This window comes from Saccharicrinis aurantiacus (genome assembly GCF_001660705.2).
GTDB lineage: Bacteria > Bacteroidota > Bacteroidia > Bacteroidales > Marinilabiliaceae > Saccharicrinis > Saccharicrinis aurantiacus.
The window spans coordinates 1-57671 of record NZ_LYBV02000019.1 but is presented as its reverse complement, the minus strand read 5'-3'; the positions used below and the strand labels follow the sequence as shown (position 1 = coordinate 57671).

The following is a 57671-nucleotide window of genomic DNA, read 5'->3' as shown; positions in this document are numbered from 1 at the left end:
ACGTTAGCTACCTAATAAACTGAAGTTATGATAGTTGAATTTATAGGACAAGGAATACATTCTGAAGATTATGAAACTACAGGGAATCATGTATGTTCTGCTATCAATGATTCTTCATTTACTCAGATTACTGTTTTTGTTGCATTTATAAGGAAACCAGGTCTAATATACCTTAAGCCATTTATTGAAAAAGCACTCAAAGAAGGACGTGAACTAACTTTTTATGTTGGAATAGATGAATGTGTAACCTCTAAAGAGGCTTTGGAGTTATTACTGTCTTTAAATGTTCAGACATATATATATAATTCAGACCGATATATTTATCATCCCAAAATTTATTTATTTGAAGGCGAACGAAATAGAATTATAACAGGTTCATCCAACTTGACTAAATCGGGTTTGTTTTATAACGTTGAATCATCGATTCTTTTGGATTTTACAAATAACGATAAAAGTGGAATAAAGGTATTAAATCAACTGAAAGAGTATTATGCTCCTTTGTTAGATTTCTCAGATTCAAATATTGTAGTTTTATCCCCAGCGTATTTGCAGGAACTTGTTGAGAAGGAACTTGTTTCAATTGAAAATTATGAGGGAAATTCAGAAGGAAAATCAAAAACACATGATAAATCAAAGCCTAAAGGGAAGAATCCTGAAATTCCTGAATTAGGGACAATTGAAATTAAAGACAACAAACCACCTAAGAAATATATATCAATTTTAAAAATAACAGAAGAATATCTGGAAAAGTGGGATTTTATGTTTGTTAAAATGCAAGCTTTTCAGAAAGATAATAATCATTGCACCGTTCCGAAAGACTACAAGGATAGAACATTATATGGTTGGTATCGGAAGCAGAAACAATTATATGAGGCAAACTTAATGCCTGAAGAACATCAACAAAAATTGGAAAGCATTAATTTCTATTTTGGCGATAGTCATCCATTATTTTGGGAAAGGAAATGGCTAGAAAGTTATAATCAGCTATTTGAAATATATAAACAAACGGGAGATAGCAATATTAAAAGATATAAGGACAATACTCATCCTCTGTTTTATATATCAAATTGGGTGGCTATAGAAAGAGGCAAGTACAAGAATGAAAAATTAAAGCAATGGCAAATTGAGAAACTAGAAAATATAGGTTTTCAATGGGACATGAGTGGTGTTCGAACGATCAACAATGAAGATGGCTGGCTGGACAACTTAGCGTTATTGGAGCAATATAAATTAGAGTTTGGTGATTGCAATGTTTCACAAACTTTTAAAGATGAAAGATATCCACAGCTCGGTAAATGGTTAAACGATCAACGAGACCATTATAAAAAAAAGAGAAAGATTCTTTCCCAGGATAGAATAGAGCTATTGGAAGAACTTGGAGTAGTTTGGGATATGGATGTTTTCAAATTTCAAAAATTTATAGACCAGCTTTCCAATTTTAAAATTGATAATGGAAATTTTAATATTTCTTCAAGTTATAAACCTAATCCATCCTTAGGAAATTATGTATATCGTATAAAAACGAAAGGGGTAAAAGAAGAATGGAAGATTAAAATGCTACATGATATTGGGTTCTTTGAAATTGGGACTCAAAAGAAGAAAGATAAGCAAGGTCATATCACAACCTTATGGTTTAAAAAACTAGAAAAATTAAAAAAGATACCTAATCCCAATCTAAACAAAGACGATAAAGAATACCCTGAATTAGCTGCTTGGGTTCATGGTCAACGAAGAGCATTCAGATATGGCAAATTGAAAGATGAGCAAATAGTTGAATTAGAAAAGTTAAGAGTTAAACTTCCAGCTACAAGTAAAAAGTCAAAACGTTGGCATGACTATATTGAATTGATAGAATTGTTTATAGAGGAATATGGAGATGCCGAAATCACTAGAGAATTTGACGAGGAGTTATATAAATGGATTTCCCAGCAAAAGACCAATTATAGTGTTGATAAACTAAGAAAAGAAAAGGCTGATAAGTTGATTGAACTTGGAATCTTAAATAAAAAATGAATACATAATCGAGTAGAGCGCCGCTAGGCCATTAGTCTAGCGTAGAACATCTCACACCACAACTTTTTACTGCATAAAAGTATGTACAGTTCTCCTATACGGCATTTCTTACATCATGGGGAACAGTGTATTTGTTTTAGTAGGTAAAGAAGAAGTCATTCCATTATACAATGAAGCTCTGCTCATAACAAATCAAGTTTGAACCAAAGCAATACAGCTAAATCCCCGCAATATAATTGCTCAAACTATCCTCTCTATTTAAATTCAGCTTTTTACGTATTCTCGATCGGCTCATGTGCACACTATTCTGCGATATACCCAAAATTTGAGCCATCTCTTTACTATCAAAGTTAAGCTTAATAAGCGCACAATGTTTAAGCTCAGTAGGGGTTAGCCCTGGAGCAATCTCTAGCAAACGCTCATAAAACTGATTGTTTATTTGCGTAAACCTATCATGAAAATCGTCCCATAATTTTTTGCTGTTTTGCTCGTATTTATGCGCAAGGCTTTTGTGTTTATCTTTATCATTTTCCTTTACAAAGTCTAGTAACTCTTCTATGGTATGTGCGTTTGCATTAAGTGTGTTTGTGCGTCTTGATGGTTTAGCGGCTTATGCAGTTATTAACCACTTTATATTTGTAAGCAAAATGGTAGGTTACGCATCAAGTGATGCTTTAAAGCCATTAGTCAGTGTCAATTGGGGAGCTTGTGAGTATAAACGCATTTATTTTATACACTCAGGTATAGCCTTTGTGATGGTTTTTGGCACATTGTTAGCTACATTATTATATATCTTCCCCGATTTACTGATTAGTATTTTTATTGATAGTGGTAATACTGAAGTTTTAACATAGTAAAAACGGGTATTCGTTTTATAATTCCACTATTTCTTATTTATGGTATAAATATGATAATGACTGCCTATTTAACTTCTTTCCATAAACCATACTACGTTTTTACAATTCATTTATTATAAAATTATCACGATAGATACAAAAAGAATAAGATAAGTATGATCTATGTTATTTCTTTCTTTAACACCAAGTCTCACTGAAAATCAAACCATCACTCTCGAAATTTCCCTACAACATTAAACAACTTTTATAAAAAATATATGCTATTGAATTAAGGTTCGGAGTTCTTGAATATAGTATATCGCATTGAAAAGGATTTTCTTCTATACTGCCAATTATTATTCATTTATATTGTAAGATGAACATATGAGTATCAATTTTAGATTTACTTTTTCCCAAAATAAGTAGACGCTTTTTGAAAGTCTATCTAGTCCTTCAGGATTAATTCATTTTCTCCTGCTAGAGTGTTTTACTTTTCTGATAATACTTACGGCAGTAATGCCTTTCATTAATAAATTTATATTTCTATAAAATGTACGCTTATTAATATCCATTATGTGTGCTAAGTATACTTTTAGAAGGAGTAATACCAAATGCTTTAATCAATCATTTGATGATGTTTTTGGTATAAGAGAGATATTCTGAATATTAGTAATTAATACACATAAAATGAATCTTAAATTTCTACCGAAAAAAAACTACGCAGTCCTAGTTTTAATATTTCTGATGGCGACTTCAATAGCAACTATCAAGGCCCAATACTATCCGACTTCCGATCCAACAAACTCAGAGGGCTGGATCTTAAATAACGAAATATCCGACGAATTTAACGGCACCGAATTAAACAAGAACAAATGGTGGATATTAGGCGAGAATGGCGATTATCGCAATAAGTGGAAAGGACGTGCACCTGGTCAATTTGCCCCGCATAATGTGAAAGTAGAGAATGGCGAACTGGTTTTAACTTCTCAATGGGAACCTGATTTTGCCTTTGCCAACGAAATGCATGAAGGTACTTGGTATGGTGGTTCAACAACTGCTGCGGATAAATCAAAACCCATCACACAAGCCTGTATTTTAAGTGAGCGCTTCTTTCGTTATGGATATTTAGAAGTACGTTGTAAGGCGGCTGATGCACCTGTTACCAATGCTTTCTGGACTACGGGTTACCACTCAGAAATTGACATGACAGAGAATTACGGAAAGCGACCAATTGGTAATCCTGAAAACAAACCTGAAGAATTAGAACGAAAATACAGAACAAATATGATTAGCTGGGACCCAGATAAATCAGCCGATTATAAACCTTGGAAGAACGAAGAAGTTCTTGATGTTCGGGTAGCAAGCGATTATTATGTATATGGTTTTGAATGGGGCAAAGATGAAGTTAAAATTTACTTTAACGGAGAGTTACTGCGAACTAAACCACGTACAGAGCTTGAATCCACAGAAGCGTGGGCACATAACAATGCACAAGAAATGTGGATTGACTCCGAAGTGTTTTCGTGGTACGGATTACCAAGTATGCAAGATTTAGCCAACAACGCTGGCGAATACAAAATTGATTACGTGCGTTTGTGGCAAAAAGAAGTAGAAGGTCCATATTTTGATGCATTAGGTTTCGAAGGTCCCTTTTACTTTCAGGGGCGCAGTCAAAATTGGTGGGCTGCAAATTCTACTCCATGGCGCATGAAAACTGATCAAGTAGCCGGTGGTGATTTAAGCCTTCGTTGGAAACAAACAGCGGCAATTTCATCCAACCAAACTATCTGGTCGCCATATGGCTCATTAGATTTACCATCAGGGGCCAATACACTCACCTTTAAAATTTGGAAAGATGCCAGCGCTAATGTGAATGAAATATCCTTTATTCTGAATAAGCCATGGGCTAAGATTGATTTTGATATTTCAGGTATTGAAACGGGCAAGTGGGTAAGTTTATCCAAGACTTTTTCACGCAATGGTGCATCCGATCCTAGTATCACTAATGGTGATAGAATTGGTATTCAGGTGGTATCAGCCAATGTAAGTGGAAGTAATAACTTATTTTATATAGATAATCTTGAGTTTGAAAACCAGAATACACCAATTTTAGTTCCAGAAGCTTCTTTTACAGCCGATGCAACAACTGGCAAAGCTCCGCTTAAGGTTCAGTTTACGGATGAAACAGAAGGAATGCCAACAGCATGGGAATGGGATTTTGATAATGATGGTACCATTGATTCCAACGAGCGTAATCCTAGTTTTACATATGATACACCTGGTAATTATAGCGTAAAGTTAACAGTTACCAACGATAATGGATCAGATACCAAGCTAATTGAAAATTACATTGTTGTGGATGAGGAAACTAGTGTTGGTAAAATAGAAGATAGTTTGGTGAGTGTATACCCTAATCCAGCATCTGATTATATTAATATAGATTGCCAGTATGCTGATGTTGTTCAATTATATTCCTTATCGGGTAGTTTACTTAAGGAAGGCAAATTATATAATTCAACCATTAGAATGCCAATAAATAATATTCAAAAAGGTGTTTACATGTTAAACCTTTTGTCAAAGAATAATATAATTTATACAAAGAAGGTTGTGATATTATAAGTCAATTCTATTTTTTATATCATAAAAACGAATTACTTAAAATGGGATATTCTTAATAGACTAGAATATCCCATTTTTAATGGATCAAGAGTTTAGTTAAAGCCAATAAAATATTTACTTAGGTAGAGTAAAGAAAAAAGTAGTATTTAAACCCACTTCACTCTGTAGCCAAATTTTACCACAATACAAATCAATGATCCTCTTAACAATTGCTAAACCAATACCAGTAGCGGTAGCATCATCATCTATCTTTTGGAATATTTCAAATATTTTTTCATGATATTCGGGTTTTATTCCTTTTCCATTATCTGAGATATAGAATTCCCACTCTGTATTTTTGTCTATAACTCCTATCTGTATTAATCCTTCTTTATTAACAATATTCTTAACTGCGTTATCTATAATGTTTCTAAAGAGTTTGAAAAATAGATTTTGATTCCCTTCTACAGTGGGTAATTTACCTACTATTCTTACTTCTGTTTCATCAGGAATTGCTAGTTTGTTTGTAATATCATCAATTAATCCTTCAATATCTATAAGATTCTTTTTAATATTTACTGCATCTATTGTTGAATATTCTAATATCCCCGAAATTAGCGAGTCCATTTTTTCTAAGTTCTGAAGAATTAGTTCAAAGTGGCTTGTGCATGTACTATCAATTTGGTCCTTATTGTCATCCATAATCCAATTTATCACTGAATTAACATTTCTAAGCGGAGATTTAAGGTCGTGAGAAACCATATGTGCATATTCTGATAATACTTGATTGCGTTTCTCTAAATTTTTAAGTAATTCCTCGCGTTCCTTACTCACCATTGCAATTTCTTTAGATTGCTGTTTTATATAGGTGGCAACTTCAGTAAGTTCTAAATTATCATTTGGATTGTGGGTAGATTTTAAATTAAGAGTTTTAACAATTTGTTGGATGTTTTGTATGGTTTCTTTATTTGTATCAGCCTCCTTCCTTAGTTTTTGATTGGCACTAAATAACTCATCAGAACTTATTTTCATAGCTCTTTGAGTCATTGAAATTTGATCTTCGTAATTTTCATACGAGCTATTTATAGCCTCAAGAAGATTCTGGATAGCCTTGTCTTCCAGAAGTTCTTTTGAGAGGTTCTTCTTTATTTGTCTTTGAAGTAAACGATTCACTATTCACTTATTAAGGTTAGGGTCATTGTTTGATTGTGTAATTCGCAAGAAGTTTCTCCTTGGAAAGGAGCCATCTCACCGTATGAATAGAATCCTGCTACAGGAACTTGTAGTCCAATAACATCTCTAACTTCATCAATTTCGTCTTGCACCCGTTGGTCTAATACAATTTTTCTTCCTATGCAGCTTACCAAAAAAGCAAATTCAGGTTCCTTTTTGCGATCTGTCATTGCTAATTTAGCAGCTTCGTAGGCTCCAGATTCAATGCCGTTTAAAGAGGCCATCATGAGTTGTACTCTTGAGCCTACAGGTACATCACCTGCTAATATCATAGAATTGTTTTCACGGTCAATGTTTAATATAGTTCTTACTACTGCCTTACTCTTACCTTGTGCTACTATATTTAAAGGGTATAATAACGAAGCTTGTGGAAGTTCAGAAGCTTTATCGCCTAAGTATTTGCTATATATATCCAAAGCAGGTGTATCATCAATTTTATAGAGAATATTCTCCTTAGAATCAGTGATTATTCTTTCAGGGCCAAAGGTACTCCAACCACCTACACTGGCAAAAGAGAATTCTAAGTTATCTCCATAAAAACCTATTGCAATTACTTCTCCTTCTTTTGGGTTTTCATTATAAGAGGCTAAAGTAGTTTCAAAGCGCGAACCATCGCCACATAAACCGCCTGTTATAACAGTATTGTTATGGAGATCATCTTCTAAACCAGCAATTAGAGAGCTACCATTTACAAAACTGCCTTCAGATATAATAATTAAGTGTTTAAGATTTTCTTTCGGGAATGTTTTGGTTAAGGCATTGCCCAAGGCTTTGGCATCCTTATTATAGTCAAGAATATTATCACGATTAATAATATAATTGCTTTTTTCAAATTCAATCATTGTTACTGAGATTGAATCATCAAATACTTCCCCTTCAATAATTTCACCAGACGTAGAGCCAAATACAATATTATCGTAAGGGAATTTTGCTTTTATCTCATTATATATGTTGGTGTTTTCTAATAGTTTTCTTCCCCCAAAAACCATTACCAATGGATTATTTAATTCTTGATTTTCAGTAATAAAAATCCATTCTGAGGTTGAAGACTTCTTATATGCTTGAACTACTTTCATAATTTATTTTTTAATGCTAAAGAAAAATGTTGTTCCAATACCTAATTCACTTTCGAGCCAAATCTCACCATCGTACATGTCAACTATTTTTTTTACGATATTTAAACCAACTCCTGTAGATCTTTTATGTTTTCCTAAGGAACTAAAAATATCAAATATTCTTTTTTGATCTTTTTTAGCGATACCTATTCCATTATCTTTTATTGAAAAGATATAATGACTAAGATTTTCTGTCCATTTTATTTCTATTAAACCAACCTCTTTATCAGTATAGTTTACTGCATTACTAAGGATATTTTGAAATAATTGTTGTATGCGTGTTTCATTGGCATTTATGGAAGGAAGATTCTCAGCAACTTTTATCTCTATATTGTCAGGACAATAAACCATGCTTACAACATTATTGATGAGAGTGTTCAAATCTAGAACTTCATTTTTAATTACACCTCGTTCAATACTTGAATATTTTAAAATATTATCAATTAAATGATCCATCTTTTCCACCTTATCTTGCATTAGGTTAAGGTTTGTAAGTCCATCATTTCCGAGTTTCTCTTCAAAATCCTCAATCGTCCAGCTTAACAAAGCATAAATACCTCTTAGTGGTGATTTTAAATCATGCGCAACAATGTGAGCGTATTCATTTAGCTGTTCGTTTTGCTCAGAAAGACTTTTTAATAAATCTTCTTTTTGATGTTCTAATTTTTTCTGATTGGTAATATCCAAGCATATTGCAATTGAACCCTCAACTTCATTACTGTCGTTATATTTAGGCGCGGCGCTTATTAACCAAGTACATTCTTTACCGCTTTTATGGGTTACTTTTAATTCGTAGGCACCTGAAACACCCTTTGCTCTTTGAGCGACGTGATCACGAAAAGAAGCAATTGATTCAGCTGGCATAAGGAGAGATGCTTGTTGTGAAAGCAATTCTGCTGAGGTATAGCCTAAATTATTGCTCAAACTATCATTAGTATAAACAATTTTACCAAGGTTATCAATTTCAACTAAACCTAAATTCATATTAGCTATAATATTACCATATTTGTCGGTTTCGGTGAGTAATACTTCTTTAGATTTCTTATTATGGGTTATATTCTCATCTATAATAAAATATTGAGATAGTTTACCATTTTTATCAAATATGGGTTGGCCAGAGGTATTTACCCAATAGGAGGTTTTATTTTTTCTGTAATTTAGTATTTCGCATGCGTACGGTTTATTTACTTTTATTTGTCCTTTTAGATAGTTTAAGGTTTCCGCAGACGTATCTATGCCGCTAAGTAATTTATTAGGCTTTTTCCCTATTATATCTTTAATTGTATAGCCTGTTATTTCACAAAAGCTTTTGTTAACCCATTCTATACAACCGGTACTATCAGTAATAATAATTGAATTAATAGAGTTCTCAATAATATCAGAAAGTTTACCTAATTTGTTTTTCTGTTTATTCAAGTTATAGAGCAATTCTTCCATGTCGTTGCTTGCCTGCTGAAATACTTCCACTGCTGTAAAAATATCTGATGTAGAATCATGAAAAGAAAAATCATTTAACTTAAGTTTCTTGTTCATAAGCTTGCGTATACAATCAGACCTCAATGAAATGCAAAACAACAAAAGATCACCACCTTCTATTTCCTCGATATAACCTTTTAAAATGAGTTCTTTGTTTTTCTTAAGGCATAACTCTATGGTCTGTTCAGAAGGAGTAATATTATTGCCGTTTATATTTTGATCAATGATAGGGTAACTAGCTGTAAAAAGGTCGTATACATTTTGCCCTTCTACGTTAGGTATTAGTTTTTGCAAAGTATGACCATACGATTGTATGATTAATGATTTGTCTGTTAGAATGTAGAAAGGAAATAACCGATCTACTTGCGTTTTGTGAAATAAGAGTTGTTCCAAGGTTATAAGTTTTTGTTAAATATTAACTATTGAAAGATTCTAATATCTTGTTTGTCAGCCTTTAAATTATAAAAAAATAATTACAAACAATTATTTATTATAAAATAATGTAATAATCATTTGAAAAATTTTGGGTGCAGTTATGAGTTTTTTAATAGGATTCTTGCATGCTCATATTAGTGTGAATAATGAACTTTTGGAAGTATTGAAGTCTGCAGTATTAATTAGTTTGACTGAGGTTTTACGAGCCTTGAAATTTAGAAGCTTTATCTATTTCTAAAATATTAATACATTTGCGTTTTATTAAATAAAACGTCAAATTATGAATTTATCAGAATATAAAAACAAACTAAAGAATTCTCCTGAAAGTATTGAATTTGCTGAAACAATGGATATCGTCGATCAGTATTATTCATTTACACCTACAGAATTTAAGAATGGAGAAGTAGTTAACGAAGAGGGGAAAAATAATGGTTCTTGTAAGTTATTCGCATTTGCGCAAATTCAGAAGTTCACTAAGGAAGAAACATTAATGTGTTTTGGGAAATTCTATACTAAAGATGTATTAGAAAATCCGAACGGAGATGATCATCAGAACATCCGCAACTTTATTACACATGGTTGGGATGGCATAAACTTTAAAGGAGTAGCCCTACAAGAGAAGTAATTAAGGATTATTATATAAAAAAGTACGGCACTCAATAGAGTATCGTGCTTTTTTATGTTAAACATTTTGCTAAATTTGCGTTTCACTAAAAATCCAAACTATGAAAAACCTAATTTTTGTTTTTGCAGTTGTAATCTTTTCTTCGTGTATGGCCAATCATTTTGGTGTGATGAGTACTGGCCCCATTACAAAACAAGTTCAGTATGTTGATATGGCAATGGGAGTTTCACAAACACAGAAAGTATTGTTTTTCGGAGGTCTCTCGAAAGATGCGCTAGTATTAAATGCCAAGCAAAAATTAATGAGGAACAGACCTCTGCAAGTAAATGAATCTTATGCGAATTTTATTGTAGACTTTAAAAATTCATATTACTTATTTTATTCAACTACTATAGCTACAGTTAGTGCTGATGTGATTAATTTTTCGGATACCATAAGTACTCCATACTCGGATATTTATAAAAATCACATTAACTCAATTGGGGTAAATGTTCAGAATGAGTTAGAATATATAAACAATTTAGCCATTGGAGATAGTGTGCTAGATGCTAAATATAGAGCATGCAAAATATTATCCTTTCCTTCTGATAAAAAGGCGCGTATCTCTTACATTGATGATAGAAACAATCAGAAAATATCAGTTACTAATGTCAAATATCTTTCAAATATTCATAAAGGGAATGGGGTATATGATATCGGAGATGATTTTAAAGGGTTTGGAACTATAGTTGCCGTTGGATCTGAAGGTGTAATTATACTTAATACAGATAATGAAAGGGAGTTTTATTTCTTTGAGTAATATCAATAAGTCTTTAAAAAGTACAGCATTCATTTGAGGTACTGTGCTTTTTTATGTTTAGATATTGCGCATTACTCATAACTGCCTTATTAATAGTAACCTATAACAATCAGTTCATCATTTCTTCCTTAGATAAGGGATCTGCTTCAATTGCTTCGGGTATATCAATACGCGTTTTTGGTAAAGCATCAGGGTAGTTCTCTTGAATAAAAGTAATTAAGCCTTCTCGTATAAATACTCTCAGGTCCCATGCAGTTGGCGAGTTTTTTGCACTCATCAAGGCTCTAACCTCCATAGTTTGTTCTGTTGCATTTGTTACCTGCAGAACGTTTACTTCTTTGTCCCACAAATCAGTTGATTCTAAAAGCCTTGTTAGCTCTTCTCGCAATGCTTTTACATCCATAGTGTAATCAGTATATATAAATACAGTTCCAAGTATATCGGCAGTGTTTCTTGTCCAGTTCTGAAAGGGAGTTTCAATAAAATACGTAGTTGGTACAATCAATCGTCTTTTATCCCAAATACGCACTACAACGTAGGTAAGGTTTATTTCTTCAATCCAGCCCCATTCATTTTCAACAATTACTACATCATCAATTGCAATGGGTTGGGTAATGGCAATTTGAATACCCGCTAAAACTGTTCCTATGAATTTTTGAGCAGCAAAACCAATTATAATTGTCGATATTCCTGCCGAGGCAAATAAGCTAATACCTAACTTTTTTACATCATCAAATAGCATTAATGAAAAACCAATAGCCACAATAATTACCACAAATATTAAAATGTTTTCAAGTATATTATATTGTGTATAAACACGCCTGCTTTTTAAATTATCTTCTTTCTTAATATCAAAATTGCCTAATACACCTAGCTTTATTAAACGTAGCATTTTTATTACCATCCAGGTAAAACTGATTATTAAAACTATAGAGAGTAGCTTACTAGTTATCTCAGTATTGATAATGGCAAGTTGCGGATAAAAATGGTTGACTTGTTTAAGTGCAATTGTGAGGCACAAAAGAAGAACAGGTAGAATGAAGGATTTTATATTTTTCATCATTATAGTTTTTTAACGGTTATACAATAATGCATGAAGTAAAATGTAGTAATATGTTGATATCTAGCTATAAGTGGTATTGTTAATTTAGATGAGACTTAAATTCTCTGAATATTCTATATTTTTCTTCATTATTTCATATTAAAGCAATTAATGTACAAAAAAGTTGATTAAGAATGTATTATGTGATTATCTAAAAGGCTAGTCTGTAATTTTACTTCAATTATAATATTAATACATGTTGTATAACTTAGCGCGAAGCAAAAATTATTGCTATTTTCGCATTTTGGCGCCATCGCAACATTTTAAAGGGCAAAAATTAGATCATAATTATGCCTTTTATTTAGATGTTTGGTGTGTATTTAATTTATATGCAATAGCATTCCAATATGGACAAAATAGAACAAGCTTTAACTCTTATAGAGGAATTTATCAATGCTTCAACCACTGATGCCAATATTCAGCAAGGAGAATCATTATACAACAATAATGTAGTTACTTTAAAAGGAAGTGATAAAGAGAATGATACATTTAGATTCATGGTTCGTGATTCTAAATACTATAAAACTGAAGTATACGGAATTTACAAAGGTTCAGTACGCACCAGTTGTTCTTGTCCTTTTTCATTTGGTGTATTGTGTAAGCACAGTGTGGCGGCATTAAAATATTTGATTGATAATATTTATAAGCTTGATGGTTTTGCACAAGAGGGTGCAAGACCTATTGAAGTGGCTGAAAAAAGACATGCCGCAGGAGTAGAGTTAGTTAATGTTAATCCTTTGCGTGCTGGAGAGTTAAAACAAATGGCTACAGGTAATACCATTAATAGGGTAGTGAATTATGCCTTTTTAATGACGTGTACTGATATTATTATTACTCCGGAATGTATCACCTTTAAAACTAAAGATGAATACCGTAAAGATAGTGTTGAAATCAGAAAAGTAGAAGATTCATTTTATGTTTCATCTACTCAAAGTACAGCATCTGGCAATTTAAATTCGATAGAATTATATTGTTTATTGTTGATAGCTAACTCTGATATTCCGCAAATGATTGCGGGCGTTTTTGCCGAGGAGAATATGCCTTTTCAGCAAGATTTACTAAGTCAATATGGCTTAGATAAAGGTGCTCCGTTTACCGATTATTTTAATTACGTATATGATGAGGATAAAGGCTTACACATTGTAGCAGATTCAAAGGCAAAAGGCTTAATGTCGGCCGACGAATTAGCCGATGCAAGATTAGCCCGCATTCTTAAGCCCGAAGATGATTTGAAAGTGTTGAATCATTTACCAAAGGTAGATACTTTGCAAGAATTGGGTTTTGTTTTACAAGCCATTCAGTCTCGCACTGGTTCATACTCATATCGTATAGTGCCCATTTTAGGTAAAACCAATAAAACAAAAGATGCTATTATAAATAGTATTGATGTTTACCATCGCGATTCAAACAAAATAAAACCGTCAGATAATCAAAGAGAATTATTAGATCTTATCCATCAGTTTAACTTGGATGAGTTAAGTGATTCTAAATCTTTTTCCGCAATGCAAAAGGCTTTTCGTTTAATGACGAATGAGCGTTTTATTTATCATGCTGATACGGGTTTCTATGAGTTTAAGAAACGTGATTTAAGCATGATAACACTTTCTTCCACACCTATTGATATGACATTTGATGTGTCGGTTAATAGTCAGTTTGTGAATTCAGATATGAAGATCAAAGTGGGTAAGTTGTTTTATAAACATGAAGATTTAAGTCAGAAATACGTTAATCCATATATCAACAGTATCAATAATATCTTTTACTTTTCAAAGAATGAAAGAGTAGGAGAGTGCCTGACCAGTTTACCAAGTGAGCTAAAAATGGTATTGGCGCAAAAAGAAGAGTTTTACAGAAGGGTAGTGGCTCCTTTATCAAAAGATTTTGTAATCAATTTTAATGAGGGAAGCTACGACACAGAAGTGATTGAGTTAGACTTTAACGAGAAGGAATTATACCTAACCGAGAAAGATGGATATGTGGTATTTACACCACAAGTTGTTTATCAAGACGACATGTCTGTGCTCCTACATAAAAACGGAAACTTACTTGATAAAACTGATCAATTAGTTAAAGTTTACAAACGAAACTTTGAGCTTGAGGATGATTATATTGACATGATTTCGAAAATGCATCCTCAATTCGAAACACAAAAATCCAATCGTATATTCTTCCTCCACATGAGTGAGTTTACCGATAACATGTGGTTTTATAAGTTCTTTGATCATTTGCAGGTTAATAATATTGAGGTGTTTGGATTAAAAGACCTCAAAGGTTTTAAGTATTCGCCATACCAAGGTAATATAAGTACTTCGGTTACTTCTCGTCAAGATTGGTTTGAAGTGAATATACAAGTTAGTTTTGGTGATAATCAGATTGGTTTAGCTGAGATTAAAAAAGCGGTTCTTAAAAAGGAAAGATACATTCAGTTAAACGATGGCTCTGTAGGGATTATGCCTAAGGAGTGGTTTACTAAATTAGAGAAATACTTCAGAAATTCAGAGATTAAGGATAATAGTTTAGCCATCTCAAAACTTCGCTTTTCTATTGTTGATGATTTATTTGATGAAATAGACGACTTTAAAGTTATACAAGAAATAACAGAGAAGCGTGAGAGATTAAAAGCGTTTACTGAGATTACAGATACCGAAGTTCCAGATAATATTACAGCTGAACTCCGCCATTATCAGAAAGAAGGTTTAAACTGGCTTAATTTCTTAGATGAGATGCAGTGGGGTGGTATTTTGGCCGATGATATGGGACTTGGTAAAACCTTGCAGATATTAACTTTTATTCAGCATGTAGTTCGTAAAGAAAATAGTACCAATTTAATTGTGGTACCAACAACATTGTTGTTTAACTGGGAAAATGAGATTGCTAAGTTTGCTCCTGATTTAAAGGCATTTTATTATTATGGAAGCAATCGCCAAAAAGATACCTCGGTATTTAAAGATTACGATTTGGTGTTTACTACCTATGGTATATTATTACGTGATATTGAAGTGCTAAAGGATTTCAGGTTTAATTATGTAATTCTTGATGAGTCGCAGGCCATTAAAAACCCTGCTTCGCGTCGATTTAAAGCTGCCAAACTAATTCAAGCCAACAATAGAATTGCCATGTCGGGTACACCAATTGAGAATGGTACGTTCGATTTATATGCGCAAATGAGTTTTGTAAATCCAGGCTTCTTTGCTGCTGCTTCTTCTTTTAAAGAGAATTATGCTTTTCCAATAGATCGCGACGGCGATGAAAACATAGCAAGTGAACTACAAAAAGTAGTGAATCCGTTTATTCTTCGTCGTACAAAAGAGCGTGTTGCAACCGAGTTACCTTCAAAAACAGAAGATGTAATTTACTGCGAAATGGAGCCTAAACAACGTAGTGTTTATGATGCTTACCGAAATAACTTTAAAGAGAAGTTATTAAATAAGATTGATGAACAAGGATTGGCAAAATCAAAAATAATGGTACTTGAGGCCTTAACGCGTCTGCGCCAAATTTGTGATTCCCCATTACTAATCAATGATGAAAATGTAACAGAAGCGCAATCAATTAAGATAAAAGAGATATTGCGCCACATTACTCATAAAACTACCGACCATAAAATATTGGTATTTTCTCAGTTTGTGAAGATGTTAGATTTAGTGAAAATTGAACTCAATAAACTAAATATAAAGTACGAATATCTTGATGGAAAGAGTAGTCCGAAACAGCGTGAGCAATCGGTTGATAATTTCCAAACAAACGGTGAGTTACGTGTGTTCCTTATCAGCTTAAAAGCGGGTGGAACAGGATTAAACCTTACGGCTGCAGATTATGTGTATCTATTAGATCCATGGTGGAATCCAGCTGTAGAGAATCAAGCTATTGACCGTTGTTATCGTATTGGACAAGATAAAAAGGTATTTGCTTATCGCATGATTTGTAAAAATACTATAGAGGAGAAAATAGTAAAACTACAGAATCAGAAAAAGAAAATTGCAGGAGATATTATTCAAACAGATGAGAATATTATGAAAACTCTTGATATGAATGATATTGAAGAGTTGTTCTCGTAATAGAGGATTTTCTTTGTAGAAGGAATTAAACAATATTGGATATGCTAGGTTTTCTAATTATGATTAGAAGATTTAGCATATTTTTGTTTCTAGTAGTTCCATATCTCGCGAAAGCGCAGGGGTGTAGTGATGCGGGTATTTGCAGTATGCCGCAATCATCAGTAACTTCGCACGAAAAATCAATCCCCCTATCCTTGAGTGTTGAACAAACCTGGGAGTTGGGAGAACAGGATATGCAATATTTGCATTCTGTTTTTGGTTTAGCTTTGAAAGCATCCGATAAATTAGATATTTCTTTTTCAATACCACTTCGTAATGCATACTATAGTCAAGAATGGTACGCCTATATTAGTGATGCTACTTTAGCAAGCAGGTATTTAGTAAGCGATAAAATTGGTATTACACTTGGTGCTAAATTCCCCATTGGAACTGTCACCGCGCAAGATGCCGCCGGTAATCATCTGCCAATGGCCCTGCAAGGAGGATTGGGTACTTATGATTTATTATTTCAAGGTGAATATAAGATGCCTTCCTGGTCAGTTGCATTAGGTTATCAGTTGCCATTTGGGGCTATTGATAATACCTTTGAACCAAACGGAAAGTTTATTGATTTTCAGAATAGTTATCATTTAGATAGGGGAGATGATATTATGCTGCGATATAACCGCATGTGGGCCAGTACCAATTTAAATTGGATGGCATCAGTTGTATCTGTTTATCGTATCAAAGGAGATTATATTTATGATGGAGAAAGAGTGCCAGAATCAGAAGGAATTTCTTTTAATCTCGGCTTACAAGCCATAAAAGCAATCCAAAAAGGGAATTTAAAAGCTAGGTTAGCGGTGCCTGTTTATGTTAGAAAAGCTCGCCCAGACGGGCTAACCCGAACTGTAATTATCGCTCTTGCCTGGGAGGGTTTTTTATGATTAATCTATTATTCTCCCCATTCTTCCCAATGTATATTATTGGGGTCGAATTTATCCTTTGGTTTGTCCTTACCTGTGGGATAACCAAGTGTGATTACGCACAAAGGAACCACGTGTTCAGGCAACTTTAACTCAGATTTAATGTGTTCAGTATAATCTTTCCAAGGATATACTGATTTCCAAACAGCACCAAGTCCCATGCCTTCAATGGCCAATAGCATATTTTGGGTAGCTACAGAGGTGTCGGTAATCCAGAATTCAGGTGCACGTTCATCGGTCTTATGCATGTTGGCACATACAACAATAGCAGCTTTTGCATCTTTTTGCTTGATGGCAATTAATTTATTACTGCTTGTTATAGGAATAAACTCCCAAGGTCTTTTATCAATTCCAGAAGGGGCTGCCATTCCGGCCTTCATAATGGTAAGCAAATCTTCTTTAGAGACTGATTTATCCAGATAATGTCGTACACTTTTTCTGTTATGAATCACCTCTAGAATAGCATCTCTTTTGGTGGTTGAAGAATTGGCCACATCTTCTAGTTTAATTCTTGTTTCAGCTAGCTTATAGGTAGTTATAAATAATACTATAGCTAGCAATAATGATAATGTGTGACTTTTACTCATCTGTTTTCACCGATTTTTTGGTCCATTTTTCCCAATGAATATTATTGATATCAAACTTATCTTTAGCCTTTTCAACTCCTGTTGGATATCCCAAAGGAATAATGCATAAAGGCATTATGTGGTCGGGAAGATTAAGTACATTTCTAGCATGTTGCATGCGCTCTTCGCCAGGGTATAATGTGCTCCAAACACCACCTAAACCCATCGCTTCAATGGCAAGAAGCATATTTTGTGTAGCAGCAGAGTTATCTGTAATCCAAAACTCAGGGTTTCTTTCATCAACCTTGCTCATATCACCACAAACAACAATAGCAGCAGGTGAACCATCTAAACCACTGGCCCATTCAAGTTCTTTACGTAATTCAAGCATTGTGCTTCTATCTGTTATAGCAATAAATTGCCAAGGGCGAGTATCGTGTCCTGATGGTGCAGCCATTCCGGCTTCCATAATAGTAATTAAATCTTCTTGTGATACTTTTTTATCTGTATAATGTCTAACGCTTTTTCTATTTTGTATGACGGATAAAACCGCTTCTCGTTGTGTTGTTGCTGATTGTTCTGTTTCTTCCGATTTGCGCCTAACATCTACTAACTTGTATGTTGTTATAAAGAGAGCTATTGCTAGTAAAAGTGATAATAATTGACTCTTATTCATAATATATAAATATAAGTGTTGTTGTTAATTTATTGGGTATAAATACTATTTCTCAATGGGTTTTCTGATGGTGTTTAGTATGTATCCTGTGGGGCATGCAAATCTGCACCATGGCCGAGGTATAAATACCGAAAGTGCCAAGAATGTTAATGCCAATATTAATACGGGTATAGAAGCTGACTTAAAGATAAATGCTGAAAAAGGTTCAATATTCGTTAAATCAAAACCCACTCCTGTGAATAATAGAAGCATAATAGTGGCAAATACTTTCTCTTGCAATGTTGAAAGAAATTCCTTTACCCGTGGTGATAATTTGACCTTATCTTTTTTTATTTTCCCCAATAAATCCTGACTTGCTCCAAATGGGCAAAGATGACTACAGTAAAATGATTTGCTAGTGAACAATGGTAATCCAATACTTAGTATCAAAATGACGAATACAAATAGTTTAGCGGGTAAGTCGATACCATATATTATCCAATTGCTTATCGAAAAAATAGATAAGAAGGTACCTAACCAAAATCCTAATATTAGTATTGTCAATACCTGATGTAAGGTTCTCACTTTTCTCATCTTTTTAGTAAAGAAAAATTGTAGCAGTGCTAATATAATTAGTAAATAGCCCGAAGCTGTTTTTGCAATTGTTAATAAATCTATCTTCTCAACTTCAGAAGCCGATTGTTCCGAAATTTGCCCAACTCTGTGTCTGAGGGTTTTAATAATGGCTGTTGAGCTTAATGTAGCACCACTAAAAGCATCTACTTTTTTATTGCTAAGCTTGTTTATATGAATATTATCCCAACTTTTAAGAAAGCCAGAGGCTACAATATCACCAATAAAATCAGGTGATTCATAATTCTTTAATAGAGAAATGCCCTGAAGTTTATTACTGTTGTCGAAACCAATTAATAAAGGAACTGAAGAGGTATATCCAGTTATCGAATCGGAAAAGGGACTACTATTTATCGCCCATCCTACACGTTGTGTTCCTGAGTAAACTAGTATACTATCTGCATTAACTTCATATTTATCAGCTGAGCTAAATATGCTTTTGATATCTGTCAACTCAAATTCCGTTTTCTGACTCTCACCTTCCTCGCTAGTGAATAATTTGATGCCGAATAATTGCTCATTTTGTATTGCCCAAACTCCTACAAGTAATATAATAATGCAATACGCTGATGCTTTTTTAATAACGTTATTATTTATTTTCATAGAGCTAGTAATAACATTACAACTACTGCTGCCAGTATTATATTAATAACATCACTAATGCTTATTTTTTTCATTTGTATAATGTTTGTTGATGTATTTGTTTTGGATACAAAAATAGTTATCCTGTGCTTTGTAGTAGTGTACTTATATTGGAAACTATTGTTAAATTATTGGCTTTTACAGAAGACTGAATTGTTTATTGTCAGCTTGAGTAGTGGGCTGTGTGTATAGAAAAGGAGGGAAGTCTAAATTCAATATCAATTAATAGAAAATCATATTGAATTTAGATAATTATAATTTATGAGGTCTAATTGACCCTTATAAATTCTGAGCCAATATATCAGCTAAATGAATGGTTTTAATATTCAGCTTCTGTTCATTAATATACGACTGAATATTCAATAAGCATGATGCTTCTGTTGATACAATATATTCAGCACCAGTAGCCATTGCATGTTGTACTTTTTGCTCAACCATTGCAGTTGATATTGGAACCATTTTTACCATGAAAGTACCACCAAAGCCACAGCAAGTGTGGGTGTCCTCCATTTCGGTTAACTCAATGCCTTCAACATTATTTATTAAAGTGCGCGGCTCATCAGTTAAGCCATATTCGCGTAGCGCAGAACAAGCATCGTGATATGTTACCTTGTGCGGGAAACTAGCTTTAAAGTCAGTTACCTTTAAATGGTTTACTAAATAATCACTAAGCTCAATAACATTACGTTTTAACCTTTCGCAATCAGCAAGGTAATCAGGTTCATCCTTTAAAACTTCTGTGTAGTGATTTTTAATATAACCAGCACATGAGGCGGAAGGTACAATAATTGGTCTGTCCTCAGGAAAGTCTTTGATGAATTTAATGGCTGTTTTCTTAGAGTTTTTCCAAAATCCACTGTTGAACATTGGCTGTCCACAACAAGTTTGTTTTGGGTTGTAGTTTACTTCAATATTTTGAGATTCCAATATCTTTACAACACTCCATCCTGTGTTAGGAAACATTTGATCAATAAAGCAAGGTATAAATAAGTCGACAGTCATTATCTTAAAATTTTGCCAAAGTTAATTTTTTAGATCTTATCAGCAGCTTCTAATTTTATTTAATTCGGGTAGTGCAATAAAAAAAGCTCTATGATAAATTATCATAGAGCCTTAGTATATTTTTACTCTGTATTTTATTTTGTTGTGAAATAGTTCATTGTTTCATTCAAAGCTTTTGCCTGCTGAGATAACTTTTCAATAAACTGATTCATTAATTCGGCTTGTTGTGCATTTTGTTGGGTTATGCTATTTAGCTCCGAAATTGTACTGTTTACCTGATCAACTGCCGATGTTTGGTTTTGTGAGTCAAGCGAAATAACATTAACCAAATCAGCTGTTTTTATAATTTCAGGAGTTATCGCATCTAATTTCTCAGTAGCACTGTTTGAAACTTCTTGTCCCATTAAGGCAGCATTCTCAATTTCGTCAGTCAAGTTTTTAGTGCGCTCCGCTAGTTTTCTTACTTCGGTAGCAACTACTGCAAATCCTCTTCCACTTTCACCGGCTCTGGCTGCTTCCACTGCTGCATTTAGTGCTAATATATTGGTTTGTGCAGCTATCTCTTTCACTTCTAAAACCTTCTGAGTAATCTCTAACATGGCCTCATTACTTTGGTGCACTGTTTTTAGTCCCTCTTGAATGTTTTCAGCAGCAAGCGTAGAAATACGATTGGTTTCAATTGAGTTGGTGGTATTTTGGTGTGTGGTACTCATAATTTCAGCCATTGTTGACGAAATTTCTTCCATAGAAGCAGCTTGTTCTGCAGCACTCTCTGCTAACTTTTGAGTCTCAGATTCAATTTCAGACGAGGCACCGGTTATCGATTTTGTAATGCTAATTACGGTAGAAACTACTTCGTTAATTTTATTAGTCATTTCGCCTAAGGTAGAAACCATCATACCAATTTCATCATTTCTTGATGTATCCATCGATGCACTTAAATTACCTTCCGCAATTTGAGAAGCAAATTCTGATGTGTCAGATATCGGCTTAATAACATTTTTAACCATTCCGAAAAGAAGTACTATTATAATGATAAGTCCTATAACCCCTGAGGCAAATATAATCAGCGACTGTTGTCTGGTTTCTGCTAATACAGTGGATACAGGAATGCTATAAGCAAGTCCCCATTTTTCAGGAGAATTACCAATTTCGATGCTCGAGAATGAATAAAAATTGTTTTCTTTTTTCTCATCCTCAATTTCACTTAAAAAATGAGTACTCTCTTCAAAATTATTAAACAATTCGCTAGTCTCAGGAAAATCAATTCCAGTATCCTTTAAAAATTTACCTACCCACTCTTCTCTTTTCGAGGCAATTATATGACCATTATTAGAGAATAATATGATATTGGCTCCTTCAATACTCTCTATCTTATTTAGTATCTGTTGGTAACTATCAAGCTCCATATCAAAACCCACTAAGCCGATAAATTTGCCATTTCTTTTAATAGGAACACAAATGCTAGTTTCCATAATTGGAGACGCTAGTTTTCCTTCATAATCCTCGTAGTACGGGTTGGTAACGTATTCATCATTTAACTTATGGATAGTTTCATACAAGCCGCTCTCACCATTTTTATCAAGGGTGTCTGATTGGTAAGTAATGCTATTGCCGTAATTAAAAAATGTACTTCTTCTTCGTCCGTATTCAGCTGTCCAAGAATCTGACAATGTATTTAATTGCCAATTATACCAAGTTCCTTTTAAGTGACTGTTATGTTCTATAAAAGAGCGTATAACGCTATTTGAAAGTTCAATTTTAGTATCTGAATCTTCATCTCTAAAGGCTTCAATACTTTGAGATAAAGCTCTAGCTAAGGATAAGTCCTCATTGAGAAGTTGTGAGATTCGAGAAGAATATAGTTGTGCAGAAAAGGAAGTTTCATTAAATGCTTTTTCCTTGGCATTTTTATTAAACTGAATATTGATAAAGGTAAAGATGATGCCGTATACTATAAATACAGGTATAATAATATTACTAACTACTTTACGCTTTAAATTTGATCTCTTCTTCATAGAATATGTGTTGTTAAAGTGCTTGAGTACTATTTTTGGAAGGTTTATTTTAAGTCTAATACAATGCAAATATAAAACATAGACACCTTTCGTAGTATGATTAATGTTGGATTAACATAAAATAACGTATTTTCTTCCAGTACCCCCATATTTAAGTGTTAGTGTACTCAAATATGATGAAAATGTTTCACAAGTGATGCTATAGTTGCTAGTACGCGATCAAAAATGGAATTATTATTCACTTTAAGGCTGAATGGATAATTCTTTTAAATCAGACTGATCATTGTTAAAAAAAACCGAGGACTTAGATAATTATTACTACATTTGCCAAGCTAAATTTAACAAGGTTTTATTATATAGATTTTGTTATAAATTACCTTTGAGAATAAAAATTTTATAAAATGAAATTATTAGAAGGAAAAACTGCAATTATTACTGGTGCTGCTAGAGGTATTGGTAAAGCTATTGCAATGACTTATGCACAGCACGGATGTAATGTAGCATTTACTGATTTACAAATTAACGAGGCTGCGCAAGAAACAGAAAAAGAATTAACAGCTCTAGGGGTTAAAGCCAAAGGCTATGCTTCTGATGCAAGTGATTTTGAAGATACACAACGTGTAGTTGATGAGATTGTTGCTGATTTCGGTCGTGTTGATGTATTAATCAATAATGCTGGTATCACAAAAGATACATTATTAATGCGTATGACTGAAGAGCAGTGGGATATGGTTATTAAGGTAAACTTAAAATCTGTATTTAACTTTACTAAAGCTGTTCAGAGAACTATGCTTAAGCAACGTTCTGGATCTATCGTAAATATGAGTTCTGTAGTAGGTGTTAGCGGAAACGCTGGTCAGGCTAATTATGCAGCTTCTAAAGCTGGTATGATTGGTTTTACAAAATCTATAGCTAAAGAATTAGGTTCTCGTGGAATTAGAAGTAACGCAATTGCTCCAGGATTTATCATTACAGAAATGACAGGTGTATTAGCTGATGATGTTAAAGCACAATGGGAAGCTCAAATTCCATTAAAGCGTGGAGGTACTCCTCAGGATGTTGCCAACACATGTGTATATTTAGGTTCTGATTTATCACAATATGTAACCGGACAAACAATTCACGTTTGTGGTGGTATGAATATGTAGTATATAATTACATCTTTTTATATATTTGGCTGTTCTATTTTAATAGAGCAGCCTTTTTCATTTTTAGGCATAAGTAATTAATATTATATGAAGCAACTCATAAATTATATACTACTGGGTTTTTTATTAGTGTTTGCCTCGTGTTCAACGTACGAATCTTTTACTATAGATGTACTTGCACCAGCTAAGTATACCATAGCGCCAGAAATTACATCAGTAGTTTTGGTAAATAATTCTATTCCTTATCGGGATACCACAAAAAATACGGTTCAGGTAAATGGTAAGAAAAGAACAATGCAATCTGTATGGCAAGATGATTTTGCAGAAATTGCCCTTCAATCTCTGAATCAGGAATTATTATTGCGCGAGTTTTATGATACTGTTTATTATCACAGTCAAACTTTAAAAACAGATGCTTCCTATCCTTATCGAGCTTTAAATTGGTTACAAGTAGATAGTATTTGCAATATTTATGGTGCGGAAGGAATCATTTCATTTGAAGCTAATCGTTATGCAACAACAGTAAAAGCAGAACCTCAATACGATGGTGGATTTTATGCCACTATGGATGTTGAAGGAGCTATTTTGTGGCGAGGATACAATAATATTGATAGAACAGCTTTATATAAAGAAGTGCAAAAAGATACGATATCGTGGCAAGCCTATGGAAGTACTCTAGAAAGAACGGTACGCGATTTACCTGATCTTAAAGAGGCTTACGTTAGTTTAGCCGAATATCAAGGTATGCAAGCAGTTAATCATACAACGCCACTATGGGAGAGTGAACAAAGGGGTTTGTATAAAAGTGGTAATTATCAGTTTCTTCAGGCTGCCGAATTTGTTCGTAAAAAACAATATGGCGAAGCTATTAAACTCTGGAAGTATATCTATGATAATGCTAATAGTAAGTATAAAGCACGTTCTTCATATAATCTAGCAGTTGCATCTGAAATATTGGGTGATTTTGAATCGGCTAAATATTGGTTGAAGATATCGAATGACATTTATATTTCTAAAGAAGGAAATGTAAATAAGGAAGAGTTTTTACGTTCGCAAGAGTATGCAAAAATTCTTCGTGCACGTTTAGAAACTATAAATAAGTTAAAAGAACAAGTAGGAGGGTTTGAATGAAATATATAATAACGCTTTGTTTTACCTTAATATTCACGCAAATAATTGCTCAAGATTCCTTTAATCCCGACGAGGCTCTTTTGTGTAAGTTATCAAGGACTGAGAGTAAAGTATTTTTTTCTGAGCATTCAAAAGTACCAGCTGTTCCTGCATCATTATTAAAATTGGTAACAACAAGTACCGCTCTTGAAGTGTTAGGTCCTAATTTTCGGTATAGAACACGAGTAGGATACACGGGTGATATTATAAATGGAGTTTTACACGGTAATATTATTATAGTATCAGGTAATGATCCAACTTTGGGCTCCGACTTATTTGATTCAACTTCTGTTGATATTCTATTTTCTCAGATTAAACATTCGCTTGAGCTAAAGCAAATACAGCATATAAAAGGAGATATTCAAATTCAATTCAATAGTGCAACGGTAGATTATCCGGCAGCCCGTTTATGGGAGGATATGGGGAATTATTATGGTGGGATTCCTAATAATCTAAACTTCCGAGATAATACCATAAGAATCACACTGCAAAGTACTGAAGTAGGGTCAAAAGTTAAAGTTGTTGATATAGCTCCTGATATTGATTATTATACCATACAAAGTAATGCTATTGCTGCAGCTCATCAAAAGGATAGTGCCTATGTGTATGGCATTAGTCAGCTTCAGAAATGGTGGATTGAAGGTTCTATTCCGGCAAACCTAGAAGCTTTCACTATAAAGTCAGCAATGCCAGATCCATCAATGGTATTTGTTCAAGATTTACGATTATTTCTTAAAGAGAATCAAATAGAATTTAGTAACAATACTGAGGAAAGTACTTCCACGGATGGAGCTTTTCAATTGTTGTGTGAAGTCTATTCTCCAACGTTATCTGAAATTATTAAAGTAACCAATCATAAAAGCAACAATCTATTTGCTGACCAACTCTTCTTAACTCTAGCAGAAAGATATTCGGGAGTTCAATCATGGGATAATGGTGTTCTAGCAATTGAATCTTTTTGGAAAGATAAAATAGATTACGTCTCTAATTTTAACATTAAAGATGGAAGTGGTTTGTCGCCAAAAAACCACTTAACCTCCGAAGGGATTGTACAATTATTAGAATGGATGCAAAATAATAGTTCTCATTTTGATGTATTTAAGGAATCTTTAGCAATTGGAGGGCAATCAGGTACTTTAGAGTATGTATTTAGAGATTCTAAAATTAAGGGTAAAATATTGGGCAAGAGTGGTTCTATGGAATCAGTAGTGGCTTATGCCGGCTATTATATCAAAAATGACAATAATTATATTCCATTTTGTATAATCGCCAATAATTTTCTTTCAAGTAGTAAAAGTGCACGCAAGTATATCGATAAATACTTAACTGCTCAATTTTCAAAATAGTCCCCAGTATGCAAGTTGCTTTTTTATTGTTGTTTTACATATTATCACCATTTGTAATTCTATACCTGTGCCATAAATATGCTTTTATAAATAAGCTGGGAGCTGTTTTAATGGCATATGTGGTAGGAATAATTATTGGTAATACGGGCTATTTTAATGGCGATGCTATAAATCAGATGCAAGAAATAGTGATGTCTGTAACCATTCCATTGGCAATACCATTAATACTATATTCGAGCAATTTAAAAAAGTCTTTTGAATTAGCTAAAAGCACTTTTATGTCACTATTAAGTGCTTTAATTGCGTTAGTCGTAATTGTAGTGCTTGGGTATTTTATATTTAAGCCTGTTGGCTATGGTAATTTTTCAAAAATATCAGGATTGCTTGTGGGCGTTTACACAGGAGGAACACCTAATTTGGCTGCCTTAAAAATGGTTCTGGATGTTGATGCTAGTACCTACTTGGCTATTCATACTTACGATATGGTTTTATCAACTTTGCATTTGTTTTTTCTAATGTTGATTGGTAAAAAAATGTTTGAGTTGGTTTTACCAAAGTTTGTGAGTCAAGATAATAATATTGATGATAAATGGATTAGTGAAGTGGCCAAAGATCCCTATTGGGGTTTATTGAGTAAAGAAAATAGACTGCCGCTTCTGAAAGCTGTTGGAATCACTTTTTTGATAGTTGCCATTGGTGGAGGTTTAATGATGCTTATGCCTGAAAAATATCAAATGGCGGTATTTATTTTATCAATTACAGCTTTAGCACTTGTTGCATCTACAAAAGATACCATTAAAGATATACCAAAAACTTACGAGTTGGGTATGTACCTTATTTTAATATTTAGTATCGTAGTAGCCTCAAAGGCTGATTACCGTAATTTCACTAATATTAATCCTACTATATTCTATTATGTAACCTTTGTGGTCTTTGGTTCAATGATACTTCATGTATTGTTAGCTAAAATCTTTAAAATAGATGCTGACACTGTAATCATAACCTCAGCAGCTTTAATTTGCAGCCCACCATTTGTTCCAGTAGTGGCAGGAGCCTTAAAAAACAAGGCTTTAATTTTACCTGGTATTACGGTTGGAATAGTTGGTTATGCTATTGGTAACTTTTTAGGATTTCTAATTTCTGAATTACTCACATTGTTTTAGGTTTTTTTGTAGTTTATTAAACTTCTTAAATTCTTTTGATTCAAAGCTTACTAGCTTATTATAGAAAATGAGTTTAAATAACTATTAAATCATAAATATTAGGATTGATTCTTTTTTAAATTGAAAAAATAGTGTCATTTTTGCAGGCAATTAGAAAACAGGTCAAAGGGCCATATTCTAAGGTAAAGTTTGTTGGGTATTTATGTATTAGAATACTGTTTATATAGCTGATAAACTTATAAAGTTGAAATAGATTATTTCTAAAAACTATATTTAAAATATTTGGATAAGATGATTAAAAGTCCACTTCAAATTGCTCGCGAAAGCTATGCTCCAAAAGTGCCTGCTGCATTAAAAGGAGCTGTAAAAAGTGTTCAAGGAAAAAACACTGAGTCTGTTGCTGATCAGGCAGATATTAAAAAACTTTTCCCAAATACTTATGGTATGCCAATTTTAACTTTTGAGCCAGGAGATTCTTCTGCTACAAGTGAGGCTATTGCTGTAGGTGTTATTCTTTCAGGTGGTCAAGCTCCAGGAGGTCATAATGTAATTTCTGGTATCTATGATGGTCTAAAATCTTTAAACCCTGCTAACAAAGTTTACGGATTTTTAGGTGGTCCTGGTGGATTAGTTGATAACGATTATTTAGAGTTAACTGATGATATCGTTGATCATTACAGAAATACTGGTGGATTTGATATCATCGGTTCTGGTAGAACTAAATTAGAGGAAACTGCACAATTCGATAAAGGTTTAGAGAATTGTAAGGCTTTAGGAATCAATGCACTTGTTATTATTGGTGGTGATGATTCAAATACAAATGCATGTGTATTAGCTGAGTATTATTTAGCTAAAGATGCTGGTGTACAGGTTATTGGTTGTCCTAAAACAATTGATGGTGATCTTAAAAACGAAATGATTGAAACTTCATTTGGTTTTGATACAGCTTGTAAAGTATACAGTGAGCTTATTGGTAACATCCAACGTGATGCTAACTCAGCTAAAAAATACTGGCACTTTATTAAATTAATGGGTCGTTCTGCTTCTCATATTGGTTTAGAGTGTGCTTTACAAACACAACCAAACGTAACTATTATTTCTGAAGAGGTTGAAGAAAAAGGTTTAACTCTTGATGAAGTTGTTACTGATATCGCTAATGTTGTTGCTGCTAGAGCTGAAACAGAAGGAAACTTTGGTACTGTTTTAATTCCCGAAGGATTAGTAGAATTTATTCCTGCTATGAAAGTTCTTATTTCTGAATTAAACGACTTATTAGCACATAACGAGGCTGAAGTTAATGCAATTGAAACTGACGTTGAGAAAAGAGCATTTGTTGCTGCTAAGTTAACTGCTGATTCAGCTGCTGTATTTACTTCTTTACCTGATGGATTTGCTAACCAATTAATGTTAGATCGTGATCCGCATGGTAATGTACAAGTATCAATGATTGAAACTGAGAAGTTATTAATTGATATGGTTGCAGCTAAACTTAAAGCTATGAAAGCTGAAGGTAAATATGTAGGTAAATTTGCTGCTCAAGGACACTTCTTCGGATATGAAGGACGTTGTGCTGCTCCTTCTAACTTTGATGCTGATTATTGTTATTCATTAGGAACAACAGCTTCATTATTAATTGGTGAAGGTAAGTCGGGTTATATGGCTTCTGTACGTAACTTAACAGCTCCTGCTGATCAGTGGATCGCTGGTGGTGTACCTGTTACAATGATGATGAACATGGAGCGTCGTCATGGTGAAATGAAACCAGTAATTCAAAAAGCATTAGTTCGTTTAGATGGTGCTCCTTATAAAGCATTAGTTGCTAAGCGCGATGAGTGGGCTAAGACTACATCTTTTGTTTATCCAGGTCCTATTCAGTATTTTGGTCCTTCAGAAGTATGTGATCAACCTACTAAAACTCTTATGGAAGAGAGTAAATAAGTTTCAAGAAACTTTATTATATAGAGCCTCGCGTTAGCGGGGCTTTTTTGTTTTATAACATATCGAAAATTTTTTATCATAATAATAAAATCAGTTTATTTGCAGTCCCAATATATTTCTTTACCAGACTTTTTAAAAGTCTCATATTATAAAATATGTCAAAAATATTCACACTTTCAGAAGCTTCTTCCATAGCAATTCATGGTATGGTTTTAATTGCTAAATCTGACGTTAAATTAAATGTTAACCAAATTGCTGAAAAAATAGATAGCTCTAAGCATCATGTAGCAAAAGTCTTTCAGCGATTAGCAAAAGAGAATTTGGTTAGTTCCAACAGAGGACCTAGTGGTGGTTTTATCCTTAAAAAGGATCCTGAAGAAATCTCGCTTTTGGATATTTACGAAGTTATTGAAGGAAAAATTGAGATTGAAGGATGTATGCAAGATAAGGAAGAGTGCGCTTTTGACTCTTGTATTTTGGGAAATATATCAAATGATTTGGCTTGCAGATTTAGAGCTTATTTGAAAGATAAATTTCTGATAAATTATTTAGATAAAGCATATAATTAAGAACAAATGATATAAAAAAAAGCTGCATTAAGCAGCTTTTTTTGTTTTTACATATCGTCTTCATCAAAATAGTAATCATCATTCATTCCGTGAAAACCATCTCCTAAAACATCTTCAAAATCCTCTGCTAAATCATTATAAATTTCAGAGTCTTTGTTTTTTGTAACTCTTGTAGGTTTGTCTTTTCTTTTCTCATCAAGATCTTGATACGAAGTTGAATTTGTCTTTTTTTTCTCGCTCATCATAACTCTGCCCTCCTTGCATATACAGTTAATTATCTATTTCACTTAGGCAAATTACATATTACCAAAGATAGATTTAATGACAAAATGCAGACAAAAAGTATTAATTTTTCACTATCTAATAAGTCGGAATAATTAATATCCACACATCATTTTACATTTGCTAAAAGTGTAATTAGCCATATTAAGCCTTTGTAACGTATAGCTGGCCGGCTTCAAATTTAACAACATCTACAGTTTCACCCTTTTCAATAATACCTATTAGTGCAATTGCATCGTAAAGTTCATCATCAATGCTTATTTTTCCTGAAGGACGTAACTGTGTTTCAGCAATGCCTTTTTCTCCAATTAAATTAGCTAAAGAAGGATCAAAACTTAAATAACCTTCAGAAATTTTCTGTGATCCTTGCAAAGCGACTTTTGAAAGGGCACCTGTTGTAAATAATTTTTCAGTCATTGGAATTGCAGCTGCAAAGGCCAGAAAGGTTCCTGAGGATACAATAATCAAGGCTTTTACCATTTCGTCTCCTGGTACGTTTGTAAAATCAAACACAACATTTTCAAGAAGACTAAGCATAAGGCCTGCAAATACCAAAGTAATTCCTGCAATCCCCGTTATACCAAATCCTGGCACCACAAATATTTCAAGAGCAATTAGAGCCAAGCCTGCTATAAAAAGTAATATTTCCCAATTTTCAGCTAATCCATCAATATATAAAGGTGCGAAGTATAATATAGCTGCAATGCATGAGGCTAATAATGGAAAACCAATTCCTGGTGACTGCAACTCGAAATAGAGACCGCCAATGATTACAAGAATTAAAATACCATGAAAAACAGGGTTTGTTAAAAAGCCTTTTATATTACTATACACAGTTGGCTTGTGGGTAACTATTTCATAATCGGTGTAGCCAAGTTTATTTAAAACTTCATCCACATTGTCAGCTTCTCCTTCGCAAAATCCAAATTCAATTGCTTCAAGAGTCGTAAAGGTTAATATTTTTCCTGTATCAATAATTCCTTCTAGGTATATACTTTCATCTACCATTGCCTCTGCAATTTTAGGATCTCGTCTCCAAATATAAGTTGTATCAGAGCCATTGACTATCGTATCTTTTCCATGGGCTTCTGCAGTTGCTCTAATTGTTGAGCGCATATAGCTTTGGTATTTATCGGGCATTTTTTCACCACTCTGATTAACAACCGTGGCAGCACCAATATTGGCACCAGGACGCATAAAAATGCTGTCGCAAGCAATGCTTATTAATGCGCCTGCAGAGGCGGCATTATTATCAATAAATACATGAACTGGTATGTTACTATTTAGAATTTTAGTACGTATGGAATCGGCAAAAACTACCTGACCACCATAAGTGTTTAAGTGAAGTAATATCACATCAGCTTTTAATTTATTGGCTTCCTCAAATGCATTTTGAGTATGTATCCATGATGTACTTCCAATTTCTTGTTTAATATCAAACTTATAAACAAGCGATTGCAAGGTGCTATCAACTTGAGCTTTACAAATAAAGAAAGTTACTAATAATAGAGAGGTGAAAATGGTTCTTTTTATCATAGTGTGTATTTCTATTGCAGTTTTTGTTTATTATCGATCATTAATTCTATTGTTGATATTGTAGCAGCTGTTATCGCTATAATAGAAACAAATCCTGAGATTAGTACTCCAATATACGGAATTAAAAGAATTGCGGAGAATATTGTTCCATTTCCAACGGTTAAACCTTTGTTTGTTTTAGCAAAGTTAATGCTTTGGTTAAGGTTTAGATTTTGTCGTTCCATGGTGTAATCCATAAACGAAAACCCGTAAAAATAGGCAGTGACTAAAAACAATAGAGGTCCACTAACTAAGCCTACTACAGGTACAAAACTTAAGGCAAACAATCCTATGGTAATTATTATTTCTAATCCAAGGTTTCTTAACGCAAGTAGTATGCCTCTCCAAACATCTTTTGCAAATTGTTTAATGCTGAAAGGATATTCATTTCCTGTTAGTTTTTGTTCTACTTTTTCAGATAAAATGGCATAAATAGGGGATAGTAGTATGAGTACAAAATAGCCACCTATAAAAGCAAATATTGAGATGAACAGTAAGCGTATTAATATATTTATCAGAAAGAATATTACATCATAAAGGACTCCTGAACCCCAGAACTCCCAGGTTTCTATTGATATCCAACTATTAAGTTCTGCTATTGCTTTCGAACTTAAAGATACTGTAGAAGCATATCCTAAAATAAAGAGAAGGATATTTAAAAGGATAGGAAATATAAAGAACCAGGTTAGTTTATGGTGTATAAGGAATTTTGAGGCTTTCGAATAGGCCTTAATTCCCTTAGAAAAGTCTTTGAAAAATGTCATATCAAGATTGAGTTAATTGCAACTAAAGTAAATTTTTAAACGCTTTTGTGCAAACTCTGCTGTTTTAACGAGTTTAGAAATAAGAATATGGATGAGCCAATTAGAATTGTAAATACAGCACCTATAATTATCAGGGCCTGTGAGCGAGTGTAATTGTCTGATAAATATCCGAAGAGTGGTGCTATTATGGCAAACATAGCTCTAATTAATAAGCTTCGGATTGAAAGAACTGTTGCCCTTATGTCGCTTGAAGTAATTCGATTGATATAATCTTTTAATACTGGTGTTGCGATACCTCTTGAGAAGTAAAAAATAGCCAGTATTAAGAATATCCATGAGGATGAAACAAAACCGAGTATTACAAAAGTTCCGGTTATTATTATTGAGGTAAGCCAAATGGTACTTTGAGGTTTCAATCGTTTCTCAATTTTGTAGGCAAAAAGTGTGGTGGTACCTACTATTAAATTGAGTACCGAATGGGTTGTTCCAATGGTTATTTCCGAGAATTTTAAATCGTATAAGTATAATTGATAAACCCATGCCATTGTTAAGGTTGCAGTTCCTAAAATGGAAGAGTAGATTAAATTCCACCTGAGGTTTCTATTTTTAACCATAGCATACCAAACAACATCAAGTATGTCTTTTAATCCAGGCTTTTTTCTATTGGAATTAAGAGGTGGTTCAATAAGCATTATGGCTGCAGGTACGGCCATGAAAGCTATTCCTGTTTGTAGTATAAATGGAAGACGCATATTTATTGCTGCTAGAGTTCCTCCTAAAATACCAGCCAATGCTTCAGAGTAATTACCAACTGTAAAGTTTCGTCCTTCGTATTTTATATATTCATTTTCTTTATTAGTCGATTTTAAGGTATCATAAAGCAATGCACTATCAGCACCAGAAATGAAGCTTTGTCCAACGCCTAATATTAGTTCTGCTAACATAAAATAGTAGAACCCAGAGGTAGTTGCGTAAACTAAAAAACCCAAACAGCCTAGGATAGATCCTATGATGAGTGTTTTTCTTCTGCCCAATACATCAGCTACATATCCTGATGGTATTTCAAAAATTACAATCGCTATTGAATAAAAGGCTTTTAACTGAAACGATTGTTTATCAGTAAAGCCCATATCTTTATAAAAGAGCATTAAAATAGGCATGGTTAGCATAAACCATTTTGCTATTTTTATAATGTAGAGTTTGTTTACGTTTGAGCTTATGTTTTGTGTCATATAAATAAAAATGCCTGCAATCATTAATGGTTGCAGGCAAAAGTATATTTTATGATGTTTAAAAGGAAAGAACTATCCTTTTAAGTTTACATTAATCGTTAAAATGATAAAGGAAAACTATCTCACCAATAAAAGCGGGTTTTTTATTTCCTTCAATTTCCATTTTCACACCAATTGTTGCTTTAGTAACACCACGTAGGTTAACCACATCATTAACTTTTGCAACAAGTCTAATTTTAGACTCAACAATAACTGGCTGATTAAATTTTAGATTCTCAACGCCGTAATTTACTTGTAGTTTAATGTTTTTTACATCAGCAATTTGCGACCATAAGTGTGGCAATAATGAAACCGTTAAATATCCATGCGCAATGGTATTGCCAAATGGAGATTCTTCTTTGGCTTTTTCTGGTTGCGTATGTATCCATTGGTGGTCAATGGTTGCATCAGCAAATAAGTTTATTTGTTCTTGTGTTATAGTGTGGTAATCCGACTTTCCAATTTCACTTCCTTTAAGCGCTTCAAGTTCTTCAAAGCTGCTAATAACCGTCTTGCTCATATGTGATCTTTTTAATAACAAAATTAAAATTCAGGCCAAATATACGCATTTTGTTTACTTCTGTTTAATAATTCTAAAATATATACTCGCTAGTTTGAACCATATTTAATGATTTTTATCAGTTAAATATAATGCAGAAGTTGATTGTGGATAGTGGCTCAAATAAGTTACTTTTACAAGCTAAATCTCAAAAATAGCATAATGCGCATCAGATTGTTTTTATTCATCAGTTCACTAGTATGTATTCAATTGCTTAATGCCCAAAGTTTAACTACTAAAAACAAGAAGGCGGCTTCGTTATTTCAAAAAGCCACATCATTTTATAGTTCCGATAAGTACAACCTAACTATTCAAGCATTAGATCAGGCTTTAAATAAAGATGAGAATTTTATTGAAGCCTATTTATTACTTGCAGATGTTTATCACCAGCAGGAAGATTTTGATAGCGAGAAGTCTTCATTGTTAAAAGCAATAGAAATAGATAGTACTTTTTTTATAACAAGTTATTTTAATATAGGTGTGGCTTCATTTCATATTAATGAGTTTGATGAAGCTAAAGTTTGGTTTGAGAAGTATCAAAGTAAAACTCGAAGCAAGCTTTCTAAACAAAAGGCAGATAGGTGGATTGAGAAAACTGCTTTTGTAAAAGAGATTATGAATAAGCCAAAAGTGATTGAGCCGCAAAATTTAGGATTGGAAGTAAATAGCCATTACGATGAATATTGGCCAAGCATCACTGCTGATGAAAATGTTTTAATATTTACGGTATTAGCGCCAAAGGATACCGCAAGATTAAATGCCGGAAGTTTACCCAAAACAGCTCAATATTTTCAAGAAGATTTTTATAGAGTGATAAAAGATGAAGAGGGTAATTGGGCTTCGCGCGAAGTATTACCATCTCCATTAAATACAGAGAGTAACGAAGGCGCACAAAGCTTATCAGCGGATGGTAATTGGATGTTTTTTACTGCATGCGGACGAAAAGATTCTAAAGGTAGCTGTGATATATATTTTAGTAAAAAAACAAAATATGGATGGAGCGAGCCAGTAAATGTTGGTTCACCTGTTAACTCACCGTACTGGGAGTCGCAGCCTTCATTCTCTGCTGATGGTAGAACCTTATATTTTACGAGTAATAGAAGTGGTGGCTTTGGCGGAAAAGATATTTGGCGTGCTAAAGTTATCGGTTATCGCGAAGATGGAAGTCCTTTTTTTGGTAAGCCAGAGAATTTAGGGCCTAATATTAATACACAACAGGATGAGAATTCACCTTTTATCCATCATGATAATAAAACCTTATATTTTTCAAGTGAAGGATGGCCTGGATTGGGTAATATGGATCTTTTTGTATCTCGTAAGGATGAGAATGGCAAATTTGGAGAGTCTGTAAATTTAGGATACCCAATTAACACTACTGATGACGAAATAGGTTTAATTGTTACCGCTAGTGCGAGAACAGCCTATTATTCTTCGAGTAGATTTGATACTTCATTGGGCGGTAAAGATTTGTATAGTTTCACCCTTCCTGTTGAACTAATGCCAAATCCGGTATCTTACGTTAGAGGTAAGGTGTTTGATAATAAAACCAAAGAGCGTTTACAGGCTAATTTTGAATTGAAAAATATTGAGACAGGAGATTTAATAGTTGAAGCTCTATCTACCGATTTTTCAGGTGAGTTTTTAGTTTGCTTGCCTACTGGGGCAGGTTACGCATTAAACGTATCTAAACCTGGTTACTTATTCTATTCTGATCATTTTGATATGAATGAGCTATCATCAGCTGAAAACCCATTTGAACTGAATGTTTATTTGAATAAGATTGAAGTAGGTCAACAGATAATTTTGAAGAATGTATTCTATCAAAGCAATAGCTTTCTACTCAAAGCCTCTTCTCATGTTGAACTGGATAAGTTAAACGCCTTTCTTGCTGAAAATCCTGATTTGCAACTTCAAATTACAGGACATACAGATAATGTTGGTGGTGAAGATTATAACAGAACTTTAAGTAAAAATCGTGCTGAACAGGTTTATAATTATTTGGTTAAAAAGGGAATTGATAAAGCACGATTAAAGTATAAAGGGGCCGGAATGAGTCAGCCAATTGAAAGTAACGATACACCTGAAGGAAGAGCTAAAAATAGACGAACAGAAGTGCAAATTATAGAATAATCCCGAAGAGATTGTGTATCAAAAATAAGGAATAGTAGTGCAAAAAAAAAGCCATTCTGTTAAGAATGGCTATATTTTATTTACTTGTTTAAATATTTTGAGAGTGTTTCCATCAATATTTGTAGCCTTATTGGTTTTGCTAGATAATCATCACAGCCTACTTCTAAACACTTTTCCCTTTCGCCCGACATTACGTGAGCTGTTTGTGCAATAATAGGAATACTAGAATTAATTTTTTTTATTTCCTTGGTTGCAGTGTAACCGTCCATTATGGGTAATTGAAGGTCCATTAAAACCAGATCTATTTCGTTATTCTGAAACATATCAACAGCTTCTTTACCGTCTTTTGCCCATAAAATTTTGGCACTGGTTTTTCTTAACGCAGCATCAAAAAAAATCTTGTTTGTGTCAACATCTTCCACAACAAGAATAACTTTTTTACCCCAATCTTGATTAAGGGAACTGCTAATATTTTCACTCATAGCGTGTTAATTTCAGTAATCTTTCATTAATTATGAATAACTAAAGTAATCTTTGTTTATTTATTTACCAAATTATTTGGAACAATTGATTTTAGTAGCTTTTTACTTAATTGCTAAGCTTATAGAATCAGATATAAATATTAGTTTCAATAAAGAATACAATTAATTACGTAATACAATGCTATTAAAACTAGTAGGTTAAATGTTTTGTTCATATTAATTGCTTTTTTTCTGCGAAAGCTATTGATGTTCTCGAGCTAAAAAATTAATTTTGGTTTCCTTTCGGTGTTATTATAACAGCAGGATGATAGGGAAGAACATTGAGAGATAAATAAAATGAGAATAGCCAAATTGAGAAAACTATATATTTGCTTAATTATACTAGTATTAAGTGTATCCTACTCTAAAGCAAATAGTCTTCCTGAGTTCTATAACGCTACTGTAGATTCAATTTACGATATATTAAGTTTAGAGGATAAGATCAGCTGTATTGTTATAGCAAAAGAAGACTCCTTTAATTTAAGTCTACAATCGTTGGTTTGTAACCATAGTTCTTTTGTTGATTCATGCAGAAGCGAGAGGGTATGGGCAAATGTTGATCATCTGCTAAACGATACGGTAAGTGGAACTTCTATAAACAAGAACCTTGTAAAATCAGCATTAATAAGAGGCGATAACTCCGAATTATTGTCATTATTTAATCAGTGGTTGGCTATCTCAGATAACAATGGTTTTTATTATGATATAGACTCACCTTACGCACTCTTATTTGCTAATACAGATGTTTCATTACTGAGCTATTTTTATGTTCCTTATGGAAGATTATTAAGTCCTATTATAAGCGAAAATAAGTTTGACGATTATTTTTCTGTGGATGTATATCAATATCCATCAAAGGTATTGAGTTCCCATAAAATGAATCGCCTCGAAAATGAGTTTAATCAACAGTATTCAGATAGTCAATCTTTTTCTATTCTTGAGGGTACATCATGGTTAAATTACGAGCGATTAATGGAAGAAAGAAATTCACCATCAGTGGAAACCGTTCTTTCTCAAGGTGCTATTTTTGTTTCAAAAAATAAAAAGGAAGTACAAGAAGACTTACTACGTTTAATAAATAGTAAGGTGCTTGATGAATCGCAAATTGAATTTAGCTGTAAAAATAGTTTGTTGCAGCAGTATTTATATAGTAAGGATAAACTTAGCAAAACAACAAGTTGCAATCAAACTCAATTATCTGAAAATATAAATATTAGAATAAAAAGACAAGGGAGTATACTCCTTGAAAGTGATGGAATTATACCAGTAAATAAATTATCGGAACGAAAAATAGCAGCGATACATTTAGGCAGCGAAAAAGAAACGCCTTTTTTGAAGATGCTTAAACATTATGCAAATATAGAGTCGTTTAGTGTGGATGAATTATCTGATAATAAAACAAAAAAGCTCTCGAAAAGTATCGCTTCGAGCAATACTATAATATTAGCAATAACTGAGGATTGGTTACAAGCTTACAAAGTAAAGAAAGCGAATGGGAAGTTAAAACAACTATTAACGAATCATGATGTGGTAATTTCTTATTTTGGTGATGGTACTTCTTTAAGTAAACTAACTAATGCCGTAAAATATAATGCACTTAGCATGTCATTTGAGGCAGATACCTTAAGTCAGGAGTGTATGGCTCAAATGATAATGGGAGGAATTGGAGGCAATGGAATTTTACCCTTTGATATTGATAAGAAATTCGTATTTGGCACTGGTGTTAAAACAAATAAGTGTCGCTTATCTTACGCGCCAAGTTATTATGCTGCAAACACGGATTCGTTAGCAAATATTGATAAAATCGTTTATAAAGCAATTCGTGAGAGAGCTACGCCTGGTTGTCAGGTTTTAGTAGCAAAAGGAGGAGATATTATTTACAATAAATCTTTCGGATATCATACCTACGATAAAAAAACACACGTCAATAATGCCAACTTATACGATATTGCATCTATTACAAAGGTAACGGCGAGCATACCTTCTTTAATGAAAATGTACGATGAGGGAATCCTTCATCTTGAGGATAGTTTAGCCATGCATCTTCCACGAATGGAAGGAACCAATAAATCAGGTATGCAAATTGGCGATATGTTAGTTCATCAAGCAGGTTTACAAGCTTGGATTCCATTTTATATGCGTGCTCTTGATTTAGAAAAGGTACGCGGAAAACTATATAGCAATCGATATTCTGCCAATTATAATATTAGGGTTGATAAGCATTTGTATATGAATAAAACGGCGCGTTTTAGAACCGATGTTTTTAGAACTACTAAAACAGCTCAGGCAAATGTAAAGGTGTGTGATAAAATGTATATGAATAGTGACTGGATTGATAGCGTTAAAATAGCTATTGATACCTCTTCAGTTCGTTTACCTGCAAAGTATAGATATAGCGATTTGGCATACTATTACTATCGTGAAATTATCGAGCGTACTTATAATAAACCTTTGCAAGATTTTGTTCAAGATAACTTTTATAAAAATTTAGGAGCAGAAAGACTGACTTATTTACCTCTTGAGAAATATTCGAAGAAAGAGATTATGCCTTCAGAGAATGATTTACAATGGCGTAAAGAAGTAGTTCAAGGGTATGTTCACGATCCTGGTGCGGCAATGTTAGGTGGTGTTGGAGGACATGCTGGTTTGTTTGCTAATGCAGAATCTTTAGCAAAAGTATACCAAATGTATTTACAACAAGGAAGTTATGGGGGGGAGCAATACTTTAAGCCAGAAACAATCGAATTATTCACTTCTACTTATAAAGATGGCAATCGTCGTGGTTTAGGTTTTGATAAACCAGAAACAGACCCAGAAAAAGCAAGTCCATCGTGCCCTGAGACTTCAGCAAGTTCCTATGGGCATTCAGGCTTTACAGGTACTTTAGTTTGGGTTGATCCTGAATACGATCTCATTTATATCTTTTTGTCAAACAGAGTGTATCCGCGTCAGTATAACAAAAAGCTAATTACAAGTAACGTGCGAACTTCAATACATTCAGCTATCTACCATTCTCTTCCTGAGTTTTGGGAGCGAAATAAAATTATAGATAAGTAATTCTATTTTCCAGGTTTATTATTTTGTAGTATTCTGATAATCTACGTAGTATGTGATTGTTGGTAACTATTCTCATATTATTCTTATCTTTGATCTATTATTGATATTAAAAGAGCTTGAATATGAATCAGGATGAGTTAATTATTAATGACGAAAGATGTTTTAGGATAGATGGTTTTGAGAGATACCATGTAAGTGAATCGGGACGCGTTTACAGAACAGAAACAGGTAAACCCAGAACTTGGCGAACGAAAGGGCGAATATATATAAGTGAAAATCAAGTTCATTTTGATACCAGAAATAATTCAGTGCGCCGTGGTTACGTTAGTTTAACAGATACTGAAGGGAAGCTCCATAATGTTGAAGTAGCCCCTGTTGTTGCATTAGCCTTTGGGGTAATTAAGGAAAAACTAAACAAAAAAAAGCAAGCCATTGTATTCAAAGATGGAGATATACGAAATTTGCATTTTACTAATTTAGAGGTAGGGGAAAGAAAACCCAGTAACAGTAAACTAAGCAAAGAAGATGTAAAGCATATTAAGAAACAGATTAAAATGGGTATTCCATTAAGAAAGATTGCTTGGTTTTTTAGTGTGTCTGAAATGCAAATTAACCGAATCAAAACCGGTGAAAATTGGGGAACAGGTAAGCGTAAGATTAAAGCTCCTCAAGCTCCGTTTGAGATTGAAGATGGTAGAATGCGTAAGTATATAGCCACCTTTAATAAAAAGAAAACTGCGACAAAGGTGAAGAAACCTTTTGCAGTTAAAAGAAACGCCCAGAAGCCTACTGATAATACAATTGTGGGTATTGTAGATGGATACAAACTATGGATAAAACACTCTAACATAACCAGAGCAAGGCAATTGGTTGATAAGTTAAACGACTATTTTTTTAACGATACAAAGAAGCCGATTAAAGAGAGCGGAGGTATTTTTAAGGATTGGACAGAAAAATAATTACATACCCACCAAGTATAACCTTCTTCTCAGCTACTATTTACCCAGAATCTATAGTTTTTGTAAAGGGTCTAATCTCTAATGTAATATTGGCTCAATGTTGGTAGTTACTAATACGCGCTTATATGGTTTAAAACTTAGGAAAAAATGTCTACCGAGCTTGCAAAAATGTCTACCAAGGAGGAAATAATGTCTACCGAACACGAAGAAGTGTCTACCAGACAGGAACGAGACTCTACTAGACAGGAAGGAGTGTCTACCGAACTCGACATTGTACCTACCGATTAGGAAGGTGACCGATTACAAGTGAGTAATTTGACCTTCCCTAAAATAGCTTGACAGATTTTTACTTTATTTTGAAGATATTACAGCTAGCAATTCCCTAAAATAAAAAAATCTCAAAACCATTGGTTTTGAGATTTTGTATATTATATATTACAATTTATTCACACACAGCTACATCAAGGTGTATCGCATAATACATATAATCACCCACCATCACAGATAAATCTGTTCCTTTGTATGAGAAATGTCCTCCTGAAGGTCTACTTGTAGGAAGCGTATCATATCCTTGAATTTTAACGGATTCACTATCATCTATTAAAGACATATAATTACCAAGTACAATATTAATTTTACCATCTACATATTCTACATAAGCTCCGTCTACTGCATATTGGCCTGCATATATTGCTTGCTGTCCTCCAACTGAGGCGTCATAATAAAACCACCAAGCAGAACCATTTCCCTCGGATGTACCTCCCCATGCTGTTTCTAAACGACAATCTCCACACCATTCAGATGGTAATTCAAAATCAAGATCATAAATACCATCAGGAAGCACGTCATTAGGTAGATCAGGTAGGCTATTGATATATACTAAGTCATCTTCAGTTATTCCCTCTCCATTAGTTACATGCCATACAATCTCTTGTAATTCCTCTTTAACAGTCTCGTAAAACATTGCTGCACCCTCTCCATAATAAAGCATATAGTCTTCATAATTGATCATTTTGCCTTGAAGCGCATTAACTAGTTCTAACATAACCTCCGATTGAGTTACACCCAATAATTCATATGAGGCACTATAGTCTGAATCACTTTTACCATAGTTTAAGCAGTATAAATATATAGTTACAATTCTTTCTTCACCAGGCGATAGGCAAATAGCTACAGGTGCTAGTAATATACCGTTCTGATAGCCTGTTAGATTTACATCAAAAACCGATCCTGCTCTAAAAAAGGCGGTTCTCCATTTAAATAGATTATTATTTGTAATTGTTAGTGTAATGGTAACTAAATCTCCAGAACCTTGTGCTACCCCTTCAATAACCACATCATCGGAAATAGATTTCATTACATCTCCAACGCCAGTTATTTTCCCGATTGTAAGGTCTTGGTGGAAACTATATTCTTGAACCTCGAGTGTACCTGCTGAGTCCCCCATTCCGGGAATTTCACCTGCTACTTCTAATTTTTCTTTATTACAAGAATTAAAAACCAATCCGATAGTAGCTATAATTAATAACAGTCGTCCTACATTCTTCATCTCTCTATTTTTTTGTTATTGCTTAAACTTTATTGCTTAAATAAATGTATGGAGATATTTATAAAGGTTAAAGGCTTGAGCTATTTAGATAAATAGATAAGTGACCGACGGAGTTACACTTATTCGTGGTGTGTCTCTGTAAAGTATTGTTGAATTGTGATTTAGCTGTGGTTTTATTCCGTAGTTAGGCTATGTCCTAGAACTTTGTTATTTGATAAATGATATTATCGAGTAGGTAAGTATGCAAAATTGCCTAATGAAATTGTTTCCATGTTTATGGAAGTAGTTTTAATATAGTACGTTAAGGATAATATTATTCCTTTACCAGAGTAAGGGTAATAAGAGGCCTAGTTTAGCTTGCGAGTTGAAATATTAGTTGAAGAGTTTATTATAAGAAAAAACGCCAAGTACAAATTACAATACTTGGCGCTTTCTTTAATACTATGCTTAGTAAGCTATTTTAAATTATAAAATGTTACAAACGATTTTTTAGTATAGGTATGGTCGCTAACTCCGCCAAGTTCACGTACCGAGTGCATGGCAAGCATTGGGTTACCCATATCAATAGTTCTGATATCTATTTGCCCGGTTGATACATTACCAAGAGTTGAACCTCCAACTAAATCCGATCGGTTTACAAACTTTTGATAAGGTACATCAGCTTCTTTACAAATCATCTCGTACACTGCACCTGAATCTCCATCTGTGGTGTATTTTTGGTTGGCATGTATCTTTATTACCGGACCGCCATTAATAATAGGGTGTAATATAGGATCATGTTTTCCCGCATTGTTAGGATGTACAGCATGAGCCATATCTGCCGAAATCATAAATGAGTTATAAATCATTTGAAAGTATTGCTCTGTGTTATTTCCTAAAGCAAAGTTAATTCGTTCTAATATGTTTTTTAGTACGGGCGAACCTGCACCTTGTTTTGTTCCACTTCCAACTTCTTCGTTATCAAATACACATAACATTTGCGTTGTTTCAGTATTGTTGCTTTCTAATAAGGCTTTGGTGCCCGCATGAACCATTGCTAAATCGTCAAGTTTTCCTGAGCTAATAAACTCATTATTGAGCCCCATAACACAGCCTTTTTCATACTCAAATAATGTTAGGTCAAAATCAATTATTTCAGCAGCATCTACCTTTAGCTCTTCAGCAATAAGGTTTAATAAATAATTATCCTTTTCAAGCTTATCGTTTAGCATCCCTAATAAAGGAAGCATATCTATCTGTTTGTTTAAGGCAATACCATCGTTAACCTGTCTGTTAAGATGAATGGCTAGGTTTGGAATTGTCATTAAAGGTCTGTTGATACTAACAAACTTTGTATTGGGGTTTAGTATATCATCGCTCTTTAAGCTTACTCTACCGGCAATTGATAGTGGGCGATCCATCCAGGTCATTAAAATAGGGCCACCATACACTTCGGTATTTAGCTTTAGGTATTTTCCTTCAGCTAACATTTCGGGCTGAGGTTTAATTTTAAAACCCGGAGAATCACTGTGAGCACAGATCATTTTTATACCAGTTTCTGCAATATTCTTTTGTCCAATTGTAAAAGCAAATAATGCGGAATCGTTTTTTGTTGTATAGTATTTTTTTCCTGCCTCAAGTTTCCAAGTGCTGGTTAATGGTAGCTCGGTAAATCCTTCAGAATTAAGCGTGGTCTTTAAATTACTTACCACATGGTAAGGCGATGGACTTTCATATATAAAATCGATAAGCTCGTTGGCTAATTGTATTTCTGAACTCATATTGTTGGTTTTAATTTTGTGCAATTTATAAAATGTATGTGTAGTTAATTACGACTATCATCATATTAATGCCTGAATCGATGTTTTTGTTCATGGTATCATTAATAGTCAATTCTAACTTAAGACTGAGTTAATTGATTTAAATCGAACTAATACCATGAAATTACTAAAAAAGGAATCCTAATGTTACTAATGCGGTCTGTATAATTCCATTACAAAATGAATCATTAAAATTTAAATTTGTTGGGGAATAAAGCCTGCAGCTTATTTGCTCAAACTGCTAAAAAACTTATCTTCGTGCTACTCACAAAATGAAAGGAACTTTAAGAATATGCGTGTTTGTATTGCCGAGAAACCAAGTGTTGCAGGAGAGATTGCCAAAGTTGTTGGAGCATCTAGTAGAAAAGATGGTTATTACGAGGGTAATGGCTATCAGGTAACATGGACTTTCGGACATTTATGCACCCTTAAAGAGCCTCATGATTACATGGCCGAATGGAAACGGTGGAATTTAGTCACTATTCCTATCATTCCCTCTAGTTTCGGAATTAAGCTCATACAGAATCAGGGAGTTGAAAAACAGTTTAAAACCATAGAGCGATTGGTTGGACAAGCTACAGAAGTGATAAACTGCGGTGATGCCGGCCAAGAGGGAGAAGTTATTCAACGATGGGTGCTACAGAAGGCAGGATGCAAAGTGCCATTAAAACGTCTTTGGATTTCATCATTAACAGAGGAGGCTATACGCGAGGGTTTTAATAAGCTATATGATAATGCCAAATTCGATAATTTATATGCAGCAGGTAGTTCGCGTGCCATTGGCGATTGGCTTTTAGGTATTAATGCAACCCGTTTGTTTACCATTAAATACAGTCAGCCAGGTACAGTTTTGTCGGTGGGCAGAGTGCAAACGCCAACCTTGGCTTTAATTGTAAATAGGTTTTTAGAAATTGAGAATTTTGTGCCCAAACCTTATTGGGAGCTAAAAACCATATATAAAGAAGTAACTTTTTCATCAACTCAAGGTAAGTTTGAGAGTAAAGAAGAAGGAAATACAGCACTTGAAAAGGTAAAAGATAAACCTTTTGTTGTAACCGATTTTACGCGTAAGCCAGGCAAAGAAGCTCCACCGCGTTTATTTGATTTAACATCGTTACAAGTAGAGTGTAACAAAAAGTTTGGCCTTTCGGCCGATGAAACCTTAAAGGGGATTCAATCGCTATATGAGAAAAAATTAACCACTTATCCAAGGGTTGATACCACTTACTTGAGTAATGATATTTACCCAAAAATACCTGGCATATTAAAAGGATTGGTCGATTATAAAGAGTTGGTTGAGCCATTGTTAAGTAGTAAGCCACGCAAATCTAAAAAGGTATTTGATGATAAAAAGGTGACTGATCACCATGCAATTATTCCCACAGGTGTTGCACCAGGAAATTTATCGCGCGATGAGAAAATTATTTACGATACCGTTACTCGTAGATTTATTGCTAATTTTTATCCCGATTGTGAAATATCTACCACAACAATTCTGGGCGAGGTTGAGGGTGTTAAATTTAAAACATCAGGTAAGCAAGTAATTAAAGAAAATTGGCGTGTTGTATATAAAGGTTTACAAACCAAAAAGACCAGCGAAGAAAGCATATTGCCTGAGTTTATAAAAGGGGAGAGCGGACCTCATGAGCCTGATTTTCAGCAAAAGGAAACGCAACCGCCAAAGCAATATACTGAAGCAACTTTGCTGCGAGCCATGGAAACTGCCGGTAAGCAAGTAGATGATGAGGAACTACGCGAAGCCATGAAGGAAAATGGCATTGGCCGACCGTCAACTCGTGCCAATATTATTGAAACCCTATTCAGAAGAAAGTATCTTTACAAACAACGTAAAAATGTACTGCCTACGCAGATGGGTATTAAGCTAATTGACACTATTGATAATGATTTGTTAAAGTCGGCTGAATTAACCGGTATTTGGGAGCAAAAACTTCGTCAGATTGAGAAGGGAGAATATCAGATAGTAGATTTTATGGCTGAGCTAAAACAAATGGTTTCAGATTTAGCTTTCCAAGTAAAAAGTGATTACTCTCGCGGTAAAATTATCATAGAAGAGAATGATAATAAACCACCGGAGAAAAAGGCCAAACCAAAGGTAGTTAAAGAAGTAGTACTTACCTGTCCTAGATGTGGAAAAGGCAATATGCTAAAAGGTAAATCTGCGTGGGGATGTTCAGAATATGCCAATGGTTGTAAAACCATTATACCTTTTGAATTTTTAGGCAAAAAGTTTACCGACAAACAAGTTGAGGCCTTAATTCTTAAAAAGAAAACACCTCTTATTAAAGGGTTCACGCAAGGTGATAATAAAGTAAATGGCACTGTAATTCTTAATGCCGATATTCAGTTAGAACTTCAGGCTGAAGCCGCTAAAGAGTTGATATGCCCTAAATGTAAAACGGGTAAAATATTGGAGGGTAGATCGGCTTGGGGTTGCTCAAACTATACCAATGGTTGCCGTGTAGTTATTCCATTTGAATTCTTAAAAAAGAAGCTCAGTAAGAGTAATATGGAAGCCCTTATTTTTAAAGGTAAAACACCTAAATTAAAAGGTTTCTCTCTTTCTGATGAAGAGAAAGGAGTGACTGGATTTATTGATTGGGACGAGAACTTTTCGTTGCGTTTTACTAAAATGTAATTATCCGATAGCTTACATGTTAATTAAGTAAAGAGACTAGATATTTAGCCAGATCAAGATTTATTTATATCGATATACACACGTCCGTTTTCTAACATAAATTGTATTGCTATATTTGCGGTGTTGTATGCTTAGTGTACACTATTTTCATAAAATGATGTCCACCAAATAGATTGTTTCCACAGATGCATATAGCAGGCTAATATTGTTTTATTGAAAATCAAATACCAAAGTACAATTAATCCTATTCTTTTATACCAGTATCCTTGAGCTAGCCTAATACTGGTAATAATATCCAATTATAAATAAGATTATTAATGAACAAAACTTTTACTTTTAATAAAGATCTACTTTTAGTAGGCTTATTGTTTTTATGTGCTATATCATCAAGCGCTCAATATATTATAGAGAAAGATCCCTCGGGCAAATATGGATACAAAAACCAAGACGGTTCTTGGATGATTGAACCTCAGTTTAAGTCAGCAGAACCATTTTATGATGACTTAGCTTTAGTAAAATTACAAACGGGTTATTATTCAAGCAAAAATGCATTAATAAATAAGAAGGGTAATATTGTTTTCCAGAAGGAGGGAGGTGATATTTCAAAATTAAACGCAATTGATGATGAGTCAGAAGTAATTTGGGTAATTACCTCATATAATAATGAAGTAAACGATTACACAATAAACAGTATGCTAAATAATAAAGGAACTGTAATTTTCAGTAACGATTCAGTTCCTCAATACAGAACAGCTGATAGAACAAAAATTATTGCATTTCCTAATTGGTCAACAAATATTGATATTAGTACTGGTAAAGAGTATCAGGAAGTAATTCAACTTCGAGATGGAAAAAAAATAATTGTTCCTCACAAAAAAGATCTTGCTCATGAGCCTGCTTTGTTAATTAATAAAGAGGGGTTGATAGAGGGTAAGTATTTAATGCAGAACACAGAAAAAATAGTTAGTAATAACAAAGCTATAATACTTTCTAAAAGTTCGAATGGATGGTACGATCCAGTATATTCTAATTTATACCTTACCGATTACAAAAATGGTAAGTATGGAATTAAAAGCACAGATGGTGAAGTTTTAGTGTCAACTGTTAACGATAGCATTACATATACTGCACCTGATAGTTATAATAAATGTGGTATCGCTACTTATAAAAATGGAAAAGGTAAAAGATATAATTATTTGCTCCAAGCAGAAATACAATCTGTAAAATGTAACAGCGTTGCTACAAGTAATTACCAAGAGTTTATGGTGTTTGAGGAGAATGGGAGAAATTCGCAGTTAATCGATTTAGCACCCAACTATCAAACCAGGCTATTTTATAATGCAGAACAAAATGAACCCGAGATTACTTCTGATCGACTATCAAAACCATACATCATTAAAAAAGATAAGTTTAACGAACATTACAATAAAATAGACCATCTTATAATGGTTGGCGATTACCTTTTAAAATATGATGCCAATGATTCTACAATCGCATATTTATATAATTTGGTTAACCATACGAGGTTAAACCTCCCGTCTAATCAAAATTTAGATTGGCAAAAAAGCATGTCTGAAACTTATTCAGAGTGCTTTATTGTACCTGAAAAAGACAATCCTAAGAAATATAGTATTGTCAATAAAACGGGTAAGATTATTTCCTTACAAGATTACGAGTATAATAAGATTTATTTCAGAGGCAAGCATGTGTTTTTATCAGGAACAGAGAAAAGTTACATACTCGATGTTGATGGTAACCTCATACTAGAGGTAGACAATTATAGTTGGGATAAGCTTAAATTTCCAAGAGTATCAAGTAAAATTTACGTGCCTTTTAAAGTTAAAGTTGAGGGTGAAGAAAAAATCAAATATGGCGTGTTTGATTTAAGTAAAGAAGCATGGGTTTTTGATATAGATTATGCTAAGGATAATAGAGGAGCATCGATATTATATTACAATTATAGCATTGAATCTAGTGAGTTTAACTATGCACTTATCGAAAAACCAAAATCAAATACAAAGCAGAGTACATTAAATATCTATAATACTGATTCTTGTTTTTTTAGTATCCCTATTGATTACAATCCGGCGCATGAAATTAAAATGAAAAAGAGTTCTAATTACTATATTATCACCTACGGAAACTTTATGGGGGTTGTATATCAAGGCAAAGTACTTCAAGAAAAAATGTATCATATTAAAGATATTGGTAATGAATATTTCATTGGAACTCAAAAAGAGGAGTACACTAAATACTACGCCTTATTTTCAATGAGCGGGCGCTTAAGCGATTTTAAATACAAATCTATTTACTCGTCGTATTATGGTTGTTTTGAGGCTGCCAGATGGGATGAATTACTACAAAAGGATGTAAGGGTTTTATTGGACAAGCATGGCAGAGAGTTGGCTATTTGGTAAGTAAGTTGTTAAAGGTATTAAACCACATCATAACACTTTATCTAGATTGCTTTTTTTTAATAGTCTTATACTTATAGAGATACCATTTCAAATGAATAGAATTAGTTTACAATTGAATCTAATTACCCTTGTTGTTTTCCTACTAAATATATTTTTTACAACAAATATTTCTGCACAAGAGTACCCATTGCCCTATAAAACGTCAAATGGATATTTATATATAAATGAGAAAGGGAAAACTGAGATTAATGAGAAGTTTAAATGCGCATACCATTTTATAAACAATATAGCTATTGTACAAGGAGGAAAAAAAAGAGATTTTTTAACTGGAGCAATAGATAATAAAGGAAAAGTTATTATTCCGTTTTATTATAATGAAATTTCAGAATGTGGCGAGCTGTTAGCTGCTCGTAAGGGGGATAATTACGCGTTTTACAATAAAAACAATGAGTTATTGCTTGGCTTGCAGGATAGTATCTCACCTTCTGATATAAAGGATGGGTTTGTACGAAATTATCGCAATGGTGATTATTCTTATTACCACATTGCTTCAAAACGTTATTTTACTTCTAAAACGGAAATAAATAGAAATTATCCATCTATTTACAGATTAGGAACCAACCAGCAAGATTATATCTTCAACATAAACCATCAAGATAATTTTTGTGCTATTGATACTAAGGTTTATCAAATAAATGTGATGCCTTTTTGTAATGAAGAAATAGTGTTTGTGAAGAAAAGTGATCGTTGGGCTATTCTTAATATCACTAATAACGAATGCAGCGAATTTATTTATACAGCCTATAAAGCGCCGAGCAAAAACAAAATATTTATAGAGGGAATTAATAATGAAACAAGGCATCTCTATAGTAAAAAAGGCGTTTTTTTAGATTCTTTGCCTTTTACACATGAAAATTATCAAACATGTTATTTATATGAACAGTTTCAGGTGCAAAGCTATGGAGAATATAAGACCCAATACTCAGAGTTAATAGCACCGTCTGGCGAAGTGCTGCTAACAAAAGTAAATGGTATAATTAGTCCGATTATGAACTTTGATGGCGAACCTACATTTACAATTAAGAACAAGAGTAATTCGAATCTGATTTATGGAATTTTCAGACCTTCAGATAATAAAGTAGTCCAATGTAAATACCATGAAGTGTTTTTTGACAATAAGGATACAATGTATTTTAATAATACAGAAGGTGCAAGTGGATGTGTAAAATGGGGATCAACAGATACCATTTATTTCGAGAATAAGAAAGTAGTTGATATGGTTAAAGGAAACCCTATATTTTTAGATAAGGACCTAGGGGACCAGTTGGGCAGATATATTCTTGATGAGAATGGAAATAAACAAAAGTGCAATTTAGATTCTAAGTCGGAGAAAGAATTTGAAACAATGATTGCCCGCAATATTGATAAAAGCTACTATCTATTAAACTCAGACCTTAAAGTAATATCAGATAACTATAAAAGCATTACGCGTAAACAGAATGAGAACTTCCCGGGTAAAGATTATTTCATAGCAACATTAGATTCATCGTCATACTTGCTTGATTCAGATGGTAACAAAGTAAAACTACCATCCTCAAACAAAAGGAGTAAGTACATGGTCTATCCTTACAATAAATTGCCAATTATACAGATAGAAAGTGGCTATGAGAAGTACCTTGTTCATATGAAAACTATGGAGACTTTATTTACGGCCGATAATATTTCTGTTATGCATACAAGCATTGAAACACCATTTATCTGGTTAAGGAATAAAGGCGAGAATCCACAACTTTATTTGGGTGCCAAATTGTTGAGTGAAAACAGTCCAGTTCGAAAAGTGGGCGAAAATCCAGTGTGTTATTTATATGGAGATGAGGGAGAAACAAAGTTAATTGATAACAATGCAAATATCTATACAATCGGATGCGAATCGGTGGAGTTTAATAATGAACACCTTTTTATTTTAAGCCACCACAAAAGGTACGATAAAGAAAAGCTATACAGCGTATTTATTAAGCAAACGAGCGAGCAAATATTTTTTAAAACTAAGCCAATTGTCCTCGAGTCGGATAAGCTAATAATAGTCAAACGAGAGGGTAACCCTTACTATTTTACCTTTAATGGCGAAGTGCTTTTTGATCTTAATAATTAAAAATTACCGACCGAAATAGAACAATCATAAGTTGATTAAAATTAAGACCAGAAAATGAAATATATATTTGCACTTACTTTTTTTGCCATACTAACAATATCAAGTGTGGCTCAAAACAACAATAATTATCCCTTTTATAAAAACGGATTGTATGGCTTTAAAAACAAAGCGGGCAAAGTAGTACTAAAAGAAGCTTATAGCAATGTACAACCTAGTAAAGGAGCCGCTTTTATTATTCAAAAAGACTTAGATAAAGGTCTTAACTGGGGAGCCGTAAACAAAAAAAATAAAACTATTATCCCGTTTATTTATGAAGACCTTTCATATATTTCCGAAACAGTTATAGCTGGTTTTGTTCCTAATCAAATTCATCTATTTAATACCAAAGGAGAGCTTCTAGCAAAATACGCCGACGATAAATGGGAATTGATAAAATTGGATACAAATGCTTCGGCACTAGTAGCCAATAAATACAAAACATATTATAATAGGAGGGATAGGTACTACCTTTATCCATTTAATGAAACCTATGATGATTATGAGTTAAAAGAAATCTACAGTGATGAGTTTCCGAGAGAGCTGATAAGAAAAGTGGTTATTCTTACAAACTATCACGAAAAAGGATTTCGCATTTTGGATGAAAAATACAACTCTTTATTCGACCTTAAAATACCGCTCCACTTAAGGTGCATGGATTGGAAATTACCACTCGACCAATTGGTATTTTATTCAAGAGGTGAGATACTTAACCCTAGCTTCCCAAATAAGTTAACGGATAAAGAAATACTTTCTGTTAGAAAGTCGAATAATAGTAATCGCCTTATTGAAATACAAACCAAAGAAGGAATTGAATATTACGATAACTATCTCAATAAAGTTTATAATAGCATTAATGAAGATATTGAGCTTTATAAAAACGATTTTGGCTTATTTAAAGCAACTGAAGATTCAGTCCTTTATATATCATTAAAAACGGGTAAGGTAAGCTCACTTGACTCATTGCAGATTGATAATGTTGAAATGCTAAAAAATGCCATTCTTGTTTCTCATTATAAATCTGAATTTGAAGCAAGTATGCATATATTAAGAGAACAAAACGAAGAATTGTTAGTAGAGCCTATAGAAGCGTTTGAGGCATATATGCCTCCTGCAGGTCTTTATGTAAAGAAAGATTCCTTATTCTGGATAGATTCTCAATATAACTTTGAATATTTTCATCCTAAAAACTGGTTAAAAAGTTCATCTTTAAGCAAACGAGAGCTTTTAATGCTAGATGAATGGAACCATAAAGACTCCGCATCAATTAGAATTATAGGAGAGCAAGGGAAATACATTTTATTTAGTGTTCCTAAGGAAGGAATAGGCTATGTATTTACTACAGATCAAACCTTTGTTTCCACAGTTGATTTAAGTTCAATGCAGAATAATGCATTTGTTGACTATAGCAATGAAAATATGTATTTGCTATGGTATGATTTGCGAAAATTCCCGATCCCCAAGGATTTTAATCTTGTGCCATTTTTAGCAGAATTACAACAAAGTGATCGTGATTTTATTGAATACCAAAACAATATTTATTATCAATATACTAGTAATGGTAAGAATGGTTTAAAAGATGTTTTTACTGATAAGGTAATTATTAAGGCTGCGTATGATAAAATAACAGTGTGTGAAGATTTTGATGAGTTTATAGGATTTGGACAAAAAGGTGAGCAATGGGAATTAATTGGCCTACCACCTTATGATAATATGCTTCTTTCAGAGAAAGCATATAGCCATTTAAGAGCTTATTCAAAGGAGTGCTTTAGGTTCCCTACTCACAAAGTTTATAGGGCCTATAATTTTTACTTGATAGTTGAAAAAGGTAAGGTAACAATGCTAAACCTTGAGCCTACTAACAGAGTAAGTGTTAAGGATGGTTTTCCGTTTCAGGTTTATAATATTGTAAATGAGGATGGTACTTCTGAAACTGTAGTATTAAGTGCTGACTTCAGAATTTTGCACAAGCAAGTTGATGCTTGTATAATTCATGAGTTTCCATACCAGGGTATTATGGTGGAGCGCAATAATCAGATGTTTTATATTTCAGAATGATATTAAACAAACAAAGTCTATGGCCAGAACTAGTTAATACTACTTCTGGCTATAGGCTATGTATACTATTTTAAAGTTTTCGAGCGATAATATAAATAGAATCATTATCCTCAAACTCTTTATATTCTTCTGTACTTAAAATCTCAAATTGTTCTTTGAGTAACTCAGATAAAGCCTCCTCAGTATGTAGGTTTACAAACATGCCGTTATAGTTTTCAGTTCCTTTACCTTTCCAAAAGCTATGGCAAATCACACCATTATCATTAAGTATTTCAGTTTGTCTTTTTATTGATGAAGCCAACTCATCATCCTTAAGGTGGTGCAATACTTTGTTTGAGTAAATGGCATCAAAGTGTGTATCTACTTCTATTGTAGCTGCATCAAGTTGAAGAAAATTACTTTTGGGGAATTGAAGCGAAAGGTGCTTCATAAACTCTTCTGAAAAATCAGAGCCTGTAACCGTGTAATATTTACTCAGAATATTCCAATCGTTTCCCGGACCTGTTCCAAGTTCTAATAACTTTGCATCATCGGATAGGTATGGCCTTAGAGAATCAATTATCTCTATTCCACTCATACCTTTGGTCATATCGATGTATTTCTCTACCTGCTCTTTGTTGCTATAATAATCAGTGCTCATGTAAATACTTTTATAATGATACAATTATAACATCTTATTGTTTTTGAGTGAAGCTATCTATAAAAAAAGAAAACGAGAATACTTTTTTACAAGCACCCCCGTTCTGTTTTTGTTGATGTGATATATTTTATTCCTATAAGGATAATAAAACCATTGTGTATGGAGAATCAATTTCTACTTGTCCATCTGTTACTTTTACTTCTTGATTAGAATAGTAATCAAATAAAATAGTATTCTCGCTGAATACATCGCCAACGCTAATTGTTTTAGGTCCTTTTTCTGCATCTAAGGCAACAATTACTTTGTTGCTATAATTTCCTTTTACATAGTCGCGACTAAATACATAAGGCGCTTCTGATATTTTATTGTGAATACCAGCCCCTACAGCAGGATTCATGGATTTAAACTGACCTAACTTTTGATAATGTAACATTAAGTCTTGGGTTTTAATGCCATTAACCTCTGTGTTGTTTTCAATATCTTCCCAATTCATAAAAGTACGAAGCGTGGCATCACCAACAGCATCTTCTACAATAAGGTTTCTATTGCTTTCGTCACCATAGTAAATTTGACTGGCTCCAGGGGTTAAAAATAGTAGGTTAGCAGTGCGGAAAGATTTCTCACGACTTTCGTCGTATGGTGATCCATCATCATGCGAAGTAAGGTAATTCAGGATAGATTTTCCTTTCAATTCATTTTGTAGAAGAGTTGAATATTTATCAAAAATGAATTCATAATCTTTATCTCCATCACTTTTTAATTCAAAGTTGATTAATGCATCCATTCCGTTGGCATAATAATCAACCATAACTCCACCATTGTCGAACTCACGACCCGATGATATTCCGTAATTATAAACTTCCCCAACCGTGTAAAATGCATTATCATCTAGTACTTTATCTGGGTTGGCGGCTTTCCATTCAGCAAATGCCTCATCAGCAAGAGCTCTTAGTTCTGCCCAAATTCCTTCTTCGGTATGTTTAGCAGTATCAATACGGTAACCGTCAATTCCATACTTTCTAACAAAATCAGTAAGCCATTTCATAATGTAGAAACGTGGCGCACGTGGGTGACCTGTATGTGCAAAAAATGCATTGAGTTCATCCATTTCCTCTTGTAATCTACCTTCTTTTTCCCATTTTTCAAGTAGTGTTTCTGGTAAATCAACATCCGCATTACTTCCTGTTAAAACATCTGGTAGGTTTTCAACTAAAGTACAGTTCACGGTTGTGTTGTAATCTTCATAAGTACAAGCAGGGCCAGTACGAACCCAGTCAGTGCCATACGAAGGGTCTTTATCAGTAATAGGACCTGTGTGATTAATAACCACATCCATAACTACTCTAATGCCTTTTTTGTGAGCTGCTTCAACTAATGCAGCAAAATCTTCTTCAGTACCCCAATTAGGATCTATTCGAGTCCAATCTTTAGCCCAGTAACCATGAAAACCATAGGTACTGCCAGTTCCTTCATCAACAGAGCCATGTATTTGCTCGGCAATAGGAGAAAACCAAAGTGCATTAACGCCTAAATCGTTAAAATAATGTTCTTCTATTTTTTGTGTGATCCCTTTAAAGTCACCACCCATAAAGCCTCTTAATACTCCAGTTTCTTTGGTTCTTTCAAAATTAACATCATTACTTGAGTCGCCATTATTAAAGCGATCTGTTAGCATGAAATAAACATTTGCATTTTCCCAAATAAATGGAGCTTCAGGTATTTCTTTGTTTTCCTTTGTCTGTGAACAGGAGATTGTAAAAAGGGCGATAAGTGCTATAAAAGTATACTTTAGCATAGTAGATATATTAGTTTATTTGTTTTGATTTAACTGATTTCCTATGGTTGATCTGAGTCAAATATAGACATAAAAAGTATGTGTAAAAATGCTAAAACACTTGTATTATAAGCGATTTGATAGGCTTTGTCAGGTTTCAAACGTTTGCGGTAAAGTTGATTTTTTTTACATTTTTTTAATAAATGAGAGCGATATAGAATAGAAGTTGTTTAAAGTTGTATCGAAAATCTGCGAGTAACACCTTGATTTCATTGGCTTCAGCTAATTTTTATTCCGTAGCTACGGCTATGCAATATAAAATTGAGCTTTGCCACTGATAATCAAATTGTCACTCTCGCAATTCCCCTACAACCTTAAACAACTTCATATAAATGGAGATACACTGCAATTAAATGCGAAGTTTTTTGAAATAGTATTGTTTATCCTCATCTGTAATTTCTCGTAATACTTTGCAAGGATTTCCGGCAGCAATTACGTTGCTAGGTATATTTTTAGTAACAATGCTACCTGATGCAATAACAGTATTATCACCAATTGTAATATCAGCATTAACTACAACGTTTCCTCCAATCCATACATTGTTACCTATGGTGATAGGAAAAGCATATTCTAACTCTGTGTTTCTAACTTCGTGGTGAATGGGATGGCCTGCGGCAAATAAACTTACATTGGGGCCAACAAGTACATTGTTACCTATTGTAACTTTTGCGCAATCTAAGATGATAAGATTGTAATTGGAGTAAAAGTTATCGCCTATCTCAATATTATATCCATAATCACATCTAAATGGGGGTTCTATGTAAAAGCTATTGCTTGTTTTACCTAGTAAGGACTGTATAATAGTATTTCGCTTATCAAGCTCCGAAGGTTTTGAGAAGTTAAAATCATATACCTTCTCTTTTGCCAACTGGCGTTCTTTAAATAGTACTTTATCAAAAGCAAAGTAAGGCTTGCCGGCTAGCATTTTCTCTTTCTCAGTCATTGTTCTTCATCTATAGTTTTAACGAATACAATTTAATGAAAAGAAAATGTGTTTATAGTGGGTTTTGCAAAATGCTTAATAAATAGTTTTATAAGCCTATTGCAGATTTGGGCTTAGTAAATATTTTCTGATAAAGAGACGATTTATGCCGCCATACCTCAATTTTGTGAAGGGCTTTAGCAAAAGAAAAAATGCTGGTGACACAGTTTATTGAATAGACCCTGAACAGACTCCTGCAACTCTGCAGGAAGCTTGCATCAGTGACGCAAATCCGCCGTAAAGTTGCAGGAAGCTTGCGTCAGTGACGCAAATCTGCTGCAAAGTTGCAGGAAGCTTGCGTCAGTGACGCAAATCCGCTGCAAAG

At 33.6% G+C, this 57671-nt stretch carries 42 protein-coding genes; 21 read left to right on the top strand and 21 right to left on the bottom strand.

What is annotated here, in order from left to right; genetic code table 11:
* Positions 1-27: 27 nt before the first annotated feature.
* Positions 28-2013, top strand: a complete 1986-nt coding sequence (locus A8B35_RS07315; RefSeq protein WP_075602639.1) for a Helicase associated domain protein — start codon at positions 28-30, stop codon at positions 2011-2013.
* Positions 2014-2230: 217 nt separating this feature from the next.
* Here A8B35_RS07315 and A8B35_RS23860 read toward each other — a convergent pair whose 3' ends face one another.
* Positions 2231-2428, bottom strand: a complete 198-nt coding sequence (locus A8B35_RS23860) for a helix-turn-helix transcriptional regulator (RefSeq protein ID WP_075602638.1) — start codon at positions 2426-2428, stop codon at positions 2231-2233.
* Positions 2429-2570: 142 nt separating this feature from the next.
* Between A8B35_RS23860 and A8B35_RS07305 the strand changes: the two genes are divergently transcribed.
* Together A8B35_RS07305 and A8B35_RS07300 are read left to right on the top strand one after the other, a co-directional pair.
* Positions 2571-2867: an MATE family efflux transporter gene (locus A8B35_RS07305; protein WP_075602637.1), complete on the top strand. Its 297-nt coding sequence runs from the start codon at positions 2571-2573 to the stop codon at positions 2865-2867.
* 669 nt (positions 2868-3536) lie between these two features.
* Entirely contained in the window at positions 3537-5468 is a 1932-nt protein-coding gene (locus tag A8B35_RS07300; RefSeq protein WP_083634359.1) for a PKD domain-containing protein, read from the top strand.
* Positions 5469-5582: 114 nt separating this feature from the next.
* Here the strand turns inward: A8B35_RS07300 and A8B35_RS07295 are convergent, their stop codons facing one another.
* The 3 genes from A8B35_RS07295 to A8B35_RS07285 are packed head-to-tail and all read right to left on the bottom strand — an operon-like array spanning position 5583 to position 9664.
* Complete coding sequence (locus A8B35_RS07295; RefSeq protein ID WP_075602635.1) at positions 5583-6620, bottom strand: sensor histidine kinase; 1038 nt, start codon at positions 6618-6620, stop codon at positions 5583-5585.
* On the bottom strand, positions 6620-7756 hold the full coding sequence (locus A8B35_RS07290) for an FIST signal transduction protein (RefSeq protein ID WP_075602634.1): 1137 nt from the start codon (positions 7754-7756) through the stop codon (positions 6620-6622). Before A8B35_RS07290 ends, A8B35_RS07295 begins: the two co-directional genes overlap by 1 nt.
* Before the next feature lie 3 nt (positions 7757-7759).
* Positions 7760-9664, bottom strand: coding sequence for a PAS domain S-box protein (locus tag A8B35_RS07285; RefSeq protein ID WP_075602633.1), 1905 nt, complete (start codon positions 9662-9664; stop codon positions 7760-7762).
* A 322-nt stretch (positions 9665-9986) separates the two neighbouring features.
* Here A8B35_RS07285 and A8B35_RS07280 point away from each other — a divergent pair, with 322 nt between their 5' ends.
* Positions 9987-10331, top strand: a complete 345-nt coding sequence (locus A8B35_RS07280) for a HopJ type III effector protein (protein WP_139314840.1) — start codon at positions 9987-9989, stop codon at positions 10329-10331.
* A gap of 100 nt (positions 10332-10431) precedes the next feature.
* Complete coding sequence (locus tag A8B35_RS07275; RefSeq protein WP_075602631.1) at positions 10432-11130, top strand: DUF6567 family protein; 699 nt, start codon at positions 10432-10434, stop codon at positions 11128-11130.
* Positions 11131-11239: 109 nt separating this feature from the next.
* Here the strand turns inward: A8B35_RS07275 and A8B35_RS07270 are convergent, their stop codons facing one another.
* Positions 11240-12190, bottom strand: a complete 951-nt coding sequence (locus A8B35_RS07270; protein WP_075602630.1) for a mechanosensitive ion channel family protein — start codon at positions 12188-12190, stop codon at positions 11240-11242.
* 389 nt (positions 12191-12579) lie between these two features.
* Here A8B35_RS07270 and A8B35_RS07265 point away from each other — a divergent pair, with 389 nt between their 5' ends.
* Positions 12580-16290, top strand: coding sequence for a DEAD/DEAH box helicase (locus tag A8B35_RS07265; RefSeq protein WP_075602629.1), 3711 nt, complete (start codon positions 12580-12582; stop codon positions 16288-16290).
* A gap of 59 nt (positions 16291-16349) precedes the next feature.
* Positions 16350-17216, top strand: coding sequence for a hypothetical protein (locus A8B35_RS07260; protein WP_139314839.1), 867 nt, complete (start codon positions 16350-16352; stop codon positions 17214-17216).
* Between the two features lie 8 nt (positions 17217-17224).
* Here the strand turns inward: A8B35_RS07260 and A8B35_RS07255 are convergent, their stop codons facing one another.
* The 5 genes from A8B35_RS07255 to A8B35_RS07235 all read right to left on the bottom strand — a co-directional run bounded on the left by A8B35_RS07255 (position 17225) and on the right by A8B35_RS07235 (position 22771).
* A complete protein-coding gene (locus A8B35_RS07255; RefSeq protein ID WP_075602627.1) occupies positions 17225-17842 on the bottom strand; it encodes a nitroreductase family protein in 618 nt (205 codons plus the stop codon).
* Positions 17835-18497 carry a nitroreductase family protein gene (locus A8B35_RS07250; protein ID WP_075602626.1) on the bottom strand — a complete coding sequence of 221 codons (663 nt, stop codon included), beginning with the start codon at positions 18495-18497 and terminating at the stop codon, positions 17835-17837. Before A8B35_RS07250 ends, A8B35_RS07255 begins: the two co-directional genes overlap by 8 nt.
* A gap of 45 nt (positions 18498-18542) precedes the next feature.
* Positions 18543-19712 (bottom strand): 4Fe-4S binding protein, encoded by a 1170-nt coding sequence (locus A8B35_RS07245; RefSeq protein WP_075602625.1) that lies wholly within the window; start codon positions 19710-19712, stop codon positions 18543-18545.
* Between the two features lie 318 nt (positions 19713-20030).
* On the bottom strand, positions 20031-20753 hold the full coding sequence (locus tag A8B35_RS07240) for a (Fe-S)-binding protein (protein WP_075602624.1): 723 nt from the start codon (positions 20751-20753) through the stop codon (positions 20031-20033).
* Positions 20754-20887: 134 nt separating this feature from the next.
* Positions 20888-22771: a methyl-accepting chemotaxis protein gene (locus tag A8B35_RS07235; protein WP_075602623.1), complete on the bottom strand. Its 1884-nt coding sequence runs from the start codon at positions 22769-22771 to the stop codon at positions 20888-20890.
* Positions 22772-23172: 401 nt separating this feature from the next.
* On the opposite strand from A8B35_RS07235, the gene fabG reads away from it, so the two are divergent.
* The 6 genes from fabG to A8B35_RS07205 all read left to right on the top strand — a co-directional run bounded on the left by fabG (position 23173) and on the right by A8B35_RS07205 (position 30105).
* Positions 23173-23919, top strand: coding sequence for a 3-oxoacyl-[acyl-carrier-protein] reductase (gene fabG / locus A8B35_RS07230; RefSeq protein WP_075602622.1), 747 nt, complete (start codon positions 23173-23175; stop codon positions 23917-23919).
* 87 nt (positions 23920-24006) lie between these two features.
* The gene (locus A8B35_RS07225; protein WP_075602621.1) at positions 24007-25050 is read left to right on the top strand and encodes a DUF6340 family protein; all 1044 of its coding nucleotides are present in this window, start codon (positions 24007-24009) and stop codon (positions 25048-25050) included.
* A complete protein-coding gene (gene dacB, locus A8B35_RS07220; RefSeq protein ID WP_075602620.1) occupies positions 25047-26435 on the top strand; it encodes a D-alanyl-D-alanine carboxypeptidase/D-alanyl-D-alanine endopeptidase in 1389 nt (462 codons plus the stop codon). Before A8B35_RS07225 ends, dacB begins: the two co-directional genes overlap by 4 nt.
* Before the next feature lie 8 nt (positions 26436-26443).
* The gene (locus tag A8B35_RS07215; protein ID WP_075602619.1) at positions 26444-27598 is read left to right on the top strand and encodes a DUF819 family protein; all 1155 of its coding nucleotides are present in this window, start codon (positions 26444-26446) and stop codon (positions 27596-27598) included.
* Positions 27599-27889: 291 nt separating this feature from the next.
* Entirely contained in the window at positions 27890-29536 is a 1647-nt protein-coding gene (locus A8B35_RS07210) for a diphosphate--fructose-6-phosphate 1-phosphotransferase (RefSeq protein WP_075602618.1), read from the top strand.
* A gap of 155 nt (positions 29537-29691) precedes the next feature.
* A complete protein-coding gene (locus A8B35_RS07205) occupies positions 29692-30105 on the top strand; it encodes an RrF2 family transcriptional regulator (protein ID WP_075602617.1) in 414 nt (137 codons plus the stop codon).
* 47 nt (positions 30106-30152) lie between these two features.
* Here A8B35_RS07205 and A8B35_RS07200 read toward each other — a convergent pair whose 3' ends face one another.
* The 5 genes from A8B35_RS07200 to A8B35_RS07180 all read right to left on the bottom strand — a co-directional run bounded on the left by A8B35_RS07200 (position 30153) and on the right by A8B35_RS07180 (position 34517).
* A complete protein-coding gene (locus tag A8B35_RS07200) occupies positions 30153-30350 on the bottom strand; it encodes a hypothetical protein (RefSeq protein ID WP_139314838.1) in 198 nt (65 codons plus the stop codon).
* Positions 30351-30531: 181 nt separating this feature from the next.
* The gene (locus A8B35_RS07195) at positions 30532-31923 is read right to left on the bottom strand and encodes an NfeD family protein (RefSeq protein WP_222844114.1); all 1392 of its coding nucleotides are present in this window, start codon (positions 31921-31923) and stop codon (positions 30532-30534) included.
* An 11-nt stretch (positions 31924-31934) separates the two neighbouring features.
* Positions 31935-32726 carry an EI24 domain-containing protein gene (locus A8B35_RS07190; protein WP_075602615.1) on the bottom strand — a complete coding sequence of 264 codons (792 nt, stop codon included), beginning with the start codon at positions 32724-32726 and terminating at the stop codon, positions 31935-31937.
* Positions 32727-32761: 35 nt separating this feature from the next.
* A complete protein-coding gene (locus A8B35_RS07185; RefSeq protein WP_075602641.1) occupies positions 32762-33958 on the bottom strand; it encodes an MFS transporter in 1197 nt (398 codons plus the stop codon).
* Between the two features lie 91 nt (positions 33959-34049).
* Complete coding sequence (locus A8B35_RS07180; RefSeq protein WP_075602614.1) at positions 34050-34517, bottom strand: MaoC family dehydratase; 468 nt, start codon at positions 34515-34517, stop codon at positions 34050-34052.
* 201 nt (positions 34518-34718) lie between these two features.
* On the opposite strand from A8B35_RS07180, the gene A8B35_RS07175 reads away from it, so the two are divergent.
* Entirely contained in the window at positions 34719-36686 is a 1968-nt protein-coding gene (locus A8B35_RS07175; RefSeq protein ID WP_075602613.1) for an OmpA family protein, read from the top strand.
* Positions 36687-36766: 80 nt separating this feature from the next.
* On the opposite strand, the gene A8B35_RS07170 is transcribed toward A8B35_RS07175, so the two are convergent.
* Positions 36767-37168 carry a response regulator gene (locus A8B35_RS07170; protein WP_075602612.1) on the bottom strand — a complete coding sequence of 134 codons (402 nt, stop codon included), beginning with the start codon at positions 37166-37168 and terminating at the stop codon, positions 36767-36769.
* A gap of 336 nt (positions 37169-37504) precedes the next feature.
* On the opposite strand from A8B35_RS07170, the gene A8B35_RS07165 reads away from it, so the two are divergent.
* The 3 genes from A8B35_RS07165 to A8B35_RS23265 all read left to right on the top strand — a co-directional run bounded on the left by A8B35_RS07165 (position 37505) and on the right by A8B35_RS23265 (position 41511).
* Positions 37505-40264 (top strand): serine hydrolase domain-containing protein, encoded by a 2760-nt coding sequence (locus A8B35_RS07165; protein ID WP_075602611.1) that lies wholly within the window; start codon positions 37505-37507, stop codon positions 40262-40264.
* 122 nt (positions 40265-40386) lie between these two features.
* Positions 40387-41223: a hypothetical protein gene (locus A8B35_RS07160; RefSeq protein WP_075602610.1), complete on the top strand. Its 837-nt coding sequence runs from the start codon at positions 40387-40389 to the stop codon at positions 41221-41223.
* Positions 41224-41370: 147 nt separating this feature from the next.
* Entirely contained in the window at positions 41371-41511 is a 141-nt protein-coding gene (locus A8B35_RS23265; RefSeq protein WP_171973169.1) for a hypothetical protein, read from the top strand.
* A gap of 154 nt (positions 41512-41665) precedes the next feature.
* Here the strand turns inward: A8B35_RS23265 and A8B35_RS07155 are convergent, their stop codons facing one another.
* Together A8B35_RS07155 and A8B35_RS07150 are read right to left on the bottom strand one after the other, a co-directional pair.
* On the bottom strand, positions 41666-42772 hold the full coding sequence (locus A8B35_RS07155) for a hypothetical protein (RefSeq protein WP_075602609.1): 1107 nt from the start codon (positions 42770-42772) through the stop codon (positions 41666-41668).
* Between the two features lie 455 nt (positions 42773-43227).
* Complete coding sequence (locus A8B35_RS07150; protein WP_075602608.1) at positions 43228-44532, bottom strand: M18 family aminopeptidase; 1305 nt, start codon at positions 44530-44532, stop codon at positions 43228-43230.
* A gap of 331 nt (positions 44533-44863) precedes the next feature.
* Here A8B35_RS07150 and A8B35_RS07145 point away from each other — a divergent pair, with 331 nt between their 5' ends.
* The 4 genes from A8B35_RS07145 (at position 44864) to A8B35_RS07130 (ending at position 53890) form a co-directional block, all read left to right on the top strand.
* Positions 44864-47227, top strand: coding sequence for a type IA DNA topoisomerase (locus A8B35_RS07145; protein ID WP_075602607.1), 2364 nt, complete (start codon positions 44864-44866; stop codon positions 47225-47227).
* Positions 47228-47544: 317 nt separating this feature from the next.
* On the top strand, positions 47545-49644 hold the full coding sequence (locus A8B35_RS07140) for a WG repeat-containing protein (RefSeq protein WP_075602606.1): 2100 nt from the start codon (positions 47545-47547) through the stop codon (positions 49642-49644).
* Between the two features lie 91 nt (positions 49645-49735).
* Positions 49736-51796 carry a hypothetical protein gene (locus A8B35_RS07135; protein ID WP_075602605.1) on the top strand — a complete coding sequence of 687 codons (2061 nt, stop codon included), beginning with the start codon at positions 49736-49738 and terminating at the stop codon, positions 51794-51796.
* A 54-nt stretch (positions 51797-51850) separates the two neighbouring features.
* Positions 51851-53890, top strand: coding sequence for a WG repeat-containing protein (locus A8B35_RS07130; RefSeq protein WP_075602604.1), 2040 nt, complete (start codon positions 51851-51853; stop codon positions 53888-53890).
* Between the two features lie 70 nt (positions 53891-53960).
* Here A8B35_RS07130 and A8B35_RS07125 read toward each other — a convergent pair whose 3' ends face one another.
* The 3 genes from A8B35_RS07125 to A8B35_RS07115 all read right to left on the bottom strand — a co-directional run bounded on the left by A8B35_RS07125 (position 53961) and on the right by A8B35_RS07115 (position 57307).
* Positions 53961-54530: a class I SAM-dependent methyltransferase gene (locus A8B35_RS07125; RefSeq protein WP_083634358.1), complete on the bottom strand. Its 570-nt coding sequence runs from the start codon at positions 54528-54530 to the stop codon at positions 53961-53963.
* Positions 54531-54663: 133 nt separating this feature from the next.
* Positions 54664-56325: an alpha-amylase family glycosyl hydrolase gene (locus A8B35_RS07120; protein ID WP_075602603.1), complete on the bottom strand. Its 1662-nt coding sequence runs from the start codon at positions 56323-56325 to the stop codon at positions 54664-54666.
* A 388-nt stretch (positions 56326-56713) separates the two neighbouring features.
* Positions 56714-57307, bottom strand: coding sequence for a sugar O-acetyltransferase (locus A8B35_RS07115; protein ID WP_075602602.1), 594 nt, complete (start codon positions 57305-57307; stop codon positions 56714-56716).
* Positions 57308-57671: the final 364 nt, after the last annotated feature.

What these genes read in the sequence shown, in the direction of transcription:
- A8B35_RS07315 (WP_075602639.1), top strand. Translation starts at nt 28, where the DNA reads ATGATAGTTGAATTTATAGGACAAGGAATACATTCTGAAGATTATGAA.
- A8B35_RS07305 (WP_075602637.1), top strand. Translation starts at nt 2,571, where the DNA reads ATGGTATGTGCGTTTGCATTAAGTGTGTTTGTGCGTCTTGATGGTTTA.
- A8B35_RS07300 (WP_083634359.1), top strand. Translation starts at nt 3,537, where the DNA reads ATGAATCTTAAATTTCTACCGAAAAAAAACTACGCAGTCCTAGTTTTA.
- A8B35_RS07290 (WP_075602634.1), bottom strand. Translation starts at nt 7,756, where the DNA reads ATGAAAGTAGTTCAAGCATATAAGAAGTCTTCAACCTCAGAATGGATT.
- A8B35_RS07280 (WP_139314840.1), top strand. Translation starts at nt 9,987, where the DNA reads ATGAATTTATCAGAATATAAAAACAAACTAAAGAATTCTCCTGAAAGT.
- A8B35_RS07275 (WP_075602631.1), top strand. Translation starts at nt 10,432, where the DNA reads ATGAAAAACCTAATTTTTGTTTTTGCAGTTGTAATCTTTTCTTCGTGT.
- A8B35_RS07270 (WP_075602630.1), bottom strand. Translation starts at nt 12,190, where the DNA reads ATGAAAAATATAAAATCCTTCATTCTACCTGTTCTTCTTTTGTGCCTC.
- A8B35_RS07265 (WP_075602629.1), top strand. Translation starts at nt 12,580, where the DNA reads ATGGACAAAATAGAACAAGCTTTAACTCTTATAGAGGAATTTATCAAT.
- A8B35_RS07260 (WP_139314839.1), top strand. Translation starts at nt 16,350, where the DNA reads ATGATTAGAAGATTTAGCATATTTTTGTTTCTAGTAGTTCCATATCTC.
- A8B35_RS07255 (WP_075602627.1), bottom strand. Translation starts at nt 17,842, where the DNA reads ATGAGTAAAAGTCACACATTATCATTATTGCTAGCTATAGTATTATTT.
- A8B35_RS07250 (WP_075602626.1), bottom strand. Translation starts at nt 18,497, where the DNA reads ATGAATAAGAGTCAATTATTATCACTTTTACTAGCAATAGCTCTCTTT.
- A8B35_RS07245 (WP_075602625.1), bottom strand. Translation starts at nt 19,712, where the DNA reads ATGAAAATAAATAATAACGTTATTAAAAAAGCATCAGCGTATTGCATT.
- A8B35_RS07240 (WP_075602624.1), bottom strand. Translation starts at nt 20,753, where the DNA reads ATGACTGTCGACTTATTTATACCTTGCTTTATTGATCAAATGTTTCCT.
- A8B35_RS07235 (WP_075602623.1), bottom strand. Translation starts at nt 22,771, where the DNA reads ATGAAGAAGAGATCAAATTTAAAGCGTAAAGTAGTTAGTAATATTATT.
- fabG (WP_075602622.1), top strand. Translation starts at nt 23,173, where the DNA reads ATGAAATTATTAGAAGGAAAAACTGCAATTATTACTGGTGCTGCTAGA.
- A8B35_RS07225 (WP_075602621.1), top strand. Translation starts at nt 24,007, where the DNA reads ATGAAGCAACTCATAAATTATATACTACTGGGTTTTTTATTAGTGTTT.
- dacB (WP_075602620.1), top strand. Translation starts at nt 25,047, where the DNA reads ATGAAATATATAATAACGCTTTGTTTTACCTTAATATTCACGCAAATA.
- A8B35_RS07215 (WP_075602619.1), top strand. Translation starts at nt 26,444, where the DNA reads ATGCAAGTTGCTTTTTTATTGTTGTTTTACATATTATCACCATTTGTA.
- A8B35_RS07210 (WP_075602618.1), top strand. Translation starts at nt 27,890, where the DNA reads ATGATTAAAAGTCCACTTCAAATTGCTCGCGAAAGCTATGCTCCAAAA.
- A8B35_RS07205 (WP_075602617.1), top strand. Translation starts at nt 29,692, where the DNA reads ATGTCAAAAATATTCACACTTTCAGAAGCTTCTTCCATAGCAATTCAT.
- A8B35_RS07200 (WP_139314838.1), bottom strand. Translation starts at nt 30,350, where the DNA reads ATGATGAGCGAGAAAAAAAAGACAAATTCAACTTCGTATCAAGATCTT.
- A8B35_RS07195 (WP_222844114.1), bottom strand. Translation starts at nt 31,923, where the DNA reads ATGATAAAAAGAACCATTTTCACCTCTCTATTATTAGTAACTTTCTTT.
- A8B35_RS07190 (WP_075602615.1), bottom strand. Translation starts at nt 32,726, where the DNA reads ATGACATTTTTCAAAGACTTTTCTAAGGGAATTAAGGCCTATTCGAAA.
- A8B35_RS07185 (WP_075602641.1), bottom strand. Translation starts at nt 33,958, where the DNA reads ATGACACAAAACATAAGCTCAAACGTAAACAAACTCTACATTATAAAA.
- A8B35_RS07180 (WP_075602614.1), bottom strand. Translation starts at nt 34,517, where the DNA reads ATGAGCAAGACGGTTATTAGCAGCTTTGAAGAACTTGAAGCGCTTAAA.
- A8B35_RS07175 (WP_075602613.1), top strand. Translation starts at nt 34,719, where the DNA reads ATGCGCATCAGATTGTTTTTATTCATCAGTTCACTAGTATGTATTCAA.
- A8B35_RS07170 (WP_075602612.1), bottom strand. Translation starts at nt 37,168, where the DNA reads ATGAGTGAAAATATTAGCAGTTCCCTTAATCAAGATTGGGGTAAAAAA.
- A8B35_RS07165 (WP_075602611.1), top strand. Translation starts at nt 37,505, where the DNA reads ATGAGAATAGCCAAATTGAGAAAACTATATATTTGCTTAATTATACTA.
- A8B35_RS07160 (WP_075602610.1), top strand. Translation starts at nt 40,387, where the DNA reads ATGAATCAGGATGAGTTAATTATTAATGACGAAAGATGTTTTAGGATA.
- A8B35_RS23265 (WP_171973169.1), top strand. Translation starts at nt 41,371, where the DNA reads ATGTCTACCGAGCTTGCAAAAATGTCTACCAAGGAGGAAATAATGTCT.
- A8B35_RS07155 (WP_075602609.1), bottom strand. Translation starts at nt 42,772, where the DNA reads ATGAAGAATGTAGGACGACTGTTATTAATTATAGCTACTATCGGATTG.
- A8B35_RS07150 (WP_075602608.1), bottom strand. Translation starts at nt 44,532, where the DNA reads ATGAGTTCAGAAATACAATTAGCCAACGAGCTTATCGATTTTATATAT.
- A8B35_RS07145 (WP_075602607.1), top strand. Translation starts at nt 44,864, where the DNA reads ATGCGTGTTTGTATTGCCGAGAAACCAAGTGTTGCAGGAGAGATTGCC.
- A8B35_RS07140 (WP_075602606.1), top strand. Translation starts at nt 47,545, where the DNA reads ATGAACAAAACTTTTACTTTTAATAAAGATCTACTTTTAGTAGGCTTA.
- A8B35_RS07135 (WP_075602605.1), top strand. Translation starts at nt 49,736, where the DNA reads ATGAATAGAATTAGTTTACAATTGAATCTAATTACCCTTGTTGTTTTC.
- A8B35_RS07130 (WP_075602604.1), top strand. Translation starts at nt 51,851, where the DNA reads ATGAAATATATATTTGCACTTACTTTTTTTGCCATACTAACAATATCA.
- A8B35_RS07125 (WP_083634358.1), bottom strand. Translation starts at nt 54,530, where the DNA reads ATGAGCACTGATTATTATAGCAACAAAGAGCAGGTAGAGAAATACATC.
- A8B35_RS07120 (WP_075602603.1), bottom strand. Translation starts at nt 56,325, where the DNA reads ATGCTAAAGTATACTTTTATAGCACTTATCGCCCTTTTTACAATCTCC.
- A8B35_RS07115 (WP_075602602.1), bottom strand. Translation starts at nt 57,307, where the DNA reads ATGACTGAGAAAGAGAAAATGCTAGCCGGCAAGCCTTACTTTGCTTTT.